The sequence below is a fragment of the Shinella sp. R2-11 genome, assembly GCF_055330205.1.
The window spans coordinates 57,672-113,128 of sequence record NZ_JBVAPC010000011.1; the positions used below are offsets into that span (position 1 = coordinate 57,672).

Sequence of the window (55,457 nt, forward strand, 5' to 3'; positions counted from 1 at the left end):
AATTCCTGAAGCGCGGCATCCACGTCATCTGCGACAAGCCGCTGACCTCGACGCTGGCCGACGCGCGCAAGCTGAAGAAGCTGGCGGAGGAGAGCGACGCGCTCTTCGTGCTGACGCATAATTACACCGGCTACCCCATGGTGCGGCAGGCCCGGGAGATGATCCAGAACGGCGAGCTCGGCACGATCCGCCTCGTCCAGATGGAATATCCGCAGGACTGGTTGACGGAGGATATCGAATCGAGCGGCCAGAAGCAGGCCGCCTGGCGCACGGACCCCACCAAATCCGGCGCGGGCGGCTCCACAGGTGATATCGGCACGCATGCCTACAATCTCGGCTGCTTCGTCTCCGGCCTCGAACTGGAAGAGCTTGCCGCCGACCTCGACAGCTTCGTGCCGGGCCGCAGGCTGGACGACAACGCCCATGTCATGATGCGCTTCAAGGAGAAGGACGGCGTGCGGGCCAAGGGCACGCTCTGGTGCAGCCAGGTCGCGCCCGGCCACGAGAACGGCCTGAAGGTCCGCGTCTATGGCACGAAGGGCGGCCTTGAATGGGTGCAGGCCGATCCGAACTATCTCTGGTACACGCCCTTCGGCGAGCCGAAGCGTCTCATCACGCGCAACGGTGCGGGCTCCGGCCCCGCCGCCGCCCGCGTCAGCCGCGTACCCTCCGGCCACCCGGAAGGCTATCTCGAAGGCTTCGCCAACATCTATTCCGAAGCCGCGCGCGCCATCCATGCCAAGCGCAGCGGCGCGAAGGTCGATCCCGCCGTCATCTATCCGACGGTCGACGACGGCCTCAAGGGCATGCTCTTCGTCGATGCCTGCGTGCAGTCCTCGAAGCGGAACGGGGCCTGGGTGAAGGTCTGACATCGAAAGCCGGATCGCCGTGTAGTCGCGGCGATCCGCTCCCTCAGGAAAAGATGCTGCCGAGGCGGATGACCAGCTTCTTGTCGAACAGGTGGCCGCGCTCGAACATCCAGTTCAGCGCATCCCTCGTTTCCCAGGGCCGCTTGTAGGGGCGGGCGCTCGTCAGGGCCTCGAAGACGTCGCAGACGGTGGCGAGGCGGACCTCGGGGCTGATCCGGTCAGCCTTCAGGCCGAGAGGATAGCCGCTGCCGTCGAGCGCTTCATGATGGTGGCGGCAGATTTCGAGGACGGTGTCCGAAATGCCGTCCTGCTCCTTCAGCAACCGGTATCCGAGCTCCGGGTGGGTGCGGATCAGGCGCTTCTCATCCGTATCGAGCCCCCCGGCCTTGTTGAGCACCGTGTTCGGGACCATGAGCTTGCCGACATCGTGCAGCAGGCCCGCCACACCCAGCTCGCGCACCGCGTCCTCGCCGTAGTGGAGCAGGCGGGCAAGCCGCATCATGAGGGCGCTCACCGCCAGCGAGTGGACATAGGTTCCCTCGTCCTTGGTCTTCAGGCGCGTGACCTTCAGGAAGACGTCGGGATCCGCATCGATACGGTCGGAGATATCGTCCGCGACCGGCCCCAGCGCCTCGGCCTCCAGTCGGCCGGATCGGACGGCCGCGAAGCCGTCGCGCAGGGCCTGCGCCGATTGCGAGACGATCTCGAGCGTGCGCTTTTGTTCTTCGGCCTTGGTGGCGGCTGCGGCTTCCGCCGCGGCGCCGATATGCACCATGCTCTTCTGCGTGTTGACCAGGACATAGGCGGCCGATGTCGCGAGGATCGCGCGCAGCATCTCGTCGGATTGCACGTAGAAGCGGCGGCCGGAAAACTCGTCGTTCGGGCATTCCATCGCTTCGATGAACATGCCCTTTCGCACGAGATGTTTCGGGATTCTCTGCACCACGCATCCAACTCCGTCCCCAACTTGGCCATAGTGTGGGCGAAATCCCTAACCCTTGTTTAAGGCGTTTCTGTTTTAGGCGGCAAAGCGGCCGGGGTGCCGGGAATCTTGCTTTTTACAGGCATGCACATTACTGCAACGTTGCAGATTCGATTTAACGCCGAGTACAGAATGACCCCGGATACCAAGATTCTAGCCGACCGCTTCCCCGGCGATTTCCTCTTCGGCGTGGCGACCGCCGCGTTCCAGATCGAGGGTGCGGCGAAGATGGACGGGCGCAAGCCGTCGATCTGGGATGCCTTCTCCAACATGCCGGGCCGCGTTTATGGCCGGCACAATGGCGATGTCGCCTGCGATCATTACAACCGGCTGGAGCAGGACCTCGACCTCATCCAGTCGCTCGGCGTCGAGGCCTACCGCTTCTCCATCGCCTGGCCGCGCATCGTTCCGGAGGGCACCGGACCGGTGAACGAGAAAGGGCTCGATTTCTACGACCGCCTCGTCGATGGCCTCAAGGCTCGCGGCATCAAGGCTTTCGCGACGCTCTACCATTGGGACCTGCCGCTGATGCTGGCGGGCGACGGCGGCTGGACGGCGCGGCAGACGGCCTATGCCTTCCAGCGCTACGCCAGGACCGTCATCGCCCGGCTCGGCGACCGGCTGGATGCGGTGGCGACCTTCAACGAGCCCTGGTGCTCCGTCTGGCTGAGCCACCTCTACGGCATCCATGCGCCCGGCGAGCGCAACATGGATGCGGCGCTGCATGCGCTGCATTTCACCAATCTCGCCCATGGCCTCGGCGTCTCGGCCATCCGCGCCGAGCGGCCGGAGCTTCCCGTCGGCCTCGTGCTGAACGCTCATTCGATCTATCCCGGCAGCGACAGCCCGGCCGACGAGGCGGCCGCAAGCCGCGCCTTCGATTTTCACAACGGCGTCTTCTTCGGCCCGGTCTTCAAGGGCGAATATCCGGAAAGCTTCCTCTCCGCCCTCGGCCACCGCATGCCCGAGATCGAGCCCGGCGACATGGAGACGATTGCCCAGCCACTCGACTGGTGGGGCCTCAACTACTACACGCCGATGCGCGTCGCCGCCGATCCGGCGGAAGGCGCGGAGTTCCCGGCGACCGTACCGGCCCCGCCGGTTGCCGATGCCAAGACGGATATCGGCTGGGAGGTCTACGCCCCCGCGCTCGGCGATCTCGTGCGCAGGCTCAATGCCGATTATGCGCTGCCCGACTGCTACATCACGGAAAACGGTGCCTGCTACAATATGGGCGTCGAGAATGGCACGGTGGACGACCAGCCCCGCCTCGACTACATCGCCGAACATCTCGGCGTGACGGCGGACCTTGTAAGCGAGGGCTATCCGATGCGCGGCTATTTTGCCTGGAGCCTCATGGACAATTTCGAGTGGGCGGAAGGGTATCGCATGCGCTTCGGCATCGTGCATGTCGATTACGAGACGCAGGTGCGCACGGTGAAGAAGAGCGGCCACTGGTATGCGGCGCTTGCCGGGGCGTTTCCCAAGGGGAACCATCGGAAGGGCTAGCTTGGCGCCGGCCCTCATCCGTCTGCCGGCACCTTCTCCCCGCAAGCGGGGAGAAGGGATTTGGGGCGCTGCCGCATCCTATCTCTATCGGTCCAGTTTTTGGAAAAACGGCGAGGCATTCCCCTTCTCCCCGCTTGCGGGGAGAAGGTCGCGGCAGCGGGATGAGGAGCTTTCGCCTCTATTTCCCGAGATGCCGCTCGCCGCGCTTCTTCGCAAGGTCCATCTGCTTCTGCCGCTGGCGGAAGCGCATGCGGTCCTCCTCGCTGCGCGTCTCATGGCAATGCGGGCAGGAGACGCCGGCCTCGTAGAGCGGGGAGGCGATCTCCTCGGCGGTCAGCGGGTGGCGGCAGGCGCGGCAGAGTTTGTGCTCGCCTTCCTCCAGGCCATGGGTGACGGAGACGCGCTCGTCGAAGACGAAGCAGGCGCCTTCCCACAGGCTTTCCTCCGGCGGCACGTCCTCGAGATATTTCAGGATGCCGCCCTTGAGGTGGTAGACCTCGTCGAAGCCCTCGGCCTTCATGAAGGCGGTCGCCTTCTCGCAGCGGATGCCGCCGGTGCAGTACATGGCGATCTTCGGCTTGTTGTGCAGGCCGGTGTTCCGGCGCACCCAGTCCGGGAATTCGCGGAAGGTCTTGGTGTTGGGGTCGACCGCGCCCTTGAAGATGCCGATCGCCGTCTCGTAGTCGTTGCGCGTGTCGATGACGATCGTGTCCGGATCGGAGATCAGCGCGTTCCAGTCCTTCGGCGCGACATAGGTGCCGACGGAGCGGTTGGGGTCGATGTCCTCGACGCCCATGGTGACGATCTCCTTCTTGAGCCGCACCTTCATGCGCAGGAAGGGCATGTCGCCGGCGCGGCTTTCCTTGTGCTCCAGCCCGGAAAATTCCGGCTGGCCGCGCAGGAAGGACAGCACGGCGCGGACGCCGGCATCCGGCCCGGCGATGGTGCCGTTGATGCCCTCATGGGCGAGCAGCAGCGTGCCGCGCACGCCGTTTTCCTCGCAGAGCGCCTGCAGGGGCGCGCGCAGTTCGGCAAAGCGCGGAACCGAGACGAAATGATAGAGCGCGGCGACGAGGAAGCCGTCGTTTCCAGCGGGCGAAGGGATCGTGTTTGTCATGGCCGCCACATACAGCTTTGGCGCATTTCAGGCAATGCGGCGTGGTGTAACGGATCAGGCGAGCTGGCGAAGGCTCGCGCCATTGCTGATGCCGAGCGCCATCGACTGGTTGGAATAGCGGCTCTCGCCGGTCACTTCGCGGCCCACCCAGTTGGGCAGTTCCGGCTCGTCGTGGATCGAGGAGAGCTCGACCTCGGCGATCACCAAGCCGCGATGGGCGCCGTCATAGACGTCGACCTCCCAGACATGGCCTTCATAGGGCACCTTGTAGCGCACTTTCTCGATGACCTTGCCGACCGCATGGCGCAGCATATCCTCGGCCTCGTCGCGATCGATGTCGAATTCGTATTCGTCGCGCACCAGCGCGGCATGGCCGACCTTCAGCGTGATGCGCGCCCGTCCGTCGCCATAGAGGCGAACCCGCAGCGACCGGTCGTCCTGCGCGACGATATAGGCCTGCCTTATGGCGATGCCCTCGTTCGCGGAGCTACGCCATCGTTGCCCGGATACCAGGAACTTCCGCTCGATCTCTTTTGCCATAGGCATGCTTTCGCTGTTGGAGATGGGCTTGGGCGAGGCAAACACTACACGATAAGTGTGTCATGACAAGGCCATGAATCATGCTTTAGGCTCGACACGACGTCGCGGACGCGGTATGCCGCTCTCAATTCAATCGTTTTAAAAGGTGGTGCCATGCGCGAGAAAAACGCCAAGCTCCTTTCCGTCCTGAAGCTGCAGCCGGTGGTGCCGGTGCTGGTCGTCGACGACGTCAAGACGGCGGTTCCGCTCGCGCGGGCGCTGGTTGCCGGCGGGCTGAAGGCCATCGAGATCACCCTGCGCACGACGGCCGCATTGGAGGCGATCCGTGCGGTCGCCAACGAGGTCGAGGGGGCCGTCGCCGGTGCCGGCACGATCCTCAATGCCGCGCAGTACGAGGCGGCGGTCGAGGCGGGTTCGCAGTTCATCGTCAGCCCCGGCACGACGCAGGAGCTGATCGATGCGGCGGCGGATTCCGAAATCCCGCTGCTGCCGGGCGCGGCCACCGCCAGCGAGGTCATGGGCCTTCGCGAGGAGGGCTACCAGGTCATGAAGTTCTTCCCGGCCGAACAGGCCGGCGGCGCGGCCTATCTCAAGTCGCTGTCCTCGCCGCTCGCCGGCACGCTGTTCTGCCCGACGGGCGGCATCTCGCTTTCCAATGCGCGCGATTATCTCTCGCTGCCGAATGTCGTGTGCGTCGGCGGCTCGTGGGTCGCGCCGAAGGATCTCGTCGCCAGGGGCGACTGGGCGGGCATCGAGAAGCTTGCCGCGGAAGCCGCCGCCCTCAAGGGCTGAAGGCAGGATCGACGGAATTGCGGACGGGCGGCCATCGGCCGCCCGTCATGCATTTGTAATTTGAAGGGGGCACTCCTATCTTGCCTTGCAGCCGGCTTCTTGCCGCGACAGGAGAAACGGAGACGCCCATGTTCGACCCCAAGACGTTGCTCGACCAGTTCCTCGGCTCGCAGGTGCCGGGTGCGGGCGGAACCGTGCGCGACCGCGCCGGCCAGGTCACCCAGCTCGCCAAGGACAATCCGCTCGCCACCATCGCCATTGCCGGCGTGCTGCTCGGCACGGATGGCGGGCGCAAGGTCGCGGGCTCGACGCTGAAGCTCGGCAGCCTCGCCGCCATCGCCGGCCTCGGCTACCAGGCCTACAAGAATTATCGCGACGGGCAGAATCCGGCGGATACCGCCGAGGCCGGCACGCCGGAGCTCCTGCCGCCGCCGGTCGATTCCGGTTTCCATCCCGAGGCGGTCGGCACGGATTTCGCCCTCGTCCTCGTGCGTGCCATGATCGCCGCCTCGCGCGCTGACGGCCATATCGACGATGCCGAGCGCGCCCGCATCATGGACAAGCTGAAGGTCTCCGGGCTCGGCGCCGATGCCGCCCGGTTCCTCGAGGACGAGCTTGCCAATCCGGTCGATCTCGACGCGATCGTCGCGGCCGCGACGACGGAGGAGCAGCGCGTCGAGCTCTATACCGCCTCGCGCCTTGCCATAGAGTCGAAGACGCGCGCCGAGCGCGGCTATCTCGATCTTCTCGCCGGGCGCCTCGGCCTTGCCGATGCGCTGGTCGACCATATCGAGGCGACGGTTTCGGCCGCGACCGTGTGACATTTACGGGGAGCGGCCGAACGCCGCTCCCTGCTTTGCCGATTGCTTCGGCCCGCCGGCTGTTCTATCCCTTCGGCAAGACCGAAGGAGGATTTTCATGCGCGATCTCAAGGACTGGAAAGGTTGCCCGCCGCCGGCGCCGGTGACGCTCGAAGGGCGCTATGTGCGCATCGAGCCCTATGATCGCGCCAGGCACCTCCAGCCGCTCTGGGATGCCTTCGGCGGCATGGCGATCAACCCGCTGCTGCGCTACTTCGCGCAGGCCGACTTCTCGGGCATCGAGGGTTTCGACACGTGGTCGGAAGGCGCGATCAGGTCGGGCTGGGTGCGCGAGGTCATCGTCGACAAGGCCAGCGGCAAGCCGGTCGGCATGGCGCACTACATGCGGCCCGACCCGGCCAACGGCGTCGTCGAGATCGGCGGCATCGCCCATGGCGGCGGCATGTCGCGCTCGCCGCTTTCCACCGAGGCGCAGTATCTCCTCGCCAAGCATGTATTCGAGGATCTCGGCTACCGCCGCTACGAGTGGAAGTGCCATAACGACAACGCGGCCAGCAAGCGCACCGCCGCCCGTCTCGGCTTCACCTTCGAAGGCGTCTTCCGCCAGCATATGCTCTCCAAGGGCGAGAACCGCGATACCGCCTGGTTCTCGATCATCGACGGCGAATGGCCGGTCGTTGCAAAAGCCTTCGACACTTGGCTCCTGCCGGAGAACTTCGATGCCGCGGGACGGCAGAAGCGCAGGCTGGAGGATATCCGCGCCGAGATCGCCAAGGCGGACGCAGCGTGAGCGGCGAGGCCAAGGGAAAGTCGGCGGCGCTTGCGGCGCTGTTCATCCTGCTCGGAACGGGCGTGGTGTTCTACTTCCTGCCGCGCATGATGGTCGCGCTCGGCAATGTCTCGCCGTGGCTGGCGGGCGCCTTCGGCGCGCTGCTCGTGCTCGGCTTCTTCCTCGTCTTCTGGCTCAGGGCGCGCTACCAGCGCAAGCGCGGCAACTAGAACGTCTGTTTCAACGCAATTCCGGACGCAAAACCGCTTCGCACTTTTGCTGGAGTTGCTCTAGCCCTGCAGCGAGGCTCCGAGCAGGAGCAGGCCCATTATCATCACCAGCGCCGCCCCGGCGATCTCGATGGCGGTGCCGACGCGCAGCGCCGCCGAGCCGTTGCCGGCGAAGCGCACGGCCGCGCCCTTGGCGGTGACGGCGAGGGTGGCGAGGATCGAGACGGTGATGGCCGTGCCGATCGACATGGCGAGCACGGCGAGCACGCCGCCGAGATAGAGGCCGTTCAAAAGCGCGAAGCTCAGCACGATGAGCGCGCCCGAGCAGGGGCGCAGTCCCACGGCGACGATGGCCGACCACGCCTCGCGCAGTGCGAAGCGATCGCCTTTCAGCAGCGACGGGTCCGGCGCATGGGCGTGGCCGCAGGTCGAGCAGACTTCGCCCGCATGATGGCGATGATCTGCATGGCCGCGCACCTCGACCGCCTGCACGCCGAGCCTGGAGACGCGGGGGGCGGGGCGGAGCTTGCGGAAGAGAAGCCAGGCGCCGAAGAGGGCGATGAGGGCATAGCTGCCGGTTTCCAGCGCCCGCGTCGCGTCCGTCATCGAGACCGTGGTGCCGCGCAGGAAGAGATAGGCGGCGCCCACCAGCAGGATGGCGACGACGCCCTGCAGGATGGAGGAGAGGAAGGAAAGCGCGACGCCGCGCTTCAGCTCCACCTCGTTCGCCAGCATGTAGGAGGAGATGACCGCCTTGCCGTGGCCGGGGCCGGCGGCATGGAAGACGCCGTAGGCGAAAGAAAGGGTCACGAGCGTCGAAGCCGCCCACGGGTTCTGGCGCATGTCCTTCAGTGCGCCGGTCATCAGCCGGTAGAAGCCCTGCTGCTGCGCGTTGATCCAGGCAAAGAGGCCGCCGAAGGCGCCGGTCGTGTTGAAGCCGGGCTCCGCCGAGCCGATGCCGAGCGGTGACTGGGCGTGGGCGAGGGTTGCGCTGAAGACGAAGGCGAGTGCGAGAAGCAGGGCGAGATGGAGGGGATACGAAAACCCCCTCTGCCTGCCGGCATCTCCCCCACAAGGGGGGAGAAAGCGGGAGGCTTGCTCACCGGTCAAAATGGAATGCCAAGGGCGCGGCAGGTTAAGCCACTCCCCCTTGTGGGGAGGGGTTGGGGAGGGGCCTTTGACCGCAGGCAATCGTCCCCCTCTTCCACTGAAACAACGCCCGATGCCGCTCAGCATGTGACCTCCAGCCGGGTGGCGAAGAGTTTCGACATGTCGGTGCCGGTCGGGTCGTTGAAGAAGGCGTCGGTCAGGCTGCTCTGATTCTGCGAGAGCACTTCGTCGGGATCCGGCCGCACCACCTGGTGCTTGCAGGCGTCGAGCTTGTCGCCGACGGTCACGAGGTCGCTGTCGGAGGCGAAGTCCATCGAGGCATACATGGTGGGATCGTAGACGCCGAAGGTGAGCTTGCCCTTGAGCGGCATGACCTCGCCGGGCTTGACCGTGAAGAACATCAGGAGCTGGCCGTCCTTGAAATCGACATTGATCACGTCCGGCTTGGCGACCTTCAGCGTCCTGCCGTCCTCGGTGATCGTCGTGTAGTAGTTGAACTCCTCCAGCGATTCGAGCACCGTCTTGCCGACCTCGGCCAGTTCGTCCGGATCGAGCTCGCCGTTGCTGTTCTTGTCGAAATCCATGACGACGCTGGCCGAGAACATCTCGTCGAAGCGCCAGACGTTGCGCAGTTCGCTGATCGTGCCCCCTTCATCCGCCACCACCTCCAGCCGGGCTTCCGCGAAGATGTGCGGATGCGCCAGCGCGACGACGGGTGCGAGAAGGGCCGTGCCGGCGACGAGAAGAGGAAGGAATCGCATGGGTTTTTCAAACCTCCCGGGCGGCGTGAATCGGCCGGATGAATGGACCGGAAATGGGTCGGAATTGGGACCTTGCTATGCTTCCACGCCCGGATTGCGGCGGAACCAGGCATGCAGGAAATCGACGAAGGTGCGCACCTTGGCCGGCAGGTAGCGCCGGTGCGGATAGATCGCATAGATGCCGCGGTCCGTCGGAAGGTAATCCTCCAGGATCGAGACGATGCGGCCCGAATCGAGGCACGGGCGGGCGATGAAGGCCGGCACCTGCGCGACGCCGAGGCCGCTTGCCGCCGCGCGCACGGCAGCCGTCGGGCTGTTCACCTCGATATGGCCGGAGACCGGCACGGAAAAGCCCGCGCCCTTGTCGTCGACGAAGCGCCAGTTGCTGTGCGACTTGCCGTTGGTGTCGATGATGCAGGGCAGGCGGGTGAGGTCGCTCGGATGGTTGATCGGGCCGGCATGTTCGAGGAATTCCTCGGTCACGCAGATCTTCAGGTAGAAATCGCCGAGCTTGCGGGCGATGAGGGCGGAATCCTCCAGCCGCGTGATGCGGATCGCCACGTCGAAGCCTTCCTCGACGAGATCGACGAAGCGGTCGTCCGAGACGATCTCCAGCGAGAGCTCGGGATGTTCGCGGCCGAAATCGATCAGCGACTGGCCGATATCGGCATCGACGAAGGTGCGGGGGGCGGAGACCTTCAGCTTGCCGCGCAGGTCCGTGTTCTTCTCGCGCACGAGATCGGCGAGGTTGTCGATCTCCTTCAGGATGTCGGAGGCGGTGCGGTAATAGGTATGGCCGGCCTCGGTCATCGAGAACTGGCGGGTCGTGCGGTTGAGCAGGAGCGTTCCCAGCTCGTCCTCCAGTTCGCGCACATATTTCGATAGCAGCGCCTTGGACCGGCCGGTCTTGCGCGAGGCGGCGGAAAAGCCTTCGGCGTCGACGACGTCGATAAAGGCCCGGATTCGGGTCAGTGTATCCATGTATCCCCACTTGGCTGCCCGCGCCCATCCCGGCGGGATGCGAGGTCGGCGAGCCTCCGGCCGAAATGCGGTGGCCGGCATGTTATAAACGATCTTCGAAAACCAGTCCGGCGAATGTCGTGGCTGTCACAATATTTTCAATAGCAGCCTGCAAAAAACCTCTTGATTACGACAGCGATTCTTCTTATCTCCGCGCTTGCCCAAAGTCGCACGTGCCTGTGGGTGTCCGCCGACCCTCGATTTGGTGAGGATCATCGGTAAGGTACCTGGACCTAACCGCTCCAGTCGCTATTCCGGCCAACCGGGAAATGCGAGGACATCTTGAAGCAACGACGGTGCGGGCCTTTCTGGTGTCTGCCGGCTTTCCATCAGCCGGGGTTACTGAAGAGGCACACCTTCATTGCCGGAAGTGCGGTCGGGTTTCCCACCAATCCATGGCAGACAAAGCCGAATTGAAGCCTAGGCGGGCTTTGGTTCACCGTTCGCGCATTTGCGCATGCTTGGTTCCGGGGTCTCCACCGGCTGGTTCCAGAGCGTTGCCGCATCTGCCCTTTGTCCTCTGGGGTTTCCCCGGAGCAACCTGGATATGGGGAATACCGAGATGGCTTCTGCACGTATTATCGACTTCCTGAACACCCGACGTCCCGACGGCCCGTGCCTCGTGGTCGACCTCGATGTCGTGCGCGACAACTTCAAGGCCTTCCGCCATGCGCTGCCCGACAGCGCCATCTACTATGCCGTGAAGGCCAACCCGGCGCCGGAAATCCTGCGCCTCCTCGCCTCCATGGGCTCCAACTTCGATTGCGCGTCCGTCGCCGAGATCGAAATGGCGCTCGACGCCGGTGCGACCGCTTCGCGCATCTCCTTCGGCAACACGATCAAGAAGGAACGCGACGTCGCCAAGGCGCATGCGCTCGGCGTCTCGCTCTTCGCCGTCGACAGCCATGAGGAAGTCGAGAAGATCTCGCGTGCCGCCCCCGGCGCGCGCGTCTTCTGCCGTGTCCTGACGGATGGCGAAGGCGCCGAATGGCCGCTGTCGCGCAAGTTCGGCTGCGTGCCGCAGATGGCCGTCGACGTGCTCGTCTACGCGCACCAGCTCGGCCTCACGTCCTACGGCGTCTCGTTCCATGTCGGCTCGCAGATGACGAAGCTCGACGCCTGGGATTCGGCCCTTGCCGATGCCAAGCGCGTCTTCGTGCAGCTTGCCAAGCAGGGCATCGAATTGAAGATGGTCAATATGGGCGGCGGCTTCCCGACGAAGTACCTGCGCGACGTGCCCTCGGCCGAAGCCTATGGCCAGGCGATCTTCGGTGCGCTGAAGAAGCACTTCGGCAACCAGATCCCGGAAACCATCATCGAGCCGGGCCGCGGCATGGTCGGCAATGCGGGTGTGATCAAGGCGGAAGTCGTCCTCGTCTCGAAGAAGTCGGACAACGACAACCACCGCTGGGTCTTCCTCGACATCGGCAAGTTCGGCGGCCTCGCCGAAACCATGGACGAGGCGATCCGCTACCCGATCCGCACCGAGCGCGACGCGGACGAGATGGAGCCCTGCGTGCTCGCCGGCCCGACCTGCGATTCGGCCGACGTGATGTACGAGAAGAACATGTATCCGCTGCCGATCACCCTTTCGATCGGTGACGAGGTTCTGATCGAAGGCACCGGCGCCTATACGACGACCTATTCGGCCGTCGCCTTCAACGGCTTCGAGCCGCTCAAGGCCTACGTCATCTGACGACCGGGCGCTCCCGTCCCTGCGGGAGCGCCAGCTTCACAATTCATTCCGGATACCGTTTGAATCGGTTTTGAGTTCGGGAGGCCAAGATGGCCACTGTTCTTGATTCTGTCCGCGCGTTCTTCGCGCATGCCGCCTTCACCATCGACCGGGAAAATGCCGGCGACGTCGTCGCGCGCGAGCGTCTGCTCGACCGCGTCATGGGCGAAGCCCGCTTCCGCAAGTCCTCGGAAAAGCTGCGCCGGGGCCGCCTGCCGGCCGAGGGCCTCGCCCTCGTCGCGCGCGATGCGGATGGCCATGTCATCGGGACGGTGCGCCTGTGGGATGTCGAGGCGGGTGTCGATGCCGATGGCAATGCCGTGCCGGCTTTGCTGCTTGGCCCGCTCGCCGTCGATTGCACGCATGAGGGCAAGGGCATCGGCGGTGCGCTGATGCGCGCGGCGATCACCGAGGCGCGCGACCGCGGGCACGGCGCGGTGCTGCTGGTCGGCGATCCGGAATATTACGGGCGCTTCGGCTTCTTCGCCGACAGGGCACGGCATCTCGTCATGCCCGGCCCCTTCGAGCGCCGCCGCTTCCTGGCGCTGGAGCTGAAGGACGGCTGGCTGGCCGGCGCGGCCGGCATGCTCGTCGCGAGCGGCCGGCGCCTTTCTGCGCAGCTGCGCAAGGCGGCGTGATGCAGTGTCGAGGGGGCCGCATTGCGCGGCCCCTCCCGCCTGTGCGAGGATGGCGTGTCCCCGCATGGAGCTTTCCGCGCCCGCCATGTTTCAAGCCGCTCTCGACGGCTCTCCGCCGTCCGCAACCTTTCTTTCCTTCGCGCTGACCTCCTTCATCATCGAGCTGACGCCCGGGCCGAACATGGCCTATCTGGCGATGGTCGCGGCGGGGGAGGGGCGGAGGCCCGGCTTTGCGACCGTCGTCGGCGTGGCGCTCGGGCTTGCCCTCTTGGGCCTTGCGGCGGCCGTCGGGCTCTCCGAGCTGATCGGCCGGTCGCCCGTGCTCTACCAGGCGCTGCGCTGGGCGGGCGTGCTGTTCCTGCTTTACCTTGCCTATGACGCCTGGCGCGACGGCGCGCCGGAGGCGGGGCCGCGCGACCGCTCCAGCCTCTTCTATTTCCGCCGGGGCCTCGTCACCAACCTGCTCAACCCGAAGGCCGGCCTCTTCTATGTGACGGTCCTGCCGACCTTCGTCGATCCGGGCCGGCCGCTGATGGCGCAGAACATCGCTCTGGTGATCCTCTACGTGGCCGTCGCGACGGTTATCCATGCCGCCATCGTGGCGCTGGCCGGGACGCTGGAGCCGGTGCTCACCGATGCCGGGCGCGAGCGGCGGGCACGGCGCGTCATGGCGCTGCTGCTGGCGGGCGTCGCGCTCTGGTTCGGCTGGACGACGCGTGCCTGATTTGACATCGGCGGCGCGAATGACTATGTGCGGTTCAGGGTGAGAGCCCCTGCCGTCCGCGAGCGCAAGCTTTGGTGAAGTCTCTCTCAGAAACGATCGGTCTTCCAGCATCAGGCATGCGAACCGGCGGCAATGCGGACCCCTCCGAAACGACGCATGCACCGACTGGAGAGACGACATGCGTCCATCATCGACGCCACTACCATCCCTCGACGCCCTGAAGGATCAGGCGAAGCGGCTGCGCGCGCGCTTTTCCGCCGAGGGGCAGGACATTTCCCATTCCCGCGCACTGGAGCTGATCGCCGCGCAATACGGCTTTCGCGACTGGAACACGCTACATGCCGCCGTCGGCAACCGGCCGCCCTTCGATCCGTGGATGCTGGGCTCGCGGGTGCGCGGCCACTATCTCGGCCAGCCGTTCGATGCGGAGGTTCTCGGCGTGCAGGCGATCACCAGCCAGCCGGGCCGCTACCGCATGACGCTGCATTTCGACGAGCCCGTGGATGTCGTGACCTTCGAAAGCTTCTCGGCCTTCCGCCAGCGCGTCAGCTGCACCATCGACGAGACGGGGCGGACCATCGAGAAGACCTCGAATGGCCGCCCGCATCTCGAACTCGAATGGTGAGCCTCAGAACGAGCCCGAGAGCCGCATCGCGAGGCCGTCGACCTTGAAGTCGGCGGCCTTGTCCGTTTCGCGGTGGACGAGGTGGCTGTATTCCAGCGCCACGGCCGCGCCCTTCGCCAGCGTGTAGGTGAGGGTCGCGGTCGTCGCGGTCGTGTGGGTGCGGTAGTCGTAGTAGAGCCAGTCGCTATAGGCATGCTCGAAGGCAAGGCCGAGCTTGAGCTTTTCCGTCAGCGCCGTTTCCAGCGAGAGGCCGACCGTGCGCACGTCCTCGCCGAGCGGGTCGTCGATGTCGGCGAGCTGGATGTCGCGCGCGAGCTTTGCCTTGAAGACGGTGTCCCGCGGGAGCTGGACGGCAAGTTCCGCCTTCAGGAAGGGGCGGCTTCGCTCGACCGTCCTGCCGAGTTCCGGGCTGCCGATGCGCAGGACGCCGGCCTCCGCCATCAGCGTGACGGCCTCGCCGAAGGTGCTGCCATAGGCCAGCGAGCCGCGCAGCGCATGGGCGGGAAAGCGGCCGAGCCGGTCCTGCTGGCCGGCGGGGATGCGGTTCGTGCGATATTGCAGCGTCGCGCCGATCTCGCCGCCGAGGAGCGGCCGGATATGGCCGGCGGTGAGGTCGAAGAGCCGGTTGTCGGCCTCCATCTGTGTGCGGGGCAGGCCGGCGAGCGTGAAATCCGCCTTGCCCCGGTCGAGGCTGGAAAGGGCGGCGGTGAGATGGCTCTTGCCGCCGCCGTGCTCGGCGGTGATGCCGGCGCTTGCGGCGCCGGCGATATCGGCCTTGCTGTAGCCGATCAGGAGGCCGGGCAGGGCGAGGAAGAGATCGCCGTCCCGGCGGTGCTCGATGCCGCCCTTGAGGGTGAGCTTCACGCCTTCGCCGAGCTCGCGCATATAGCCGACTTCGACGCCTGCCCGCCGCTCGTCGGCGAAATGATAGCGCGCGATGCGCCGGACGCTCGCCGTCAGACCATAGGCGAGCTGCGAGTCCTCCAGCGAAAGGCTGCCGCGAAAGGCAAGCCTCGCCTCGCCGAAAGAAGAGGAAATCAGCGTCGGATCCTTGAAGACATTCGAGGTCCGGCCGCCGCCGATGCTGTAATCGGCGGTTGAATCTGCGTTCGCCGGGTTGCAGAAGGCGGCGATCGATGCCGCATAGAGCAAGCCATGAAGAGAGCGCATCGGTTTCTGCCCCTGTCCGTTTCTGGAACGGAATCCTAGGGTTGCATGGTTAAAAATTCCTCCAATGGTTGAAATTCAACCGTATAATGCAATTTTATATACTATAAATTGTATGAAGTCAGGAATTGTTAAACTTGTCGACGTTATGGTTAACTCTTTGCCATGATTGGCAAATCGGGTTGAGTAAAGTGGCGCTTATATTACCTTCGATTGTGCATCGACGAGGTGCACAACCAAAGGAGAGAGACCATGAACAAGACCCGCATCATCGCCATCGCAACCGTCATCGCCCTTGCCGGCGCCGGCCAGGCTTCCGCCGGCGGCCTGCTCGGCCTCGGCATTCTCAGCGGCAACAACACCAAGGCGGGCGGCATCGTCATCGCCCCCAGCGTCGGTGTCGGCAATATCCTCAGCGACAACAACGGCAACAAGGTGCTGAACGGCGTGCTCAACAACAGCCTCAACGGCACGCTGTCTGGCATCCTGAACGGCAATGCCCTCGGCATCCTCGGCGGCAGCGACTGCGGCTGCAAGTCCCGTAAACACTGACCGCACCTCCCCCCGCCCTGTCCCTGCGGCCAGTGGGCCCGGGAGAGCCTCGCTCTCCCGGGTTTTCGATTGTCGGGAGGGGATCAGTCGATCCGCTGGTCCATCGTCACGGCCGGCATCTCGCCCGCGCCGTGGGTGCGCACGACCTTTGCCGGAACGCCGGCGACGGTGCTGTAGGGGGGAACGGCCTCGAGCACCACGCTGCCCGCCGCCACCTTGCTATAGGCGCCGACCTCGATATTGCCGAGGACCTTCGCGCCCGCGCCGATGAGGACGCCGCGGCGGATCTTCGGATGGCGGTCGCCCTTGGCGCGGCCGGAGCCGCCGAGCGTGACCTGCTGCAGCATGGAGACGTCGTCCTCGACGACCGCCGTTTCGCCGATCACGATGCCCAGGCCATGGTCGAGCATGATGCCGCGGCCGATCCGCGCGCCGGGATGGATATCCAGCCCGAAGACGAGGGAGGCCTGCGAGGAGAGCCAGCGCGCCGCCTCGATCCTGCCGTCCCGCCACAGGCGATGGGAGAAGCGGTGGACCTGAAGGGCCTGGAAACCCTTGAAATTGAGAAGGGCGACGAGCGGATCGGGGCTTGCCGGGTCGCGCGAGACGACCGCCGAAATGTCGGCCTCGGTCTCGCCGAGAAGCGTTTCGTCCCCGACCGAGGCGAGGATCTGCGCGGCGAGCGCCCGGTCGCCGGGGGAATGGGAAAGGCGCGCGGCCAGCGCGCCGATCAGCATCTGCCGGCCGGTCGAGGCCTTGAGGACCGGCATCATGAATTCGGCGAGATGGGGCTGCTCCAGCGCGCGTCGTTCGGCGGCCGCGTGGACCTCGGCCCAGACGGGGCTTTCCGGCCAGCTCTTGGCCGGAAATGCATGGAGGCTCGCCTGGGGCATGGCTCTTCCTATCCGGCGAGATCGATGACGCCGCAATCGCCCGCTTCGCTGGCGAAGGCGAGGAGCTTGCCGTTGCGGCTCCAGGCCATGGAGGTGACGGCGCCCTTGCCGGGCCGGCGCAGCAGCACCTCGCGGCTGTCGGCGAAGCGGGCGGCCAGCACCATGCCGTCGGAATAGCCGATGGCGACGACATCCTCGCCCGGATGGCAGGCGACGGCGGTCACCATGACATCGGCGCGGGTGCCGAGTTCCAGCGGCGGCTTGCCCATCGGGCCGTCCTTGGCCGAGAAGGGCCAGACGATGGCGGCGGGTGCGCCGGAGGAGGCGAGCCACTTGCCCTTGGCGGACCAGGAGAGCGACTTCACCTTGGCCGGATAGCCGGTCATGCGCATGTGACGGGTCTCGGCGCCGGGCTTGGCATCGAGCTTCCAGCCGTGCAGGGCGTTTTCCTGCATGCTGGTGACGACAAAGCGGCCGTCCGGCGAGAAGGTGATGCCGGTATGCGCGCCCTTCCATTCGAGATCGACCGGCGGGGCGGCCATGGCGACCCAGTGCAGCGACGCGCCGTTGTAGCGGGCGACGCCGATGCGCAGGCCCTTCGGCGCAAAGGCGATGCCCTCGACGGAGCGGGCCTCGGTGAATTCCCTGATCGTGCCGTCGGCAAGGCGAACGCGGGCGGTGCGGCCTTCCGCGAAGCCGACGGCGCCCTGCGGGCCGGCGGCGACGACGGAGATCCACTTGCGCGGCACTTCAGCCAGAAGCGTCACGCTGCCGTCGGCGGCGATGCGCAGCACCTTGCCGTCCTCGCCGCCGGTGATCAGCGTGTCGTTCGCCTCGTCGCGCACGCAGGCGAGCAGGCCGTCATGCGCCTCGGTGACCTTCTCGCCCTGGTCGAGGCGGTGGATGGCGCCGGAGGCGGTGGCGAAGAACGGCACGTCGCCGAGGAAGGCGGCCGCAATGACGTGGCCGTCGAGATCGAGAGGCGCGACTGTCGGCATTATCGGGTCTTTTCCTTCACGCTTTCCGGCATCATGCTTTCTGCGCCTCGCAGGCCTTGAACGTGCGCTCGATCTTCTCGCGGTCGAGATCGCGGCCGATGAAGACGAGGCGGCTTTCGCGCGTCTCGCCATCCTTCCAGGCGCGCTGGTGGTCGCCCTCGACGATCATGTGCACGCCCTGCACGACATAACGCTCGTCGTCGCCGGCAAAGGCGATGATGCCCTTGAGGCGCAGGATGTTCGGGCCGTCCGTCTGGGTGATCTTCTGGATCCAGGGGAAGAAACGCTCGGGGTTCATCTCGCCGCCGCGCAACGAGATCGACTGCACCGTCACGTCATGGATCGGCGAGACGCCGTGGTCGTGGTGATGGTGGTCATGATCGTGGTGGTGATGACCGTGATCATGATCATGATGGTGGTGGTCGTGATCGTGATCGTGATGATGATGGTCATGGCCGCAATCGGGGCCGCAGACATGGTCCGGGTGATCGTGGTCGAGGAAGTGCGGATCGTTTTCCAGCGCCCGTTCCAGGTTGAAGGCGCCCTGGTCGAGAACCTTGGTGAGGTCGATCTCCGAGCGGGTCGTGCGGTGGATGCGGGCCGACGGATTGATGGCACGCACCGTGGCCTCGACCCGGGCGAGCTCTTCCGGGCTCACGAGGTCGGTCTTGTTGACGAGCACGACATCGGCGAAGGCGATCTGGTCCTCGGCCTCGCGGCTGTCCTTGAGGCGCAGCGGCAGGTGCTTGGCGTCGACGAGCGCGACAACGGCGTCGAGCTCGGTCTTCTGGCGCACGTCGTCGTCCATGAAGAAGGTCTGGGCGACCGGCACGGGATCGGCAAGGCCGGTGGTCTCGACGATGATGGCGTCGAAGCGGCCGGGGCGGCGCATCAGGCCTTCCACCACGCGGATCAGGTCGCCGCGCACGGTGCAGCAGATGCAGCCGTTGTTCATCTCGTAGATTTCCTCGTCCGACTCGACGATCAGGTCGTTGTCGATGCCGATCTCGCCGAACTCGTTGACGATGACGGCGTATTTCTTGCCGTGGTTGTCGGTGAGGATGCGGTTCAGCAGCGTCGTCTTGCCGGCGCCGAGATAGCCGGTGAGCACGGTGACGGGAATGGGCTTGGGAAGGGCTGTTTCGGTCATGGGAACCTCGAAGGATGATCGGACGCCAGGGTCCGTCGCTGGCATTGATATAGGAGATCGGACGGGCCAGCGCAAATCCCCGGGCGCCATGATCCGACTTTAACGGAGCGACCCGGCGTCGAAGGCCGCGACGTCCTCCAGAAGCGCGACGAGGCCGCGCACGGCATGGGCGAGCAAAGCCTCGCCCTTCTCCGCCGTCGCGGCGCCGGCATTGCCCGCAACGCCCTTCGGATTGAGGTCGGACATCTTCCAGCCGAAGGCATGCGGGCCATAAGCGCGCAGATGCGAAAAGCGCGCGGCGAACTCCGCCTGCCGCGAGCCGAAGCGCTCGGCCTTTTCCATGCGGACAAGCTCGGGGTGGAGGGCGAGCATGACGGAGGTCTCGATATCGCCGCCGTGGATGTCGATGGCCTTGTCCTCCGGCGATATCCAGCCCTCCGGCTGGCCGAAGCGGGTCCAGGCGGTGGCGACGACCAGCATGTTGAGCCGGACGCGCGCCTCGGTCGCGACGATGGTCATCAGGGGCGAATTGCCGCCATGAGCGTTGAGCAGCACGAGCTTGCGGATGCCGAAGCGGTGAAGGTCTTGCGCGATATTCAGCCAGCGCTCGATCGCCTCGCCATAGCCGAGCGAGCGGGTGCCCGGCACGTCGAGATGCTCCGGCGAATAGCCGACCGGCTCGGCGGGCAGGAAAGTCACGGGCAGGTGCGGCGGCAGCACGGCCATCAGCCGGGCGGCGATGCCCTCGGCGATCAGCGTGTCGGTCTCCAGCGGCAGGTGCGGGCCATGGCCCTCATGCGCGCCGAGCGGCAGGACGGCGATCCAGTCCGCGCGGTCCTCCGGCGCCAGCATGGGGTCGTTTTCGGTCCATCGCATCTTTGGATGCGCCATGGCGTCTCTCCGATCCTTACTTGCCGCCAGCCTCGGTCCTCTGTCATACAAGGCCGCGCCTGCGATGCAAGGGCGGTGCAGGAGGCGATGCATGGGCAAGAAGCACAAGGACGGCAAGGACGGCAAGAAGGTCAAGAAGAAGAAATCGCACGAGGCGGTCTCGGGTGCCGGGCTTGCCGCCGCCGTCGTCAATGCGGCGCGCTCCATGCGCACGGTGCTTTCGCGCAATCTTCTGGCGACGGGCCTTTATGCCGGGCAGGATGGCGTGATCCTCGCGCTTGCCGAAGAGGGCGGGCTGACGGCCGGGGCGCTCGCCACGCGGCTCGGCGTCAAGGCGCCGACCATGACGCGCACCATCGGCCGGCTGGAGGCGCAGGGTTTCGTCGAGCGCAAGCCCGACGAGATGGACGGGCGCCTCACCGTCGTGCATCTCACCGAGGCCGGGCGCGCTTCCGTCGACCACATCACCGAGGCCGGCCGGCTCAGCGAGCGGCAGGCCGCCGACGGGCTCAGCGAGAAGGACGTGCGCAATCTCCTCAAGCTCCTGCGCGCCATGGACGAGAACCTGCATGCGGGCCTGCCGGATGTGACCCGAAACGGCGAAAAGCCTGTTGCCGACGAAATTTAAACTGTTTAAATAAACGGTTTTAAAGCCGCGTTGCTGCGCGTTCTTGGGGAGGGGTCGTGGCTCAGAAAATCAAGCTTTCCACCATCGCGGAGACGCTCGGCGTTTCCACGGCGACGGTATCGCTTGCGCTCAGGGACAGCCCGCTCGTCGCGGCCGCCACGCGCGACCGGATCAAGGAACAGGCGCGCGCGCTCGGCTATATCTACAACCGCCGCGCGGCGAGCCTTCGCACCTCCCGCTCCGGCATCATCGGCGTCGTCGTGCACGACATCATGAACCCGTTCTATGCGGAAATCCTCAAGGCCATCGAGAGCGAGCTCGACCGCGACCGGCAGACCTTCATCCTCTCCAACCACTACGATTCGGTGGAGAAGCAGCGCAATTTCGTCGAGACCCTGCTGCAACTCGGCGGCGACGGGGTGATCATGTCGCCGGCCATCGGCACGCCGCCGGAGGATATCCAGCTCGCCGAGGACAACGGCATGCCGGCGATCCTGATCGCGCGCTCCATCGAGGGGCTGGACGTGCCGATCTTCCGCGGCGACGACAGCTACGGCATCTCGCTCGCCACCAATCACCTGATCGGTCTCGGCCACCGCACCATCGCCATGGTGGGCGGCACGGACCAGACGTCCACCGGCCGCGACCGCTACCAGGGTTACGTCAACGCGCTGCGCAAGGCCAATATCGAGGTCGATCCCGGCCTTCGCATTCCGGGCCCGCGCACCAAGCAGGGCGGCTTCGAGGCGGCGGTGCATTTCCTCTCGCTGCCGCAGAAGCCGACGGCGGCCGTCTGTTGGAACGACCTCGTCGCCATCGGCCTGATGAACGGCATCGCCCGCGCCGGCCTGGTGCCCGGCCGCGACGTCTCCGTCACCGGCTATGACGACCTGGAGGAGGCGGCGATCGCCACGCCCGCCCTCACCACCGTCTGGAACGGCCAATCGGAGGTCGGGCGCAACGCCGCCCGCGCGCTTCTCGACAAGCTCTCCGGCAGCCACGAGCCGGACGGCATCCACCTCATCAAGCCGGAAATGCGCATCCGGCAATCGACCGGACCGCTGAAGCCGCATCCGGAAGGCTGAGGCATTTCAGACTGAAGGAGCTTTCGCCATGGCGGCCAAGACACGCATTCTCGTGCCCGGAACGATCCGCGAGCGGGTGCTCGACCGTTTGAGGGACACGTTCGACATCGTGCGCATCGAGAAGGCCGATCCCGCGCTTCTCGCCCGCTCCGAGGCGGCGAGCATCTCGGGCGTCGCCGTTTCCGGCAGCTTCGATGCCGCGATGATCGAGCACCTGCCTTCGCTGGAGATCATCGCGAGCTTCGGCGTCGGCTATGACGGGGTCGACGTGTCGGCGGCCGCCGGGCGCGGCATTGTCGTCACCAATACGCCGGACGTGCTGAACGACGAGGTGGCGGATACCACCGTCGGGCTCCTCATAAACACGGTGCGCCGCCTGCCGCAGGCCGAAACCTGGCTGCGCGAGGGACGTTGGACGCGGGAGGGCCCGTTCCCGCTGACGCCGCTCAGCCTGCGCGGGCGCCGGGCCGGCATCTACGGTCTCGGCCGTATCGGCCTTGCCATCGCCGAGCGGCTGAAGGGCTTCGGCATCGAGATCGCCTATCACACGCGGAAGCCGCGCGAGGCCGTGCCCTATGCCTACCATCCCTCGCTGATGGAACTGGCGGAGGCCGTCGATATCCTGATCGCCATCGTGCCGAAGACGGCGGAGACGCACCGGACGATCGATGCGGCGGTGCTGCGCGCGCTCGGGCCGAATGGCGTGCTGATCAATGTCGGGCGCGGCTGGACGGTCGACGAGGCGGCGCTTGCCGCCGCTCTCCACGATGGCGTCATCGCCGCGGCGGGGCTCGATGTCTTCTATGACGAGCCGAACGTGCCGGAGGCGCTGCTTTCCGCGCCCAACACCACGCTGCTGCCGCATGTCGCCTCGGCTTCCGTCGTGACGCGCGACGCGATGGCCGATCTCGTCGCCGACAATCTCCTCGCCTGGTTCGAGCGGGGCGCGGCCCTGACGCCGGTGCCGGAAACGCCCCTGTCGCGAAAAACCGGGTAGAGGCGGGAAAGCCTTCGTTAACCATTCGGCAAGCTTGCAGGCGCATGCTTTTTCCGTCGAGTCGCGATGAAGGAGAGACCCATGAAGACGCTGACGATCGCCATCCTGGCCGCTGCCGTGTCGTTCGGTCTCTGGACCTACTGGGGGCAGGAGCGCCCCGGTGTCGATCCTATCGTCTCGGGCTCCATTCCTGCAAAGCCGGCTGGCCACAGCTACACGATTTCCAACGCCGCGGCGAACACGGCCTGCCTCGCCGAGCGCGGCGGCCCGATCTCCAGCCGCAGCGCGCGCTTCGAGCCGGCCGCCGACTGCGACGCCGTCTGGCCGGGACTTGCAAGGGCGCGGACCTGGACCAACAACGGCGACGGCACGGTCGTCGTCGCGGATGCGCAAGGCGAGGCGATCCTGACCGTCGTCGACGGCGACGGGCTTGCCTACGAGGCCGTCGAACCCGCCGACGCCCTGATCACGATGATCTCCGCCGACTGAGTAGTGTTCGCGCGTTCTGCTATGGGGCCGTTACCGGACTATCAGGTCTTGGCGGCAGTCATGCAGATATCTGCCGTTCTGCAGCCGACTTCATTCCGGTTGCTCGAAATTAAATCGCGGACACCGCTAAGCGGACATTAGACAGGTTTGTGATCGCGTTAAGTGCCGCTGCACCGACAGCCACAGCGAGCTCGCAAAGCGTGTTCGCGTCGGTCTTCCCCTCGCGACGAAATATGATACCGATGGAGCAGACGAAAGGGAGTTCAGAATGGTTGACGGCTCGAATGCCGATTCGGAGAAGGACGATGTCGAGGGTCTCGACATGGAGCCGGAGACCTCTCGTGCGGATTATCCTCTGGAAGACGTAATGGTCAGAACCGAGACGCGTTCTGCTCGCGAGGTGGTAGAGCGCATCGGCAAGGGCCGCTACATCATGGACCCCGAATTCCAGAGGGCATTCGTCTGGGACGTCGAAAAGCAGTCAAAGCTCATTGAGAGCTGCGTCATGCGCATCCCACTCCCGGTCTTCTACGTGGCGGAAGCGCCGGATGGCCGCATCATCGTCGTCGACGGTCTGCAGCGCCTGACGACCTTCTCACGGTTCCTCAAGAACGAGTTCAGGCTTAGTGGACTGAGCCCTAAGCAAGGCGCTCCGCACTATTTGGAGGGCAAGTTCTTCAACGATCTCGAGCCGAGGCTCCAGGAGCGGATCGAGGACACTCAGCTGGTCCTTTATATTCTCGACAGGAAGGCGCCTGAGGCTGCTCGGCTCGACATATTCGACCGGGTGAACAGCGGAGCGCCGCTCACCCGACAGCAGATGCGCAATGCGCTTTATTCGGGGAAGGCAACGCAATGGTTGCGGGACCAAGCTGCTTCGGCGGAGTTCCAGAAGGTCAACGCTGGTTCCTTGAAGTCGAAGACCATGCGAGACAGAGAAGCCATCAATCGTTTCGCAGCGTTCTATCTGCTGGGGCACAAGGCCTATGTGAGCGGTGAGATGGATGAATTCTTGGCGCGATCGCTCGCGTACATGAATTCAGCTCCTCCCTCGGAGCTTGCCGACATGCAGGACCGCTTCCGCCACTCCATGAAATGGAATTATCGTCTCTTCGGTCTGCAGGCATTCCGGAAGTCGCTGAAAGAAGACAATGCCAACGCATGGCGTACACCGCTCAACATCTCCATGTTCGATGTTTTTTCCGTTTGTTTCGCCAAGATCAGCGAAGCTCATTTATTGGCGGACGAAGAGGGTTTCAAACGCAAGGTGATCTCTCTCATGAGGGACGACACATTCGTGTTCCACGTGAGCTACTCGACCAACAGTGGCAGTCAAGTGACTGGCCGGTTTGAAGAGGCACTCGAAAAATTTGCGGAATACTTGATATGAGCTTTCGTGTATCCGTGAAGGGGTTCAAGTGCTTCGATCATTTGGAGCTCGAACTTTCGGGTCTGACACTTTTCACCGGATTCAACGGTGCTGGAAAGTCCACTGCTATTCAGACGCTGCTCTTGGTGAGCCAATCGCTTCGCATGGCGCCCAATGGCAACAGGATCGATCTGGACGGGCCCTTGGTGCATCTCGGGACGGCGCTGGACGTCGCGAGATCGGAGGGCGAGGGACGCATAGCTTTCGCTTTCGAGGAGGACGGCGTCCAAGCCATTTGGAGCCTGACTGCAGAGCGCAGGGTCCGCCACCTCAAGGTCGAGCAAGCCACGTTCTCCGCCGACGGTGAAGCCGTCCACACCACCGATGTTGCGCCGCCCGTTGGCCATGCTGCATCGATTTTGTGCGAGAAGGTCAGTGGATTGACGTTCCTCGGTGCCTCGCGGCTTTTCTCCAACACGGCGTGGCCGTCCCCTCCGATCACCACACCGTTCGGCGATGTCGGGAAATCGGGGGAGTTCGCCCCTTATTGGCACTTCCAGATCGCGGATGACGAAGTCCCCGAGGAACGCCGGCATCCTGACGAAGAACGTACCACAGTGCGTGGCCAGGTGGATGCCTATCTGTCTCAGCTCTTCCCCGGGGCAGTGGCCAATACCGACCAATTGGTTGGGTCCGATTTGTTCAGACTCGATCTCGGACTCGGATCCTCTGGTTGGGTGAGGCCGGGAAACATTGGCTTTGGATTAACTTACGTCTTTCCGTTGATCGTCGCGATGCTGGCCGCCCGCCCCGGGCAACTGGTAATCGTGGATAGTCCGGAGGCGCATCTTCACCCACGCGCGCAATCGGAATTGGGGAAGATCGTCTCACGGTTCGCAGCGGCAGGCGTTCGCATACTGGTCGAGACCCACAGCGATCATTTCCTCAATGGAGTGCGTCTTGCCATCAAGCAGAGAACATTATCTCCAAGCGAAGCTGCGATATACTTCTTCGGCGGCTCTTCCCGGCAGGACCATGGTGTCCAGAAGCTGAATATCGACGATAGCGGCGAGATCGATCGCTGGCCGCAGGGCTTCTTCGATCAGGCCGAGAGCGACCTCGGCCACCTTCTGGGGCTGATGGAATAGATGGACGTCCACCTGAACGATCTATCGCTCGGCGGCCAATTCGACACCGGCGGGCAGGCGGTGAGCGTACTTCTCCGGATCTTCGCACAGGCTCAGAAGGGAAGGTTCAGGCTGGTGGTCTCAAGGGGACTACTCTCCAGACCGGCCGCGGGGGCGATGTCCTTGCACAGCATAATCGCTGCCGCGCGCCAAACAGAACGATCGCTGCTTCTCAACTGGCTCGGAAAAAGCGGTCCGTTCTCCGACGACGAGCCGATGGAAACGGCGAACGATCTTTGGTGGTTCGATGAGGACGAAGTCACCGATCAGGGCTTGGGCGCTGCCGCACGGAAGCTTCTCGTCGGTGAGGACGCTGCTTCCTTCAGCTTGGCCCACGCATCGTCTTCCAGATTCGAGCGATCGCCTTTGACGGTGATGCAAGGCCTCCCTGGTGAGCCCCTTTGGATGGCTGAGGTCGTCAACCTGTGGGACGTCGCTGAGCTCGAAGCTCTCGATGGCTCGCTCGAGATCGAACCCGAGAACTGGGACGACTTCATTTCCGCCTGCACCAGCCGCTTTGGCAACCTGATGATTGATGAGCAGAATTTTGCCGCTGGCCTGAAGAAGCATCCCTTCAATGGAAATGTCGTTCGTCGAGGGTTCGCGCTACTCAGGGTGCTCGATGAGATCGCGGGAGGCATGGGGAGCGATGGCGCCTTGTCCCTAACTGCGTTGAGATTGCTGGAAGAACATTTCCAAGGCGGCAAGGCTTGGTTCTCCGACGAAAAACCGCAGAACGACGATGTCTTCATCTTCCGCGATAACAGCAACAACGGGGTCGGTCTCTATTGCTCCTGGCACGGCAAGGTCAAAACCCCCCAATTCCGGCTCCACTTTCAATGGCCGGTTCCCGTGGGGCAAAGCTGCATCAAGGTGCTCTACTTCGGGGAGAAACTGACGAAGCGATAGGCGAAGGGGGCTACCGACGTGACGAATGCGATCGGAGGGCAGCTTTAGAAAAGCCGCCCTTCTGCTGTCGGGCCAATCCGGCAGTCGCCTGACGTCTGCTTATCTTGTCCACTGCCCAAAAACAGACTGTCGGCAACCCACCCCATTTCGGTCGTATCGCCGACCAAAGCAGAAGGTCTGCTTTAGCTATTCGCCAAGGCCGCGTAAAATGACGGGAATGACGGCGCGAAGCTGTCGTGAGGTTTTATGGCCGCGTTGGCCCTACTCAGCCGCCGTGCGGTGTACGAGGCCCTGCCGCGCGGCGGCGTAGTCGCGGACGGCTTGGCCGAAGGCGGCGAAGAGCTTGTTGGAGGGCTGGTCGGAGCCGACCCAGTATTCCGGGTGCCACTGGACGCCGACCGCGAAGGCCTTGGCGCCGATGACGGAGACGGCCTCGACGGTGCCGTCCTCCGCGACCGCTTCCACGGCAAGGCGCGGGGCCATTTCGGAGATCGCCTGGCGGTGCAGCGAATTCACCTGCACCTCGCCCGCGCCGATCACCGAGGCGAGGCAGCTGCCTTCCTTGACGAGCACCTTCTGGCGGATGCCGTAGGCGACGTCGAGCACCGGCGTATCGGGCTTGCGGTGGTCCCACATGCCGGGCTGTTCCTGGATCTCGTTGGCGAGCGTGCCGCCGAGAACGACGTTGAGTTCCTGGATGCCGCGGCAGATGGCGAGAAGCGGGATGCCGCGCTCGAGAGCGCGCTTAATGAGCGGCAGGCTCGTCGCGTCGCGGGCGGTGTCATAGGGACCTTCCGCGTCGGTGGCCGGCCTGCCGTAGAGCGAGGGATGGACATTGGTGCGCGAGCCGCTGACCAGAAGCCCGTCGACCCGGTCGAGGATGCCGTCGAAATCGTTGTCGGCCTCGAGCGCCGGAACGAGGAAGACTTGGACGCCCGCGCCCTTGACGGCGGCGCGGACATACTGGTTCGGGGTGGCCTGCCAGACGTTGCCCTCGATTTCCCGGATATCGGCGGGAATGGCGACGACAGGTTTCGACATGATGGGCTCCGGGAAAAGAAATACCAAAAGAGGATTTGCTATCAAATCCCGCGCCAGTCAATTCCCCTTTTCTGGCGAAATGACGACGCGGCAGCGGCTCGCGGACAATGCGCGGCGCTCCGATCGGGCCGCGCGTCGTCACTTTTCAGGGGGAAACCGGACGCAAGTTGTTAACCACCAGATTGCAATCCACGTTTGTGGCGACAAATTCCCGGCGGCGCTTCCACGCAATACTTTGTCGTTGCCGGGTCCGAAAGTTGCGCCGGACAGGTATGGCAGGTTGAGTTGCTTTCCTCGAAAGAGGTTATTTTGCAATATTGGGTTGAAGACGGCTTTCCTTGGTTGAAGAAGGGTGCAATAATGTCCAAACGTCCCCATCTTATTGGGTAATTTCCCGAAATCATTCATTAAATTTTGGCCGGTAACCCTCGCTCGTCATAGGGAGTGCCGAGTCCATGAAGGATAAGGGTCAAGACACACTGCCGGCCGATGTCTACCTGTCGTTCGTCAGTTCGCTGTACGGGAACCGCCAGACCCTTTTCGTGGGCATGATTTCCCATGTCATCACGCTCGCCTTCGTTTTCGCCAAGACCGCCGATCCCTTCTTTCTCGCCTGGAGCGCGCTCATCGTCCTGATCTGGGGGACGCGCGCGGTCGGCATGCGGTACTTCGACCGGGTGGACAAGTCCGCGCTCGACATGGACGGCATCCGCTACTGGGAAAACTGGTACAATCTCGGCGCCGTCGGTACGACGCTGGCGCTCGGCACGGCCTGCGGCTACAGCCTGCTGGTCAGCCGTGACGCCTTCGCGGAAATCGCTACCATCGCGGTGACCTTCGGCACCATGGTTTCGGTGGTCGGGCGCAACTACGGCTCGCCGCGGACCGTCAACTACATGGTCTTCTCCGCCTGCTTTCCCATCGCGGTCGGCTTCCTCGGCCTGCAGGACTTCTATCATGCGGTCCTCGCCTCGCTCGTCATCCCCTTTGCCATGACGACGCGCAGCATGGCGAATGGCGTGCGCACCTTCCTCTACGAGAACGTGCTGGCCGCCCGCGAGCTTGCGACCATCGCCGACCGCTTCGACACCGCGCTCAACAACATGCCGCACGGTCTCTTCATGCTGGATGCGGACCACCGCATCCTTGTCGCCAACCGGCGGGCCTGCGAACTGCTGCATCTCGGCAGCCAGGACCGGCTGAAGGATTGCCATCTCGACGTCGTGCTGCGCTTCGGCGTGCGCAACACCTTCTTCAACGCCGAGCAGAGCAAGACCATTCTGCGCCAGCTCGACGAACTCCTGAAGGGCGAGCGCTCGCGGGCGCTCGTGCAGGTGACGGAAGGGCTCTATCTGGAATTCACCGCGGCCCCGCGCGAGACGGGCGGCGCCGTGCTGATCTTCGAGGACGTGACGGCGCGGGTGCGGGCGGAAAAGAAGATCCTGCACATGGTTCGCTACGACAGCCTCACCGGCCTGCCGAACCGCAGCTATTTCGCCGACCTCGTGCAGGAGGCGCTGGGCGAGCGCAAGAAGCCGGGCACGGTCGGCGTCATGGTCCTCGATGTCGACGACTTCAAGCATGTCAACGACATGAAGGGCCATGTCACCGGCGACCGGCTGCTGTGCGCCATCGCCGACCGGCTGCGGCGGCTGACCGGCGACCGCGTCATCGCCGGCCACCTGATGGGCGACGAGTTCGTGCTCTTCTTCCCGAACGAGGTGAACCGGCGCGATCTCGAGGTGCGGATGCGGCGCTTCCACGAGCAGCTTCGCGGCAGCTACGAAGTGGAGGGCATGACCCTCTTCGTTTCGTTCAGCGCGGGCTGCGTGACCGTGGCGAGCGACGAGTTCCGGCTGGAGGAGATGCAGATCCGCGCCGACCTTGCGTTGTTCGAGACCAAGTCGCGCGCCAAGGGCAGCCTGACGGTCTTCGAGCAGGAGATGGACGCGCGCTATGTCGACCGCCAGAAGCTGAAGGAGGACCTGCGCGAGGCGCTTGCCGGCGACGCGCTCTCCGTCGCCTACCAGCCGATGTTCGTGCCGGACGGCTCGCGCATCGAGTGCTGCGAGGCGCTGTCGCGCTGGACGCATCCCGAGCGCGGCCCGGTGCCGCCGACCGTCTTCATCCAGGTCGCCGAGGAGATGGGCATCGTCTCGGAGATCACGCGCTTCATGGTCGGCCGCGCCTGCACGGACTGCGTGACATGGCCGGCGCATATGGGGGTCTCGGTCAACCTTTCCGTCCAGGACCTGCGCGGCACCGGCATCATCGACGTGGTTTCGGAGGCGCTGGAGAAGGCGGGGCTGGAGCCGCACCGCCTGCATCTGGAGGTCACGGAAAGCTGCCTGATGGAAGAGCCGGTGAAGGTGCAGGCGATCCTGCAGGAACTGCGCGCCCGCGGCATCACCATCGCCATCGACGATTTCGGCACCGGCTATTCCAGCCTCAGCTATCTCGACCAGCTTCCGCTCGACGTCATCAAGATCGACCGGTCCTTCGTGCGCAACATCGGCGAGGACCCGCGCCGCTTCAAGCTGCTGCGCGGCACCGTGAACCTCTCGCGGGAACTCGGCCTGCGCATCGTCATCGAGGGCGTCGAGACCGAGGAACAGCTCGCGCTCATCAACAAGTATCACTGCGCCGATCTGGTGCAGGGCTATGTCTTCGCCGCGCCCATGTCGCTGGAGGCGCTGCGCGACCGCTACGAGAGCCTCGGCGGCAATCCGGACGAGCCGCGCCGCCGCGGCCGCCGCGTCGCCTGATTTTTCCCCATCCCCGATATTTCGCTAAGCTCTAATTCCAGCATATTTATCAGTTTGTTCAAATTTAGTATTAACCATATGGTAAGGTTAATGAATAGTATTTTACACAAATTGTCCTATATCCATGATTATGGAGTCGGCGGCAAAGTGCGGTCGGCTTTTTCGATCGGGGATACGGGAAATGGCCAACGGGGAAATGGCGACCAATCGCTTTTCCGAAAAGCTTCTTGGGCTGCTCGACAGGGTGGAATACCGCCGGGTCGAGACGAGTGAGGACATGGAGGACGTCGCGCGGGTCCGCTACAAGGCCTACAAGGCCGGCAGCGTCATGCACCTTGCGGAAGATTCCCACCTGCTGATCGACGAGGTCGATTTCGACAGCCAGGCCTATGTCTTCGGCGTCTATCACGACGAGCGGCTGATCTCGACGGTGCGCCTGCACCACGTGACGCCGGACCACCGCGTCACCTCGTCGGGCAAGGTGTTTCCCGACGAGGTCAAGGCCTTCCTCGATGCGGGCATGTCGCTGATCGATCCGGTCCGCCTTGCCGCGGACCCGGAAATCTGGAGCGAGATGCCGGCGATCCCCTATCTGACGCTGCGCCTTGCCACCATGGCGGCGGACTATTTCGATGCCGACCGCGTGCTGCAGATGGTCAAGCCGGCGCATGCGGCCTTCTACCGGCGCGTCTTCGACGGCGATTTCGTCGCCTCGCCGAAGAGCCGGCAGGGCAAGTTCATCATCGACCTGATGCTGATGGCGACGCGCTGCAAGGACGTGCGCTCCTCGCTCTATGCGCGCTTCCCGTTCTTCCAGTCGGAGCCCTTCGAGCGACGCATGCTCTTTGCCCGCGGCGAGGAAATGCCCTTCAGCCCGCTCACCGTGCGCCCGACGGCGCGCCTCGCCGAATCCCACCGGCGGATCCAGCTTTCCGGCAGCGCCTACGCGGGCTGAATCCAGTACCGGAATGTCGCAGCGCGGCCGGTTTTGCAGGAAACCGGCCCGTTTTGTTTCGCAAATGATACAGGGCCGAAAGCGGGGTCGTGCTTGCCGTTGCGCTTTGCCGATCCATTGTGTATGGCCAGAAAGACGCGCGCTTTCGCGCTTGAGGGAATCGCCGGCCCGTCCTGGGCGCGGCCTGTTTTAGGCGCTCATCGGATGGAGCTTTCCGGCTGGCGGGTGCGACTGCTTAGGAGAAGGTGACAATGGCTGAACATCATAACGGACCGGTCGAGCTCGGCGCTCCGATGGACTATCCCGAGCACGAGAAGACCTACAATCTCTTCGTCAATGCCGCCAAGTACGGCACGATGTTCTGCGTCGCACTGCTGGTCGCCATGGCTGCCGGCTTCTTCACCAGCGCCGGCTTCTTCAGCGCGCTCGTGCTTCTCATCGTTCTCAACGTCGTCGGCTACTTCCTGCTGCGTTGATCTGAAAACCGGATCTTCGGTTTGCCGCGGCGCCATCCGGCGCCGTGATCCAACACGGCCAGTCTCGGGGGGAGGACCACGGTTTGAGTCAGTGTGTTTTTGTCGCGCGGGAGAGCGACCCGGCCGAAGGCCGCGTCGCAGGTTCCGTTGATACCGTCAAGAAAATGAAGGCTTTGGGGCTCGACGTCATGGTCGAGGCCGATGCGGGGCTCGCCTCCCGTATCCTCGATGCCGATTATGAAGCCGCCGGTGCCCGCATCGTCGGAAAGGAAGAGGCGAAGACGGCCGATGTCGTGCTCAAGGTGCGCCGGCCGACCGCTTCGGAGATCGCCGGCTACAAGCCCGGCGCCATCGTCATCGCCACCATGGATCCCTACGGCAACGAGGCCGCCATCGCCGAAATGGCGCGGGCCGGGCTCACCGCCTTCGCCATGGAATTGATGCCGCGCATCACGCGCGCCCAGTCGATGGACATCCTCTCCTCGCAGGCGAACCTTGCCGGCTACCAGGCCGTCATCGACGCCGCCCATGAATTCGACCGCGCCATGCCGATGATGATGACCGCCGCCGGCACCGTTCCGGCCGCCAAGGTCTTCGTCATGGGCGCGGGCGTCGCGGGCCTGCAGGCCATCGCCACGGCCCGCCGCCTCGGCGCCGCCGTTTCCGCGACGGACGTGCGCCCCGCCGCCAAGGAGCAGGTCGCCTCGCTCGGCGCCAAGTTCATCGCCGTCGAGGACGACGAGTTCAAGGCCGCCGAGACCGCCGGCGGCTATGCCAAGGAAATGTCGAAGGAATACCAGGCCAAGCAGGCGGCGCTCGTCGCCGACCATATCGCCAAGCAGGACATCGTCATCACGACGGCGCTGATCCCCGGCCGGCCGGCGCCGCGTCTCGTGACGCGCCAGATGCTGGCCGCCATGAAGACGGGCTCCGTCGCCGTCGACCTCGCGGTCGAGCGCGGCGGCAATATCGAGGGCTCGGAACCGGGCAACGTCGTCGAAGTCGAGGGCGTCAGGGTCATCGGCTATCTCAACGTGCCGGGCCGCATTCCGGCCTCCGCCTCGGCGCTCTATGCCAGGAACCTCCTCACCTTCCTCGAGACCATGGTCGACAAGGAAACGAAGACGGTCTCGGTCAATGCCGAGGACGAGCTCGTCAAGGCGACGATGCTGACCCATGGCGGGGCCGTGGTGCATCCGAATTTCGGCGGCGCCGTTCATGAAGGGGAGGGCAAGTGATGGCGAATGAACTTCTCGACAAGGCGCTGACCGATCTCGAACGCGCCGTGGAGGCCGTCCGCACCGCCTCCGAATATGTGCCGGACGCGGCCGCCGCGGCAGCGCACGGCATTTCCGGTGGGGCGATCGATCCCTTCGTCTTCCGCCTCGCGATCTTCGTGCTGTCGATCTTCGTCGGCTACTATGTCGTCTGGTCGGTGACGCCGGCGCTGCACACGCCGCTGATGGCCGTCACCAATGCGATCTCCTCGGTCATCGTCGTCGGCGCGCTGCTCGCCGTCGGCATCTCGCTCTCGGGCGTTGCGACTGGCTTCGGCTTTGTCGCGCTGATCCTCGCCTCCGTCAACATCTTCGGCGGCTTCCTCGTCACCCAGCGCATGCTGGCGATGTACAAGAAAAAAGAGAAGTGAGGCCGGCCCGATGAACGCGAACTTCGCAGCCTTCCTCTATCTCGTCTCCGGCGTGCTCTTCATCATGGCGCTGCGCGGCCTGTCGCATCCGACGACCAGCCGCCGCGGCAACATGCTGGGCATGGTCGGCATGGGCATCGCCATCGGCACGACGCTGCTGCTCGCGACGCCCTCCTTCGGCGGCCTCGTGCTCATCGTGCTCGGCCTTGCCATCGGCGGGGGCGCCGGCGCCTATATCGCCCGCTCCATCCCGATGACGTCGATGCCGCAGCTCGTCGCCGGCTTCCATTCGCTCGTCGGCCTTGCCGCCGTGCTCGTCGCCGCCGCCGCGCTCTATTCGCCGGTCTCCTTCGGCATCGGTCAGGTCGGCGAAATCCACGGCCAGGCGCTCGTCGAAATGGCGCTCGGCGCGGCCATCGGCGCGATCACCTTCACCGGCTCGATCATCGCCTTCCTGAAGCTCGACGGGCGCATGTCCGGCAAGCCGATCATGCTGCCCTACCGGCATGTCATCAACATCGTGCTGCTCGCGGCGATCGTCTTCTTCATCGTCGGCCTGACGCTGTCGGAAAGCCATTTCGACTTCTGGCTGATCGTGATCCTGTCGCTGGCTCTCGGCGTGCTGCTCATCGTGCCGATCGGCGGGGCGGACATGCCCGTCGTCGTGTCCATGCTCAACTCCTATTCGGGCTGGGCGGCGGCCGGCATCGGCTTCACGCTCGGCAACCTCGCGCTGATCATCACCGGCGCGCTGGTCGGCTCCTCGGGCGCGATCCTCTCCTACATCATGTGCAAGGGCATGAACCGCTCGTTCATCTCCGTCATCCTCGGCGGCTTCGGCGGCGAGACGGCGGCAGCGGCGGACGACGGCGTCCAGCGCACGGTCAAGCAGGGTTCTGCCGACGACGCGGCCTTCCTGATGGCGAACGCCTCCAAGGTCATCATCGTGCCGGGCTACGGCATGGCGGTGGCGCAGGCGCAGCACGCGCTGCGCGAGCTTGCCGACAAGCTCAAGGAGCAGGGCGTCGAGGTGAAATACGCGATCCACCCGGTCGCCGGCCGCATGCCCGGTCACATGAATGTTCTCCTCGCCGAGGCGAACGTACCCTATGACGAGGTGTTCGAGCTGGAGGACATCAACTCGGAATTCGCCCAGGCGGACGTTGCCTATGTCATCGGCGCCAACGACGTGACGAACCCGGCGGCGCGCGACGACAAGTCCTCGCCGATCTACGGCATGCCGATCCTCGACGTCGACAAGGCCAAGACCTGCCTCTTCGTCAAGCGCTCCCTCGGCTCCGGCTATGCCGGCATAGATAACACGCTGTTCTACAAGGACGGCACGATGATGCTGCTGGGGGATGCCAAGAAGATGACCGAGGACATCGTCAAGGCGATGAACCACTGATCGCTCGCCGCCGCGTCCTTCGCGGCGGCCTTGCCCCTCATCCCCCTGCCGGGACCTTCTCCCCGCAGGCGGGGAGAAGGGGGTGGGGCACCGTTCTCCCCAAGCAATGAAACCCGCTTTCCGGAAGCCACGCTGTTCGTGCGGCTGGAAACCCTGGCCGCTTGCCGCCTTCTCCCCGCTTGCGGGGAGAAGGTCCCGGCAGGGGGATGAGGGGCGACACCACGTTCACGGCTTGGCGCTTCCCGCCAGCGTCCCCCGCCGCAATGCGCGGGTCATCGTCCACGGGGCGACGCCGAAGGTGCGGGCGAGGGCGGTGATGGTTTCGCCGTGGCTGAGGCGCTCTCGGGCGAGGCGGAGCTGCCGGTCGTCGAGCTTGGGCGGGCGGCCGAGGCGGGAGCCGCGCTTGCGGGCGGCGAGAAGGCCCTCGCGGGTGCGCTGCGACAGGGTCAGCCGCTCGAATTCCGCCAGCCCGCCCATGACCGTGTAGAGGAAACGGCCGGTCGGCGTCGTCGTGTCGATGCTGAGCTTGGCGATATGGAAGTGGATGCCCCGCTGCTGGAGGGCGTCCAGCTCGGCCAGCGCGTCCCTTGCCGAGCGGTAGGCGCGATCGAGGTCCCAGATGACGAGGAGGTCGCCGGCCTCGAGGCCGGCGGTGACCGCCTCGTAGACCGGCCGGCGGCGGCTCACCGCCGAGAGCGTCTCGACGTGAAGCTCGTCGCAAAGGTCCCTCAGCCCTTCGATCTGCCGGTCGGGATTCTGGTCGACCGTGCTCACCCTCAGATAACCGATCTTCTTCGCCATGCGCTGCCTTCCGTTTCATGTTGCTTTTTTCAACATAAACGAACGTTTTCGAGCGGGGATATTCGAGGGGATATATTTGTGAAACTGGGCGTCTGATTGCATGGGCAACAAGTAGAATTCGAGTTTGCGTCAGCGAAAAGGAACAATCAACAAAAACGTTCCTTATCGTTGCCCCAATGAAAATAGCCGAACTGAAAGTGGAGCTTCTGCTCCTCGTCCTCGCCGTCCTGCCGATCGTTTCGCTCGTCCTGCGCTATACGGGCGAGTCGACGAATGCCGTGCAGGTCGTCGAAGCCGCCTTCTTGGACGGCTACCATGTGGACACGATGCTGAAGGCCGAGGGCCGCAGCGGGATCGTCAGCGTGTGGATAGAGCAGGATGGCGTGAAGGTGTGCGGCACGATCGCCCATCTTCCGCGCGGCGAGACGCGGAAGGTGACGGTGCTCTGCCCCGATCTCACATCGGAGCCCTTCAAGGTGGGGGTGCTGGCGCAGTAGCGCCCGCGTGCGGTCACGCGGAAACGCGCGTGCCGGTCAGGCGGGCTTTGCGGTATTGGCCGCGCCGCGGGTGCGGGCGAGGCCGTCCTTGGCCGGCTTGTAGTTCGGGTCGAGGCGAAGCGCCTGCGAATAGGAGCGGGCGGCCTTGGCCATGTCGCCGCGGCGCTCGTAGATGAGCGCCTGGTTGGCCCAGGATTCGGCCAGCTTGCCGTCGAGGTTGATCGCCGTGTTGAAGTCCGAGAACGCGTTGTCGTCGTCGCCGAGCGCCGCGTAGGAAATGCCGCGGCCGTTATAGGGCTCGGCCGAGTTCGGCGAGAGCGAGATGGCCTTGGAGAAGTCCTCGATGGCTTTGTCGTGCTGGCGGCGGGCCTGATAGATCAGGCCGCGATTGTGGTAGGCGCGCGGATCGGTCGTATCGAGCTGGATGGCGCGGTTGAAGTCGCGGAACGCGTCGTCGAGCCGGCCGGCCTGGCGATAGAGATTGCCGCGGCCGATATAGGCGACGTCGTAGTTCGCGTTGAGCTGGAGCGCCGTGTTGTAGTCGGCGGCCGCTTCCGCCTGCCGGCCCATGCTGCGCTGGACGAGCGCGCGGTTGGCGAAGGCCTGGTAGTAGCGCGGGTTCAGCTCGATGGCGCGGTTGAAGTCGTCGAGCGCGCGGCTGTACTGGCCGGCGCGGCCATAGGCTGAGCCGCGCACGTTGTAGCCTTCCGGATCCTGCGGGTTGGCGGCGATCACGGCCGAGAGCGACGAGATGTTCTCCTGCGAGCCCTGTGCGCGCTCGACCTTCAGCACGTCCGTCGAGGTGGCGGTCGACTGGCAGCCCGCAAGCACGAGGGCGAGCGAGACGGCGCCGATGGCGGCCATCAGCGGGCGGCGAATGCGAACGGACGAGGAGGAAGAGAGACGATCGGTCGAGAGCCCGGTAGATGCAGCCATGTCCAAGTGCGAATCCTCAAAGTCGGCTTCATCGCGCCTCATGCGCGAAGAATACGCTACGGCCTGAAACGCAATTCCGGCAAATGTGCGCAGCGGGCATGCCGGGAATTGCACGGGAAGGGTTTCACAATGGTGAAAATCTTCCGATCACGTCAAAAAAGGCGGCGGCGAAACCCTTCGCCCCCGCCCGGTCTTGCATCCGAAAACGTCGAAAAGACGACCGATCAGCGGGCGCCAGGACGGCCGCCGATGAGGCCTTCGCGCTGGGCGCGCTTGCGAGCCAGCTTGCGAACGCGACGAACAGCTTCTGCCTTTTCACGCGCACGCTTCTGCGACGGCTTTTCGTAGTAGTCGCGCATCTTCATTTCACGGAAAATGCCTTCGCGCTGCATCTTCTTCTTGAGAGCGCGGAGAGCCTGATCGACGTTGTTGTCGCGGACAAGTACCTGCACGAGAATCCCGTTCCTTTGGTTCGTTGTTAACCCGGCGATTCCCTGTTCAGGGAGGGGTCGTCAGGCAAATGAGTGACGTTCGCGCAGCCCGGAAGGCTGACGATTGGGGCGTCGGATACCAGAACGCTCGGCAGAAGTCCAGTCTTGCGCATCGCGTTATCAGGGATTTTGCGCGAAAGGCCGGGAAAACCCTCTCATGGTCCCCGCCGGGTCATGTCGCATGTGGTACAAGCTACGCCCGAACGCGTCGCAAAGGATACGGCGTCCGCCGCCAGGATTTGCTTTCTATCGGGACAGGAAACAGCCGGCGAGGCCGGCGAGACATCGAGGACCTGGGTAATGCGCAAATATTCGGTTTTCGCCGTCGCCCGCGAGGCGATGCGCGGCCACAAGGGATGGGAGGCACAGTGGACCTCGCCCGAGCCGCGCAAGGAATACGACGTGATCATCGTCGGCGGCGGCGGCCATGGCCTCGGCGCCGCCTACTATCTCGCCAAGGAGCACGGCATCACCAATGTCGCGGTCATCGAGAAGGGCTGGCTCGGCGGCGGCAATACCGGCCGCAACACGACCATCATCCGCTCGAACTATCTCTATGACGAGAGCATGGACATCTACGAGCACTCGCTGAAGCTCTGGGAAGGCCTCAGCCAGGACCTCAACTACAACGTCATGTATTCGCCGCGCGGCGTCATGATGCTGTCGCACAATGTCCACGACAAGCAGTCCTTCCAGCGGCACGTCCACGCCAACCGTCTCTACGGCATCGACAACGAATGGCTGACGCCGCAGCAGGCGAAGGACTTCGTGCCGGTTCTCGACATCTCCGCCACGGCCCGCTACCCGATCAACGGCGCGGCCCTCCAGCGCCGCGGCGGCACGGCCCGCCACGACGCCGTCGCCTGGGGCTATGCCCGCGCGGCGTCGGACCGCGGCGTGCACATCATCCAGAACTGCGAGGTCAAGGGCATCCGCCGCGGGCCGGACGGCGCGGTGACGGGCGTGGAGACCTCCAAGGGCTTCATCGGCGCCAGGAAGATCGCGGTCTCGGCCTCCGGCCACAACTCGGTCATCCTGTCGATGGCCGACGTGAAGCTGCCGCTGCATTCCGTGCCGCTGCAGGCGCTGGTTTCCGAGCCGATGAAGCCGATCTTCCCGTGCGTCGTCATGTCCAATTCGGTGCATGCCTATATCTCGCAGTCGGACAAGGGCGAGCTCGTCATCGGCGCGGGCACGGACCAGTACAATTCCTACTCCCAGACCGGCGGCCTCCAGATCATCACGCATACGCTGGATGCCATCTGCGAGCTCTTCCCGATGTTCCGCCGCGTCAAGATGATGCGCCAGTGGGGCGGCATCACCGACAACACGCCGGACCGCTCGGCGATCCAGGGCGTGACGCCGGTTCCGAACCTCTTCGTCAATTGCGGCTGGGGCACCGGCGGCTTCAAGGCGACGCCGGGTTCGGCCCATCTCTTCGCCCATCTCATCGCCAAGGGCGAGCCGCACAAGCTGGCGGCCGGCCTGACGCTCGACCGCTTCCGCACCGGCCGCCTCATCGACGAGGCGGCGGCCGCGGCCGTGGCGCACTGATGAATGGCGCGCTGCTCGCTGGATTGCTCATGACGGCCGGGGCCGTTCCTGCCGGAGACATGGTCCCCAAGCCGGGGGACTTTCGTTTCCAGAAGATTCAGAGGGCGGCGGGCGAAGCGGAATGGCCCTTCGTCGCCAGGGGCGGAATGCTGGGGTGCACGAAAGTGTTCGGCAACCGGACGGTCTATTTCATCCCCGATGAAACGGACATGAGCCGCGCCTTCAACCTCGACATGAACGTCTTCGCGATGAGCATCGTCAATTTGGGAATGAACGACATTCTGGCCCCTTACGACAATGTCGAGCAGCTCGTGCACCGGATTGCTCCCTTCGTCACCATGGGCCAGCGACTTTGCGACCAGGCTCCCGGCACGTTCGTGACCGGGCCCGAGCTTTGAACAGGTAGGATAAAATGCTGCTGATCTACTGCCCCTATTGCGAGGAAGAGCGCTCCGAGCTCGAATTCCGCCACGGCGGCGATGCGCATATCGCCCGGCCGACCGATATCGCTGACATCTCCGACGAGGCGTTCGAGGATTACTTCTTCCTGCGCGACAACCCGAAGGGCCTGATCTTCGAGCGCTGGCGCCATATCCATGGCTGCGGCCGCTTCTTCAATGCGGCGCGCGATACCGTCAGCGACAAGTTCTACATGAGCTACAAGGCCGGCGAGCCGAAGCCCGTCATTCCGGGCGTTTCGCCCGCCACCGAGAAAACCGTCGAAACCTATGAAGCCACGGAAGGAACCGCGAAATGAGCGGTGCTAATCGCATTGCCGGCCAGGGCCGCCTGACGCCCGCCAAGACGGCGCGTTTCACCTTCGACGGAAAGACGTTCGACGCGCTGGAAGGCGACACCGTCGCCTCCGCGCTGCTCGCCAACGGCGTTCACCTCGTCGGCCGTTCGTTCAAGTATCATCGCCCGCGCGGCATCCTTTCGGCCGGTCCCGAAGAGCCGAACGCGCTGATCGACGTGTCGCGCGACGCCGCCCGACGCCAGCCGAACGTGCGCGCGCCGGTGCAGGAAGTCTTCGACGGCATGAAGGTGGCCTCGCAGAACCGCTGGCCCTCGCTCGCCTTCGATATCGGCGGCGTCAACAACCTCATGTCGCCGTTCTTCGCGGCCGGCTTCTACTACAAGACCTTCATGTGGCCGAAGGCGGCCTGGGAAAAGCTCTACGAGCCCTTCATCCGTAGAGCCGCCGGCCTCGGCGTCGCGCCGACGGAAGAGGACCCGGACCACTACGCCAACCGCTATGCCCATTGCGACGTCCTGGTCGCGGGCGCCGGCATCGCCGGCCTTTCGGCCGCGCTTGCCGCCGCCGAGGCCGGTGCGCGCGTCATCCTGGTCGACGAGCAGCCGGAAGTCGGCGGTGCGCTGCACTACGATATCTCGGTGAAGATCGACGGCCAGAACGGCTACGACTGGGCGCAGGCGGCGGCCGCGAAGCTCAAGGCGATGGAGAACGTCACCGTCCTCACCCGCACGACGGCCTTCGGCTACTACAACCACAATTTCGTCGGCCTCGTGGAGCGCGTGACGGACCATCTCGCCCGCCCCGACAAGACGCTGCCGCGCGAGCGGCTGTGGCAGGTCCGCGCCAAGCGCGTCATCCTCGCCACCGGCTCCATCGAGCGGCACATGGTGTTCGCCAACAACGACCGGCCGGGCATCATGCTCGCTTCGGCGGCGCGCACCTATCTCAACCATTTCGGCGTCGCTGTCGGCCGCAAGGTCGGCGTCTATACGGCAAGCGATTCGGCCTATGAGGCCGCCTTCGACCTGAAGCGGGCCGGCGTCACCATTGCCGCCATCGTCGACAACCGCGAGAAGCCCGGCGAAGCCGTTCTTGCCGAGGCCCGCAAGCTCGGCATCGAGGTGCTCACCGGCCATTCGGTCGTCGACACCAAGGGGAAGCTGCGCGTCTCCTCCATGTCGGTCGCCCGCAACGGCGGCGGCTCGGCGCGGTCGATCCCGGTCGATGCGCTGCTGATGTCGGCGGGCTGGACGCCGTCCGTCCACCTCTTCTCGCAGTCGCGCGGCAAGGTCGCCTATGACGCGGCCACCGGCCGCTTCCTGCCGGGCACCTATGCGCAGGATTGCCTTTCGGTCGGCGCGTGCAACGGCACGGACGGCCTGCAGGCGACCATCGAGGAGGGGCTGGCGGCCGGCGAGCTGATGGCCCGCGCCACCGGCAACGAGGGCGGCGGCAAGGTCGAGCTTTCCGGCGAAAACGCCTTCGAATGGACCGGCGGCATGGCAGGCGCCGGCGAGGGAGCCGGCGTCGACACGACGGTCAAGGCTTTCGTCGACTTCCAGAACGACGTCTGCGCCAAGGACATCCGCCTCGCCGTGCGCGAGGGCATGCACTCGATCGAGCACATCAAGCGCTTCACCACCAACGGCATGGCGACGGACCAGGGCAAGCTGTCCAACATCCATGGCTTGGCAATCGCTTCGGAGGTGCTGAACCGCGAGATTCCGAAGATCGGCCTCACGACCTTCCGCGCGCCCTATACGCCCGTCACCTTCGGCGCGCTGATCAGCCATTCGCGAGGCGAACTGTTCGACCCGGCGCGCAAGACGCCGATGCATGACTGGGAGGAAGCGCATGGCGCGGTCTTCGAGGATGTCGGCAACTGGAAGCGCGCCTGGTACTATCCGCGCTCCGGCGAGACGATGCACGATGCGGTCAACCGCGAGTGCCGCACGGTGCGCAGCGCCGCCGGCCTGTTCGACGCCTCGACGCTCGGCAAGATCGAGGTCGTCGGTCCGGATGCCGGCACCTTCATGAACCTCATGTATACCAACGCCTGGGACACGCTGAAGCCCGGCCGCTGCCGCTACGGCATCATGCTGCGCGAGGACGGCTTCGTCTATGACGACGGCGTCGTCGGGCGTCTTTCGGAGGATCGCTTCCATGTCACCACCACGACGGGCGGCGCGCCACGCGTCATGCACCACATGGAAGACTATCTCCAGACGGAATTCCCCCATCTCAAGGTCTGGCTGACCTCGACCACCGAACAGTGGGCGGTGATCGCCGTGCAGGGCCCGAAGGCGCGCGAAATCCTCGAGCCGCTGGTCGAGGGCATCGACATCTCCAACGAGGCCTTCCCGCATATGAGCGTGCGCGAAGGCAAGATCTGCGGCGTGCCGACCCGGCTCTTCCGCATGTCCTTCACGGGCGAGGCGGGCTACGAAGTCAACGTGCCGGCCGATTACGGCCAGGCCGTCTGGGAAGCCATCTGGGCGCGGGCCGAACCGCTCGGCGCCTGCGCCTACGGCACGGAGACCATGCACGTGCTGCGCGCCGAGAAGGGCTACATCATCGTCGGCCAGGATACGGACGGCACGGTCACGCCGCACGATGCGAGCCTCAGCTGGGCCGTCTCGAAGAAGAAGACGGACTTCGTCGGCATCCGCGGCCTGAAGCGACCGGACCTCGTCAAGGAGGGCCGCAAGCAGCTCGTCGGCCTGCTGACGAAGGATCCCGGCGTGGTGCTGGAGGAGGGGGCGCAGATCGTCGCCGATCCGAACCAGCCGAAGCCGATGACCATGCTCGGCCATGTCACGTCGTCCTACTGGTCGGAGAATTGCGGCCGGTCGATCGCCATGGCGCTCGTTGCCGGCGGCCAGGCCCGCATGGGCCAGACGCTCTACGTGCCGATGCCCGACCGCACCATCGCGGTCGAGGTCAGCGACATGGTGTTTATCGACAAGGAAGGAGGACGCCTCAATGGCTGATCAAGCTCTTCGCAAGGCGCCGCTTGCCGGCCGCCACGGCGGCTCCGCCGGCGCGCGCGTCACGCCCGCCGCTCCCGCAACCCGCCTGTCGCTGCGCGCCGGCGCCGATGCCCTCGACGCCCTCTCGGCGGCCTTCGGCCTGCAACTGCCGACGCGCCCGAAGGGCTCGGCTTCGGCGAACGGCCGCCACGCGCTCTGGCTCGGCCCGGACGAGTGGCTGCTGATCGACGAGAACGGCGCGGACCTGATGGGCATCGCGTCCAGCGTTTCCGCGCTGCATTCGGCGACGGACGTGTCCCACCGCAACACGGCGATCATCGTCTCCGGCCCGGATGCGGCCGGCGCGATCGCCAGCGGCTGCCCGCTCGATCTCGGCAACGCGGTCTTCCCGGTCGGCGCGGCGGCGCGCACGGTGCTCGGCAAGATCGAGATCGTGCTGTTCCGTCCGGGCGAGGAGGATTACCGGGTCGAGTGCTGGCGCTCGTTCTCGCCCTATGCCTTCGGGCTTCTGGCGGAAGGTGCGGAGGATGCCGGGCTGTGATCTGGGCCCGGTGAGGGGCGTTGATTAAGACCCCTCTGCCTGCCGGCATCTCCCCCACAAGGGGGGAGAAGGAGGCGGCTTGCTCACCATTCAAAATGGAATGCAGAAAGAGCGGCAGGTTAAGTCCCTCCCCCTTGTGGGGAGGGATTTAGGGAGGGCCTTCCTTCACCCCCTACACATCCTCCGGCCGGTCCTTCGGATCGAACTGGATGATGGTGATCCATTCGGCCGTCAGCGCCGGCTTGCGCTCGTCCTCGATCTCGACCGAGACATTGTAGCGGATCGTCACCATGCCGGCGCCGCGGAAGCGGGCCTCGTCGAGCACGAAGCGGCCGCGCACGCGCGCGCCGCTCTTCACCGGCGTCATGAAGCGGACCTTCTCGAAGCCGTAGTTGATGCCCATCGTCTGCTCGATGATGCGCGGCACGCAGTCGAAATTCATCGCCGAAAGCAGCGAGAGGGTGAGGAAGCCGTGGGCGATGGTGCCGCCGAAGGGGGTTTCGGCCGCCGCGCGCTCGGGATCGGTATGGATGAACTGGTGGTCTTCCGTCGCATCGGCGAAGCGGTCGATCATGGTCTGGTCGACAGTGAACCAGCGGGACACGCCCAGCTCCGTTCCGACGAGGGCGGCGACATCTTTCAAATGAATATTGGCAGGCATCGGGTCTTCCATCGATCGATTCGGGTCTCTTACAGAGCATTTCCGCATTTCCGAACGCAACCGCTTCGCGCTTTTGCTGAGAATGCTCTTAGAGACGCGGTTTGTCGGGGCAATGAATTTCAATAGTTTTCGACAAAAATCTCCACCGTGCGCGCAGGGAGCGAGCCGGTCGGCAGGTGGTTGGCGGCAAGCAGGCTCACCCAACCGCGTCCTTGCGGCGGCGGCAGGGCGAGCGCCTGTTCGCCGTGTGTGCGATTGAGGGCGATTGCGAGGCGGACGGTGCGCTTCTGCTGGCGGTCGGGCGTCCTGAAAAGGACGAGAAGCGTGCCGGCGAAGGGGGCTTCCCAGTCCGCCACGGTCATTGGCGTGCCGGCCAGCGTCAGCCATTCGACATCGTTCTCACCGTTGAGGAAAGCCGTTTCGCCGAGCGCCGGGAAGCGCTTGCGGATCGCCGAGAGCATGGCGGTGTGCTCGATCAGGCCCTCGTCCAGCCGGTCCCAGTGCATCCAGGTGATGGCATTGTCCTGGCAATAGGCGTTGTTGTTGCCGTCCTGGCTGCGCCCGCCCTCGTCGCCCGCCGTCAGCATGATCGTGCCGCGGGAGAGGAAGAGGCTGGAGAGCAGGGCCTTCACGTCCGCCCGCCTTGCGGAGAGCACCATGCCGTCTGTCGTCGCGCCTTCCGCGCCGTTGTTCCAGGAATGGTTCTCGTTATGGCCGTCGCGGTTGTCCTCGCCATTCGCCTCGTTGTGCTTCACCGCATGGGAGACGAGGTCGGCCAGCGTGAAGCCGTCATGGGCGGCGAGGAAGTTGACGCTGCGGGTCCCGGTGCCGCCGTGGCGGGAGAAGATGTCGGCCGAGCCGGCAAAGGCGGTGACGAAGGGGCCGAGCCTGTGGCTGTCGCCGCGCCAGAACATGCGGGCATCGTCGCGGAAGCGGTCGTTCCATTCGAGGAAGGGTGCCGGGAAATTGCCGAGCTGGTAGCCGCCGGGGCCGATGTCCCAAGGCTCGGCAATCAGCACGCGGTCCTTGAGCAGCGGATCGGCGCAGATCTCCGCAAGCAGCGCCGCATGGGCGGAAAAGCCGTCCGCCTCGCGGCCGAGGATGGTGGCGAGGTCGAAGCGGAAGCCGTCGACGCCGGCATGACGGACGAAATGGCAAAGGCTGTCGAGCACGAGCTGGCGCACGACGGGGTGTTCGCCGGCAATCGTGTTGCCGCAGCCGGTGTCGTTGATCAATTCGCCCGGCCGGTCCGGCACGTGGCGGTAATAGGTAAGGTTGTCGAGGCCGCGCATGGAGAGCGTCGCGCCATGGCGATCGCTCTCGCCGGAATGGTTGAAGACGAGGTCGAGGATGGTGCCGATGCCCTCGGCGCGCAGCGCCGCGACGGTGTCGGCCAGCTCTTTCATGCCGCCAGGCACGAGGCGTGGGTCGAGCGCCATCAGGGCGATGGGGTTGTAGCCCCAGCTATTGGAAAGGCCGAGCGCCGGCAGGTGGCGCTCGTCGATCCAGGCGGTGATCGGCATCAGCTCCACGGCATCGACGCCGAGGCGCTTAAGGTGGGCGAGCACGGCGGGATGGGCGAGCGCGCCGACCGTGCCGCGCATCGTCTCCGGCACGTCGGGATGCAGCATGGTGAAGGCGCGCACGGCCACTTCGTAGACGAAGCCGCCGGGGCGGAAGAGCGGGGGCTTTACCGCGACCGGGCGGTCGCGGGTGACGATGGCCTTCGGCACGATATCCGCCGTGTCCGCGCCGAAGACGGCAAGCCGCCCGTCATGCACGAAGCGGCGGTCGAGTTCCCTGGCATAGGGATCGACCAGCAGCTTCGCCGGATCGAACCAGAGGCCGTGGTCGGGGGAATAGACGCCGTCGGCGCGAAAGCCGTAGCGGGTGCCGGCCACCGCGCCCTCGACGAAGACGCGGTGGAAGCCGTTCTCGTCCCGCCCCATGGTGAGGCGGGCGAGTTCCCTGTCGCCCTCGTTGTCGAACAGGCAGAGGTCGACGCGGGCGGCGTCGCGCGAATAGACGGCAAACTCCACCCCGTCCCCGGAGAGCGTGGCGCCCGGTGCGAAGGAGGGGGCGGTGAAGGCCATCTTACGTGATCACGCTCGGTTCGGTGCGGCCGGTGCGGCTCTTGATGCCGGCGATCTCGTCGGCGACGGCGATGAGGTCGGCAAGGGCTTCCTGCGTGTCGATATCGTGGCGGGCGGCGTCGGGCTCGAAGCGCTCGATATAGACGCGCAGCGTCGCGCCCGACGTGCCGGTGCCGGAAAGGCGGAAGACGACGCGCGAGCCGCCCTCGAAGAGGATGCGGATGCCCTGGTTCTTGCTGACGGACTGGTCGACCGGGTCGTGATAGGCGAAATCGTCCGCCGTCTCGACCCTGAGCGCGCCGAAGCTCCTGCCGGGAAGCGTGGCGAGCTGGTCGCGCAGGTTGGCCACCAGGCCGTTCGCGGCATCGCTGTCGACCTCCTCGTAGTCGTGGCGGGAATAGTAGTTGCGGCCGTAGGTCGCCCAGTGCTGGCGGACGATGTCGATGACGCTTTCCTTGCGCACGGCGAGGATGTTGAGCCAGAGCAGCACCGCCCAGAGGCCGTCCTTCTCGCGCACATGGTTGGAGCCGGTGCCGGCGCTCTCCTCGCCGCAGATCGTGGCAAGGCCCGCGTCGAGCAGGTTGCCGAAGAACTTCCAGCCGGTCGGCGTCTCGTAGATGCCGATACCGAGCTTTTCCGCCACGCGATCGGCCGCGCCGGAGGTCGGCATGGAGCGGGCGATGCCGGCGAGGCCCTTGGCATAGCCGGGGGCGAGATGGGCATTGGCGGCGAGCATGGCGAGGCTGTCGGAGGGCGTGACGAAGATGCCCTTGCCGATGATGAGGTTGCGGTCGCCGTCGCCGTCCGAGGCCGCGCCGAAGTCCGGCGCATCGTCGGCCATCATCGTGTCGTAGAGCGCGCGGGCATGCACGAGGTTCGGGTCCGGATGATGGCCGCCGAAGTCCGGCAGCGGCATGAAGTTGAGGACCGAGCCCTTGGTGGCGCCGAGGCGGTTTTCGAGGATTTCCTTGGCATAGGGGCCGGTGACGGCGCTCATGGCGTCGAAGACGATGCGGAAGCCGCCGGCAAGCAGGCTACGGATGGCGTCGAAATCGAAGAGCTGTTCCATCAGCTCGGCATAATCGGTGACGGGGTCGATGACCGTGACCGTCATGCCCTCGATCTCGTGGGTGCCTTCGAGGTCGAGATTGACGTCGGGGACGTCGGCGATCCTGTAGCTATCGATGGATTTGGTGCGGGCGAAGATGGCGTCGGTGATCTTCTCCGGCGCCGGGCCGCCATTGCCGATATTGTACTTGATGCCGAAGTCCTCGGTCGGGCCGCCCGGATTGTGGCTGGCCGACAGAACGATGCCGCCGAAGGCCTTGTTCTTGCGGATGACGTTGGAGGCGGCGGGCGTCGAGAGGATGCCGCCGCGTCCGACCAGCACGCGGCCGAAGCCGTTGGCGGCGGCCATCTTGATGGCGAGCTGGATCACTTCGCGGTTGTAGAAGCGGCCGTCGCCGCCGATCACCAGCGTTTCGCCGGCAAAGCCTTCCAGGCTGTCGAAGATCGACTGGATGAAGTTCTCCGCATAGTTCTTCTGCTGGAAGACGGGGACCTTCTTGCGCAGGCCCGAGGTGCCGGGCTTCTGGTCGCTGTAGGGCGTGGTCGGGACGGTCTTGATGGTCATCTTCTATACTCGCGAAAGGAGGCTGGAATAGAGGTCGGCGTAGCGCGCGGCGCTGTTCTCCCACGAAACGTCCGACTTCATGCCCTGGTTCTGTATGCGGGCCCAGACTTTCGGTTCGTGCCATGCCTTGAAGACCCGGCGCAATGCCTGGCGCAGGCCCTCCGCATTGATCGGCGTGAACTGGAAGCCCGTGGCGACGCGGGCGGAAAGGGCGGCCTCGTTGGCGTCGATCACCGTATCGGCAAGGCCGCCGGTGCGCGCGACGATGGGAATGCAGCCGTAGCGCAGGCCGTAGAGCTGGGTGAGGCCGCAGGGCTCGAAGCGTGACGGGATGAGGATGGCGTCGCTGCCGGCCTGCATGAGATGAGACAGCGGCTCGTTGTAGCCGATGACGATGCCGACATGGCCGCGATGGCGCGAGGCGGCGGCGAGCAGCGCGCCTTCCAGCCCCTGGTCGCCCGAGCCGAGCACGGCGAGCTTGCCGCCCCGCTCGACGATCCAGTCGGCGACCTCGGCGATGATGTCGATGCCCTTCTGCCAGGTGAGGCGGCTGACGACGCAGAAGATCGGCCCGTCGTCCTCGACGAGGTTGAAGCGCTCGACAAGGGCCTTGCGGTTCATCGCGCGCTTCTTCAGCGAGCCGGCGGCGAAGGAGCGGGCGATATGCGGGTCGGTCTCCGGGTTCCAGACGGCGGTGTCGATGCCGTTGACGATGCCGACGAGATCGCCGGCGCGCGCATTGATGAGGCCTTCGAGCCCCATGCCGTATTCCGGCGTCATGATCTCGTGCGCATAGGTGGGGCTGACGGTGGTGATCGACCAGGCGGTGCGCAGCCCGCCCTTGAGGAAGCCGACATCGCCGTAATATTCGAGCCCTTCGACCGAGAAGGCTTCCGGCGGCAGGCCGAGACCGGCGAAGATCTCCGGGCCGAACTGGCCCTGGAAGGCGAGGTTGTGCACCGTGACGACGGTGGGGATGTGCTGGAGGCCGGTATAGCGCATGTAGACGGCCGTCATCGCCGCCTGCCAGTCATGGGCATGCACGATATCCGGCTGCCAGCCGGGAATGAGGCCGCGGGCGATCTCGGCGCCCGCAAGCGAAAGGGCGGCGAAGCGCCGCCAGTTGTCGACGAAATCCTTACCGGTGGCATCCGTATAGGGCCCGCCCTGCCGGTCGAAGAAGCCCGGCGCGTCGAGCACGAGGATGTCGATGCCCTCGTGCGTCGCGGCGAGGATGCGGGCGGGTTCGCCGAGGAGGTCCTCGAAGGTCGCCACAACCTCGGTCTTCGCCAGCCGCTGCATGACGGCGGGATAGCAAGGCATCAGCGTGCGCATGTGCATGCCATGCCCGGCGAGTGCGATCGGCAGCGCGCCGGCGACGTCGGCAAGGCCTCCCGTCTTGATCAGCGGGAATACTTCGGATGCCACCGAAAGGATGTTCATGTCCGGGCTAGAGCTCCAGCTTGTCGATCATCGGTTGGGTGATGAGGCATATGCCGTTCTCCGAGCGGCGGAAGCGGCGTGCGTCGAGTTCCGGGTCCTCGCCGACAACGAGGCCTTCCGGGATGACGACCCGGCTGTCGATGACGACGTTTCTCAGCTGCGCGTGCCGGCCGATCATGACGTTCGGCAGGATGACGGCGCCTTCGAGGCGGGAATAGGAGTTGGCGCGCACGCCGGTGAAGAGCAGGCTGCGGTTCAGCGAGGCGCCGGAGATGATGCAGTCGCCCGAAATGAGCGAGGAGGTCGCCGAGCCGCGGCGGTTCTCGTCGTCATGCACGAACTTGGCCGGCGGCTTGATCTCGGCGAAGGTCCAGATCGGCCACGAGCCGTCGTAGATGTCGAGTTCCGGGGTGATATGCGTCAGGTCGATATTGGCCTGCCAGTAGGCGTCGATGGTGCCGACGTCGCGCCAGTAGGCCTCGCGCTCGAAATCGGAGCGCACGCAGGAGGCGGCGAAGCGGTGGGCGACGGCTTTGCCGTGCTCGACGATATAGGGGATGATGTCCTTGCCGAAGTCGCGGCTCGACGTCGGGTCGGCGGCATCGCGGCGCAGGAGGTCCATCAGGAACTTCGTGTGGAAGACGTAGATGCCCATCGAGGCGAGCGCCATGTCCGGGTTGCCGGGAATGCCCGGCGGGTCGGCCGGCTTTTCCACGAAGGCGATGATCTGGTCCTTCTCGTCGACATGCATGACGCCGAAACCGGTCGCTTCCATGCGCGGCACTTCGAGGCAGCCGATGGTGACCTGCGCGCCGGAATCCACGTGCTGCTGGAGCATCAGCTCGTAGTCCATCTTGTAGATGTGGTCGCCGGCGAGGATGACCATGTATTCGACGCCGTAGTCCTCGATGATGTCAATGTTCTGGTAGACCGCGTCGGCGGTGCCCTCGTACCACTGGGTCTCGGAGACGCGCTGGGAGGCGGGCAGGATATCGAAGCTCTCGTTTCGCTCGGGACGGAAGAAGTTCCAGCCGCGCTGCATGTGGCGGATCAGCGAATGGGCCTTGTACTGGGTGGCGACGCCGATGCGGCGGATACCGGAATTGAGCGCATTGGAGAGCGCGAAGTCGATGATGCGCGCCTTGCCGCCGAAATGGACGGCGGGCTTGGCGCGCCGGTCGGTCAGCTCCTTCAGGCGGCTGCCGCGTCCGCCTGCGAGAACATAGGCCATCGCGTCACGGGCGAGGGGTTGATTGCGCTTCTGCTCCATTGTGTCCTCCCAGCTTCTGTTATGCGTCCAGCTCGAGCATCACCGTCGCCAGCGGCGGCAGGGTGATGGCGGCGGCTATTCTTCCATTTGCGTGCTTGCGGGCCTCGACGGCGCCGCCGTTCCCCTTGCCGCTGCCGCCGTAGATCTCGGCATCGGTGTTGAGGATCTCCCTCCACCGGCCCTCCACCGGCAGCGGCACCCCGTAGTTCTCGCGATAGACGGGGGTGAAGTTGGTAATGACGGCGATCGGCTTTTCCCCCGGCGCCTTGCGCAGCCAGGCAAAGACCGAGTTCTCGCGGTCGTCGGCGATCAGCCATTCGAAGCCGTCGCCCTCGCAGTCGCGGGCATGGAGCGCGGCCTTGCGGCGGTAGGTACCGTTGAGGTCGCGCACGAGGCGGCGCATGCCTTCGTGCAGCGGATATTCCAGAAGGTTCCAGTCGAGCGAGCGGGCCTCGCTCCATTCCTGCCACTGGGCGAATTCCTGGCCCATGAAGAGCAGCTTCTTGCCGGGATAGCCCCACATGAAGCCGTAATAGGCCCTGAGATTGGCGAATTTCTGCCAGTCGTCGCCAGTCATCTTGGCGATCAGCGAGCCCTTGCCGTGCACGACTTCATCGTGGCTGAGCGGCAGCACGAAATTCTCCGTGAAGGCATAGAGCAGGCCGAAGGTCATGTCGTTGTGGTGGAACTTGCGGTGCACTGGCTCGCGCGAGAGATATTGCAGCGTGTCGTGCATGAAGCCCATGTTCCACTTGAAGCCGAAGCCGAGCCCGCCCTCGTGAACGGGGTGCGAGACCTTGGGCCAGGAGGTGGATTCCTCCGCGATGGTCAGGATGCCGGGATGGCCGCCATAGACATGGCGGTTCATGGATTGCAGGAAGCGCACGGCTTCCAGGTTCTCGTTGCCGCCGTATTCGTTGGGCACCCATTCGCCGTGCTTGCGCGAATAGTCGAGATAGAGCATCGAGGCGACCGCATCGACGCGCAGGCCGTCGAGATGGAATTTCTCCGCCCAGTAGAGCGCGTTGTTGATGAGGTAGGAGAGGACTTCGGCGCGGCCGAAATTGTAGATCGCCGTGTTCCAGTCCGGGTGGAAGCCCTGGCGCGGATCGGCATGCTCGTAGAGCGCGGTACCGTCGAAATGGCCGAGGCCATGCGCGTCGGTCGGGAAATGCGCCGGCACCCAGTCGAGGATGACGCCGATGCCGACCTTGTGGCAGCCGTTGACGAAGCGGGCAAGCCCTTCCGGCTCGCCGAAGCGGGCGGTCGGCGAATAGAGGCCCGTCGTCTGGTAGCCCCAGGACGGGTCGAAGGGATATTCGGAGATCGGCAGGAACTCGATATGGGTGAAGCCCATGTCGACGCAGTAGGGGATGAGATGGTCGGCCAGCTCGTCCCAGGTCAGGAACGCCCCGTCGCCATGGCGCTGCCAGGAGCCGGCATGGACCTCGTAGATCGAGATCGGCTGGCGGCGGGCATCGACGGAGGCCCAATGGGCAAGATGCGCCTCGTCTTCCCATTCCTGCGCAATCGGCCCGGTCGTCATGGAGGCATTGTTGGGGCGCAGTTCCGAGCGGCGGGCGAAGGGGTCGGCCTTGAGCGGCAGGACCTCGCCGTTCATGCCGACGATCTCGAACTTGTAGGCATGGCCTTCGGTAATGCCCGGCAGGAAGATCTCCCAGATGCCGGTGTCGCGCCGAAGCCGCATCGGGTTCCGCCGCCCGTCCCATTCGTTGAAATTGCCGACGACGGAGACGCGCCTGGCATTCGGCGCCCAGACGGCGAAGTGGAAGCCCTCGACGCCTTCCAGCGTCATCGGATGGGCGCCCATCTTGTCGAAGAGGCGAAGATGCGAGCCTTCGCGGATATAGTAGTCGTCCATCGGCCCGAGCACGGGGCCGAAGCTGTAGGGATCGACGACGGTCCATTCCCCGCCGGCATTGCGGGCGCGGTAGCGGACCGGCTGGAGCTTCTTCGCCGCGACCTCGCCGGCGAAGATGCCGGCCTCGGCGACCCGCGTCAGCGTGCCGATCTCCCTGCCGGAAAGCGTCTCGACCGCCACCTCGCTCGCTCCGGGCAGGAAGCAGCGGGCGACGAACGTGTCGCCAGACGCGTGAAGGCCCAGCACTGCGAACGGGTCCCAGTGCCTTCCCTCCAAGATCGCGTCGATGTCCGCCTTCGCCAGAAGCTCTGACGGTTGTTCCGTCGTGCCTTTTTTTGGCGGTGCGGTCATCAGGCTCTCCAGATTTCCGTTGCGTATTGGCGGATGGTGCGGTCGGAGGAGAACCAGCCCATGCGGGCGGTGTTCCTTATCGTCTTCGAGTACCAGGAGGGCTTGTCGGTCCAGATGGCGTCGACCTCGCGCTGGGCTTTCGCATAGGCGTCGAAATCGGCTGCCACCATGAACCAGTCGTGATTGTAGATGCCGTCGACGAGGCCGGTGAAGCGGTTGCGGTCGTCGGGCGAGAAGACGCCGGAGGAGATGGCGGCGAGCGCCTGGGAAAGCTCCCGCGACTGCTCGATGATGGCGCGGGGATTGTGCCCCTCGGCGCGCACCTTCGCCACCTCTTCGGCGGTCATGCCGAAGATGACGATGTTCTCCGCGCCGACATGGTCGCGCATCTCGACATTGGCGCCGTCGAGTGTGCCGATGGTGAGCGCGCCGTTCAGCGCGAACTTCATGTTGCCGGTGCCCGAGGCTTCCATGCCGGCCGTCGAGATTTGCTCGGAAAGGTCGGCGGCGGGCACCATGATCTCGGCGAGCGAGACATTGTAGTTGGGCACGAAGACGACCTTGAGGAGGCCGCGCACGGCCGGGTCGTTGTTGATCACCTTGGCCACGTCGTTGGCGAGCTTGATGATCAGCTTGGCATTGTGATAGCTCGGCGCCGCCTTGCCCGCGAAGAGTTTTACACGCGGCACCCAGTCCAGCTCCGGATGCGAGCGGATCTGGTCGTAGAGCGCGACGGCCTCGATGATGTTGAGGAGCTGGCGCTTGTATTCGTGGATGCGCTTGATCTGGATGTCGAACATCGCGGCGGGATCGATGCGCACGCCCATGCGGCTGCCGACGAGGTTCGCGAGGCGATTCTTGTTCTCCCGCTTGATCGCGGCGAACTTCTCCTGGAAATCCCGGTTGTCGGCGAAGGCGTCGAGCGCCGTCAGCGCCTCGGCATCGTCCATGAAGGCGTCGCCGATGGATTCGCGGATCAGCTCGAAGAGGCCCGGATTGCACTGCATCAGCCAGCGGCGAGGCGTGATGCCGTTCGTCTTGTTGTTGATGCGGTCGGGATAGAGCTTGTGCAGGTCGGCGAAGACCGTTTCCTTCATCAGCTCGGTATGCAGCGCCGACACGCCGTTGATCGAGTGCGAGCCGACGAAGGCGAGGTTGCCCATGCGCACGCGGCGCTCGCCCGATTCCTCGATCAGCGAGATGTTGCGGATGCGCTGGTCGTCGATGCCCTTTTCCTTGCGGGCCTCGATGAGGATCTTGGCGTTGATCGCATAGACGATCTGCATGTGGCGCGGCAGAAGGCGCTCGAAGAGCGGCACCGGCCAGCTTTCCAGCGCCTCCGGCAGGAGCGTGTGGTTCGTATAGGAGAAGGTGCGGCGGGCGAGATCCCAGGCGACATCGAAATCGAGGCCGTGCACGTCGGTCAGCAGGCGCACCAGCTCGGCGACGGAAACGGCGGGATGCGTGTCGTTGAGCTGGATGGCGACGGCGTCCGGCAGGGAGCTGAAATCCGGATATTGCTGGAGATGGCGGCGCAGGATGTCCTGCAGCGAGGCCGAACAGAAGAAGAATTCCTGGCGCAGGCGCAGTTCCTGGCCGGCCGGCGTGGCATCGGCCGGATAGAGTACGCGCGTTAGGCTTTCGGCCTTGTTGCTCTCGCGAAGGGCGCCGATATGGTCGCCGGCATTGAAGGCATCGAGCAGGATCGGGTCGATGGGATTGGCCGACCACAGGCGCAGCGTGTTGACGCGCTTGGCGTGCCAGCCGACGGCCGGCGTGTCATAGGCGGTCGCGATGACGCGCTCGGCGGGCTTCCAGACGAAACGCTGCTTGTCCTCGCCGATATTGATCGTCTCGACGGCGCCGCCGAAGCCGATTTCGTAGGAGCTTTCGCGGCGCTCGAATTCCCAGGGGTTGCCGTGGGCGAGCCAGGTTTCCGGCAGCTCCACCTGCCAGCCGTCCGCCATCTGCTGGCGGAAGAGGCCGTGCACGTAGCGGATGCCGTAGCCATAGGCGGGCACGTCGACCGTCGCCATGCTCTCCATGAAGCAGGCGGCGAGGCGCCCGAGGCCGCCATTGCCGAGCGCGGCATCCGGCTCCAGCTCGGCGATGACGTCGAGATCGACGCCGAGCGAGGCGAGCGCATGGCGCATCTCGTCCAGGATGCCGATATTCGTCATGGCGTCGCGCATCAGGCGGCCGATGAGGAATTCCAGCGAGAGATAGTAGACGCGCTTCGACCCGGTGGAATAGGTGCGGCGCGTGGAGTCCATCCACTTGTCGGTGATGCGGTCGCGCACGACGAGGATCGCGGCCGTCAGCCAGTCGTGCGGCTTGGCGACTTTCGGGTCCTTGCCGATACGGTACTTGAGACGTTCGAGAAGTTCTGTGGCGAGCTGTTCACGGTCCGATGATCGAGGGGCGGGGGCAAGGTCGTTGTTGGTTACCCTGTTCATCATCGGCGAACTTTGCCCCTTTGCATTCTCAGCGTTCGATCAGTCGAAAATCGCGTTTAAATCAATTTATGCATCTATCCGAAGCGCTTGCAATATGCCTTTTCAAGAAAGGGCGCATGCATTTTCGGCAGGGCTGAAACGGCTTCGAGACGCGAAAAAGCCCGCTGCGCGGAGCGCGGCGGGCTTTCTGATGTAGCCTTGTTGCTGGAAACTACTGGGTCAGGCGCGAGGCAATGGCCGCCGCGCTTTTT

The 55,457-nt window shown here is 65.0% G+C and carries 54 protein-coding genes (2 of these 54 cut by a window edge); 31 read left to right on the plus strand and 23 right to left on the minus strand.

The annotated features are described in order from the left end of the window. On the plus strand, positions 1-869 hold the 3' portion of the coding sequence (locus ACZ1A1_RS22610) for a Gfo/Idh/MocA family protein (RefSeq protein ID WP_463621690.1). It extends 316 nt beyond the left edge of the window; 869 of the gene's 1,185 nt are visible here — the last part of the coding sequence; its start codon lies beyond the left edge, outside the window; it ends in the stop codon at positions 867-869. Positions 870-912: 43 nt separating this feature from the next. On the opposite strand, the gene ACZ1A1_RS22615 is transcribed toward ACZ1A1_RS22610, so the two are convergent. Next, positions 913-1,815 (minus strand): HD-GYP domain-containing protein, encoded by a 903-nt coding sequence (locus ACZ1A1_RS22615; protein ID WP_313193195.1) that lies wholly within the window; start codon positions 1,813-1,815, stop codon positions 913-915. A gap of 168 nt (positions 1,816-1,983) precedes the next feature. Between ACZ1A1_RS22615 and ACZ1A1_RS22620 the strand changes: the two genes are divergently transcribed. Beyond that, positions 1,984-3,360, plus strand: a complete 1,377-nt coding sequence (locus ACZ1A1_RS22620; protein ID WP_463621691.1) for a GH1 family beta-glucosidase — start codon at positions 1,984-1,986, stop codon at positions 3,358-3,360. Positions 3,361-3,538: 178 nt separating this feature from the next. Here ACZ1A1_RS22620 and trhO read toward each other — a convergent pair whose 3' ends face one another. Both trhO and ACZ1A1_RS22630 read right to left on the minus strand, forming a co-directional pair. Further along, positions 3,539-4,477, minus strand: coding sequence for an oxygen-dependent tRNA uridine(34) hydroxylase TrhO (trhO, locus tag ACZ1A1_RS22625; RefSeq protein WP_463621692.1), 939 nt, complete (start codon positions 4,475-4,477; stop codon positions 3,539-3,541). A 54-nt stretch (positions 4,478-4,531) separates the two neighbouring features. Beyond that, positions 4,532-5,017: a CYTH domain-containing protein gene (locus ACZ1A1_RS22630; protein ID WP_313193192.1), complete on the minus strand. Its 486-nt coding sequence runs from the start codon at positions 5,015-5,017 to the stop codon at positions 4,532-4,534. 153 nt (positions 5,018-5,170) lie between these two features. Here ACZ1A1_RS22630 and ACZ1A1_RS22635 point away from each other — a divergent pair, with 153 nt between their 5' ends. From ACZ1A1_RS22635 to ACZ1A1_RS22650, 4 genes are all read left to right on the plus strand, one after another. Then, complete coding sequence (locus ACZ1A1_RS22635; protein WP_313193191.1) at positions 5,171-5,809, plus strand: 2-dehydro-3-deoxy-phosphogluconate aldolase; 639 nt, start codon at positions 5,171-5,173, stop codon at positions 5,807-5,809. 128 nt (positions 5,810-5,937) lie between these two features. Then, positions 5,938-6,630, plus strand: a complete 693-nt coding sequence (locus ACZ1A1_RS22640) for a tellurite resistance TerB family protein (protein WP_463621693.1) — start codon at positions 5,938-5,940, stop codon at positions 6,628-6,630. Positions 6,631-6,727: 97 nt separating this feature from the next. Continuing rightward, on the plus strand, positions 6,728-7,420 hold the full coding sequence (locus tag ACZ1A1_RS22645) for a GNAT family N-acetyltransferase (RefSeq protein WP_463621694.1): 693 nt from the start codon (positions 6,728-6,730) through the stop codon (positions 7,418-7,420). Then, positions 7,417-7,629 (plus strand): hypothetical protein, encoded by a 213-nt coding sequence (locus ACZ1A1_RS22650; protein ID WP_463621695.1) that lies wholly within the window; start codon positions 7,417-7,419, stop codon positions 7,627-7,629. The genes ACZ1A1_RS22645 and ACZ1A1_RS22650 overlap by 4 nt, the downstream gene beginning before the upstream one ends. Before the next feature lie 60 nt (positions 7,630-7,689). Here the strand turns inward: ACZ1A1_RS22650 and ACZ1A1_RS22655 are convergent, their stop codons facing one another. The 3 genes from ACZ1A1_RS22655 to ACZ1A1_RS22665 all read right to left on the minus strand — a co-directional run bounded on the left by ACZ1A1_RS22655 (position 7,690) and on the right by ACZ1A1_RS22665 (position 10,481). Continuing rightward, positions 7,690-8,649, minus strand: a complete 960-nt coding sequence (locus ACZ1A1_RS22655; RefSeq protein ID WP_463621736.1) for a nickel/cobalt transporter — start codon at positions 8,647-8,649, stop codon at positions 7,690-7,692. Positions 8,650-8,858: 209 nt separating this feature from the next. Continuing rightward, complete coding sequence (locus tag ACZ1A1_RS22660; protein ID WP_313193187.1) at positions 8,859-9,500, minus strand: DUF1007 family protein; 642 nt, start codon at positions 9,498-9,500, stop codon at positions 8,859-8,861. A 75-nt stretch (positions 9,501-9,575) separates the two neighbouring features. Next, entirely contained in the window at positions 9,576-10,481 is a 906-nt protein-coding gene (locus ACZ1A1_RS22665) for a LysR family transcriptional regulator (protein WP_313193186.1), read from the minus strand. 601 nt (positions 10,482-11,082) lie between these two features. Here ACZ1A1_RS22665 and odc2 point away from each other — a divergent pair. The 4 genes from odc2 (at position 11,083) to ACZ1A1_RS22685 (ending at position 14,242) form a co-directional block, all read left to right on the plus strand. Beyond that, positions 11,083-12,216: an ornithine/lysine decarboxylase gene (gene odc2 / locus ACZ1A1_RS22670; RefSeq protein WP_119256619.1), complete on the plus strand. Its 1,134-nt coding sequence runs from the start codon at positions 11,083-11,085 to the stop codon at positions 12,214-12,216. Between the two features lie 89 nt (positions 12,217-12,305). Beyond that, positions 12,306-12,893 (plus strand): GNAT family N-acetyltransferase, encoded by a 588-nt coding sequence (locus ACZ1A1_RS22675; protein ID WP_463621696.1) that lies wholly within the window; start codon positions 12,306-12,308, stop codon positions 12,891-12,893. An 85-nt stretch (positions 12,894-12,978) separates the two neighbouring features. Beyond that, positions 12,979-13,617 (plus strand): LysE family translocator, encoded by a 639-nt coding sequence (locus ACZ1A1_RS22680; protein WP_463621697.1) that lies wholly within the window; start codon positions 12,979-12,981, stop codon positions 13,615-13,617. A gap of 178 nt (positions 13,618-13,795) precedes the next feature. Then, positions 13,796-14,242, plus strand: coding sequence for a glyoxalase superfamily protein (locus tag ACZ1A1_RS22685; RefSeq protein WP_313193182.1), 447 nt, complete (start codon positions 13,796-13,798; stop codon positions 14,240-14,242). Between the two features lie 3 nt (positions 14,243-14,245). Here the strand turns inward: ACZ1A1_RS22685 and ACZ1A1_RS22690 are convergent, their stop codons facing one another. Continuing rightward, a complete protein-coding gene (locus ACZ1A1_RS22690; protein WP_463621698.1) occupies positions 14,246-15,412 on the minus strand; it encodes a hypothetical protein in 1,167 nt (388 codons plus the stop codon). Positions 15,413-15,661: 249 nt separating this feature from the next. On the opposite strand from ACZ1A1_RS22690, the gene ACZ1A1_RS22695 reads away from it, so the two are divergent. Next, the gene (locus ACZ1A1_RS22695; RefSeq protein WP_415212350.1) at positions 15,662-15,961 is read left to right on the plus strand and encodes a hypothetical protein; all 300 of its coding nucleotides are present in this window, start codon (positions 15,662-15,664) and stop codon (positions 15,959-15,961) included. Positions 15,962-16,044: 83 nt separating this feature from the next. On the opposite strand, the gene cysE is transcribed toward ACZ1A1_RS22695, so the two are convergent. The 4 genes from cysE to ACZ1A1_RS22715 form a co-directional block, all read right to left on the minus strand. Continuing rightward, a complete protein-coding gene (gene cysE / locus ACZ1A1_RS22700) occupies positions 16,045-16,854 on the minus strand; it encodes a serine O-acetyltransferase (protein ID WP_463621699.1) in 810 nt (269 codons plus the stop codon). A gap of 8 nt (positions 16,855-16,862) precedes the next feature. Next, complete coding sequence (locus ACZ1A1_RS22705; protein ID WP_463621700.1) at positions 16,863-17,852, minus strand: WD40 repeat domain-containing protein; 990 nt, start codon at positions 17,850-17,852, stop codon at positions 16,863-16,865. A 31-nt stretch (positions 17,853-17,883) separates the two neighbouring features. Beyond that, positions 17,884-19,002 carry a CobW family GTP-binding protein gene (locus tag ACZ1A1_RS22710; protein WP_463621701.1) on the minus strand — a complete coding sequence of 373 codons (1,119 nt, stop codon included), beginning with the start codon at positions 19,000-19,002 and terminating at the stop codon, positions 17,884-17,886. Positions 19,003-19,101: 99 nt separating this feature from the next. Next, positions 19,102-19,893: a creatininase family protein gene (locus ACZ1A1_RS22715; protein ID WP_463621702.1), complete on the minus strand. Its 792-nt coding sequence runs from the start codon at positions 19,891-19,893 to the stop codon at positions 19,102-19,104. Positions 19,894-19,984: 91 nt separating this feature from the next. Between ACZ1A1_RS22715 and ACZ1A1_RS22720 the strand changes: the two genes are divergently transcribed. The 7 genes from ACZ1A1_RS22720 (at position 19,985) to ACZ1A1_RS22750 (ending at position 26,557) form a co-directional block, all read left to right on the plus strand. Beyond that, positions 19,985-20,521 (plus strand): MarR family winged helix-turn-helix transcriptional regulator, encoded by a 537-nt coding sequence (locus ACZ1A1_RS22720; RefSeq protein WP_463621703.1) that lies wholly within the window; start codon positions 19,985-19,987, stop codon positions 20,519-20,521. A gap of 56 nt (positions 20,522-20,577) precedes the next feature. After that, entirely contained in the window at positions 20,578-21,606 is a 1,029-nt protein-coding gene (locus ACZ1A1_RS22725) for a LacI family DNA-binding transcriptional regulator (RefSeq protein ID WP_313193174.1), read from the plus strand. A gap of 28 nt (positions 21,607-21,634) precedes the next feature. Continuing rightward, positions 21,635-22,603 (plus strand): 2-hydroxyacid dehydrogenase, encoded by a 969-nt coding sequence (locus ACZ1A1_RS22730; RefSeq protein ID WP_463621704.1) that lies wholly within the window; start codon positions 21,635-21,637, stop codon positions 22,601-22,603. A gap of 81 nt (positions 22,604-22,684) precedes the next feature. Beyond that, positions 22,685-23,092: a hypothetical protein gene (locus tag ACZ1A1_RS22735; RefSeq protein WP_463621705.1), complete on the plus strand. Its 408-nt coding sequence runs from the start codon at positions 22,685-22,687 to the stop codon at positions 23,090-23,092. A 268-nt stretch (positions 23,093-23,360) separates the two neighbouring features. Continuing rightward, the gene (locus ACZ1A1_RS22740) at positions 23,361-24,482 is read left to right on the plus strand and encodes a DUF262 domain-containing protein (RefSeq protein WP_463621706.1); all 1,122 of its coding nucleotides are present in this window, start codon (positions 23,361-23,363) and stop codon (positions 24,480-24,482) included. After that, entirely contained in the window at positions 24,479-25,609 is a 1,131-nt protein-coding gene (locus ACZ1A1_RS22745) for a DUF3696 domain-containing protein (protein ID WP_463621708.1), read from the plus strand. Before ACZ1A1_RS22740 ends, ACZ1A1_RS22745 begins: the two co-directional genes overlap by 4 nt. Beyond that, a complete protein-coding gene (locus ACZ1A1_RS22750; RefSeq protein WP_463621709.1) occupies positions 25,610-26,557 on the plus strand; it encodes a hypothetical protein in 948 nt (315 codons plus the stop codon). 261 nt (positions 26,558-26,818) lie between these two features. Here ACZ1A1_RS22750 and ACZ1A1_RS22755 read toward each other — a convergent pair whose 3' ends face one another. Beyond that, positions 26,819-27,598 carry a gamma-glutamyl-gamma-aminobutyrate hydrolase family protein gene (locus tag ACZ1A1_RS22755; RefSeq protein ID WP_463621710.1) on the minus strand — a complete coding sequence of 260 codons (780 nt, stop codon included), beginning with the start codon at positions 27,596-27,598 and terminating at the stop codon, positions 26,819-26,821. On the opposite strand from ACZ1A1_RS22755, the gene ACZ1A1_RS22760 reads away from it, so the two are divergent. The 7 genes from ACZ1A1_RS22760 (at position 27,576) to ACZ1A1_RS22790 (ending at position 34,850) form a co-directional block, all read left to right on the plus strand. Beyond that, positions 27,576-27,944, plus strand: a complete 369-nt coding sequence (locus ACZ1A1_RS22760; protein WP_463621711.1) for a hypothetical protein — start codon at positions 27,576-27,578, stop codon at positions 27,942-27,944. The two genes, ACZ1A1_RS22755 and ACZ1A1_RS22760, sit on opposite strands and share 23 nt — an antisense overlap. 109 nt (positions 27,945-28,053) lie before the next feature. Further along, complete coding sequence (locus ACZ1A1_RS22765; protein ID WP_463621712.1) at positions 28,054-30,363, plus strand: putative bifunctional diguanylate cyclase/phosphodiesterase; 2,310 nt, start codon at positions 28,054-28,056, stop codon at positions 30,361-30,363. A 181-nt stretch (positions 30,364-30,544) separates the two neighbouring features. Continuing rightward, positions 30,545-31,318 (plus strand): N-acyl amino acid synthase FeeM domain-containing protein, encoded by a 774-nt coding sequence (locus ACZ1A1_RS22770; RefSeq protein ID WP_313193169.1) that lies wholly within the window; start codon positions 30,545-30,547, stop codon positions 31,316-31,318. A 251-nt stretch (positions 31,319-31,569) separates the two neighbouring features. After that, a complete protein-coding gene (locus tag ACZ1A1_RS22775; RefSeq protein WP_313193168.1) occupies positions 31,570-31,794 on the plus strand; it encodes an aa3-type cytochrome c oxidase subunit IV in 225 nt (74 codons plus the stop codon). A gap of 83 nt (positions 31,795-31,877) precedes the next feature. Beyond that, positions 31,878-33,032, plus strand: coding sequence for a Re/Si-specific NAD(P)(+) transhydrogenase subunit alpha (locus ACZ1A1_RS22780; protein ID WP_463621713.1), 1,155 nt, complete (start codon positions 31,878-31,880; stop codon positions 33,030-33,032). Next, positions 33,032-33,442: an NAD(P) transhydrogenase subunit alpha part 2 gene (locus tag ACZ1A1_RS22785; RefSeq protein ID WP_313193166.1), complete on the plus strand. Its 411-nt coding sequence runs from the start codon at positions 33,032-33,034 to the stop codon at positions 33,440-33,442. The genes ACZ1A1_RS22780 and ACZ1A1_RS22785 overlap by 1 nt, the downstream gene beginning before the upstream one ends. Before the next feature lie 10 nt (positions 33,443-33,452). After that, positions 33,453-34,850, plus strand: coding sequence for an NAD(P)(+) transhydrogenase (Re/Si-specific) subunit beta (locus tag ACZ1A1_RS22790; protein ID WP_119256639.1), 1,398 nt, complete (start codon positions 33,453-33,455; stop codon positions 34,848-34,850). A 225-nt stretch (positions 34,851-35,075) separates the two neighbouring features. Here the strand turns inward: ACZ1A1_RS22790 and ACZ1A1_RS22795 are convergent, their stop codons facing one another. Then, complete coding sequence (locus tag ACZ1A1_RS22795; protein WP_424548495.1) at positions 35,076-35,651, minus strand: recombinase family protein; 576 nt, start codon at positions 35,649-35,651, stop codon at positions 35,076-35,078. A 176-nt stretch (positions 35,652-35,827) separates the two neighbouring features. Between ACZ1A1_RS22795 and ACZ1A1_RS22800 the strand changes: the two genes are divergently transcribed. Further along, entirely contained in the window at positions 35,828-36,148 is a 321-nt protein-coding gene (locus ACZ1A1_RS22800; RefSeq protein WP_463621714.1) for a hypothetical protein, read from the plus strand. 36 nt (positions 36,149-36,184) lie between these two features. Here ACZ1A1_RS22800 and ACZ1A1_RS22805 read toward each other — a convergent pair whose 3' ends face one another. Together ACZ1A1_RS22805 and rpsU are read right to left on the minus strand one after the other, a co-directional pair. Then, complete coding sequence (locus ACZ1A1_RS22805) at positions 36,185-37,084, minus strand: tetratricopeptide repeat protein (protein WP_463621715.1); 900 nt, start codon at positions 37,082-37,084, stop codon at positions 36,185-36,187. Between the two features lie 224 nt (positions 37,085-37,308). After that, entirely contained in the window at positions 37,309-37,536 is a 228-nt protein-coding gene (rpsU, locus tag ACZ1A1_RS22810; RefSeq protein ID WP_119256642.1) for a 30S ribosomal protein S21, read from the minus strand. Positions 37,537-37,875: 339 nt separating this feature from the next. Here rpsU and ACZ1A1_RS22815 point away from each other — a divergent pair, with 339 nt between their 5' ends. The 5 genes from ACZ1A1_RS22815 to ACZ1A1_RS22835 are packed head-to-tail and all read left to right on the plus strand — an operon-like array spanning position 37,876 to position 43,417. After that, positions 37,876-39,129 carry a sarcosine oxidase subunit beta family protein gene (locus ACZ1A1_RS22815; RefSeq protein ID WP_203316104.1) on the plus strand — a complete coding sequence of 418 codons (1,254 nt, stop codon included), beginning with the start codon at positions 37,876-37,878 and terminating at the stop codon, positions 39,127-39,129. After that, positions 39,129-39,527 (plus strand): hypothetical protein, encoded by a 399-nt coding sequence (locus ACZ1A1_RS22820; protein WP_313193163.1) that lies wholly within the window; start codon positions 39,129-39,131, stop codon positions 39,525-39,527. Before ACZ1A1_RS22815 ends, ACZ1A1_RS22820 begins: the two co-directional genes overlap by 1 nt. A 14-nt stretch (positions 39,528-39,541) precedes the next feature. Continuing rightward, positions 39,542-39,886: a sarcosine oxidase subunit delta gene (locus tag ACZ1A1_RS22825; protein ID WP_119256645.1), complete on the plus strand. Its 345-nt coding sequence runs from the start codon at positions 39,542-39,544 to the stop codon at positions 39,884-39,886. Continuing rightward, on the plus strand, positions 39,883-42,876 hold the full coding sequence (locus tag ACZ1A1_RS22830; protein WP_463621716.1) for a sarcosine oxidase subunit alpha: 2,994 nt from the start codon (positions 39,883-39,885) through the stop codon (positions 42,874-42,876). The genes ACZ1A1_RS22825 and ACZ1A1_RS22830 overlap by 4 nt, the downstream gene beginning before the upstream one ends. Beyond that, a complete protein-coding gene (locus ACZ1A1_RS22835) occupies positions 42,869-43,417 on the plus strand; it encodes a sarcosine oxidase subunit gamma (protein ID WP_463621718.1) in 549 nt (182 codons plus the stop codon). Before ACZ1A1_RS22830 ends, ACZ1A1_RS22835 begins: the two co-directional genes overlap by 8 nt. 172 nt (positions 43,418-43,589) lie before the next feature. Here the strand turns inward: ACZ1A1_RS22835 and ACZ1A1_RS22840 are convergent, their stop codons facing one another. The 8 genes from ACZ1A1_RS22840 to ACZ1A1_RS22875 form a co-directional block, all read right to left on the minus strand. Further along, a complete protein-coding gene (locus ACZ1A1_RS22840) occupies positions 43,590-44,078 on the minus strand; it encodes a MaoC family dehydratase (protein WP_313193159.1) in 489 nt (162 codons plus the stop codon). A gap of 119 nt (positions 44,079-44,197) precedes the next feature. Then, positions 44,198-46,171 carry a glycogen debranching protein GlgX gene (gene glgX / locus ACZ1A1_RS22845; RefSeq protein WP_463621719.1) on the minus strand — a complete coding sequence of 658 codons (1,974 nt, stop codon included), beginning with the start codon at positions 46,169-46,171 and terminating at the stop codon, positions 44,198-44,200. Between the two features lies 1 nt (position 46,172). After that, complete coding sequence (locus ACZ1A1_RS22850; protein WP_463621721.1) at positions 46,173-47,804, minus strand: alpha-D-glucose phosphate-specific phosphoglucomutase; 1,632 nt, start codon at positions 47,802-47,804, stop codon at positions 46,173-46,175. A 3-nt stretch (positions 47,805-47,807) separates the two neighbouring features. Further along, positions 47,808-49,247, minus strand: a complete 1,440-nt coding sequence (gene glgA, locus ACZ1A1_RS22855; RefSeq protein WP_463621722.1) for a glycogen synthase GlgA — start codon at positions 49,245-49,247, stop codon at positions 47,808-47,810. Positions 49,248-49,254: 7 nt separating this feature from the next. Next, complete coding sequence (gene glgC / locus ACZ1A1_RS22860) at positions 49,255-50,517, minus strand: glucose-1-phosphate adenylyltransferase (RefSeq protein ID WP_313193155.1); 1,263 nt, start codon at positions 50,515-50,517, stop codon at positions 49,255-49,257. A 19-nt stretch (positions 50,518-50,536) separates the two neighbouring features. After that, the gene (glgB, locus tag ACZ1A1_RS22865; RefSeq protein ID WP_463621723.1) at positions 50,537-52,750 is read right to left on the minus strand and encodes a 1,4-alpha-glucan branching protein GlgB; all 2,214 of its coding nucleotides are present in this window, start codon (positions 52,748-52,750) and stop codon (positions 50,537-50,539) included. Continuing rightward, positions 52,750-55,209 (minus strand): glycogen/starch/alpha-glucan phosphorylase, encoded by a 2,460-nt coding sequence (locus ACZ1A1_RS22870; RefSeq protein WP_409529993.1) that lies wholly within the window; start codon positions 55,207-55,209, stop codon positions 52,750-52,752. Before ACZ1A1_RS22870 ends, glgB begins: the two co-directional genes overlap by 1 nt. 208 nt (positions 55,210-55,417) lie before the next feature. Then, positions 55,418-55,457, minus strand: the end of a protein-coding gene (locus ACZ1A1_RS22875; RefSeq protein WP_463621724.1) for a vWA domain-containing protein. The gene runs 1,184 nt beyond the window's last position; 40 of the gene's 1,224 nt are visible here — the last part of the coding sequence; its start codon lies off the right edge, out of view; the stop codon is at positions 55,418-55,420.

Bases quoted from the DNA above. Each gene is read 5' to 3' on its own strand.
- ACZ1A1_RS22620 (WP_463621691.1), top strand. From the start codon at position 1,984: ATGACCCCGGATACCAAGATTCTAGCCGACCGCTTCCCCGGCGATTTC.
- trhO (WP_463621692.1), bottom strand. From the start codon at position 4,477: ATGACAAACACGATCCCTTCGCCCGCTGGAAACGACGGCTTCCTCGTC.
- ACZ1A1_RS22630 (WP_313193192.1), bottom strand. From the start codon at position 5,017: ATGGCAAAAGAGATCGAGCGGAAGTTCCTGGTATCCGGGCAACGATGG.
- ACZ1A1_RS22635 (WP_313193191.1), top strand. From the start codon at position 5,171: ATGCGCGAGAAAAACGCCAAGCTCCTTTCCGTCCTGAAGCTGCAGCCG.
- ACZ1A1_RS22640 (WP_463621693.1), top strand. From the start codon at position 5,938: ATGTTCGACCCCAAGACGTTGCTCGACCAGTTCCTCGGCTCGCAGGTG.
- ACZ1A1_RS22645 (WP_463621694.1), top strand. From the start codon at position 6,728: ATGCGCGATCTCAAGGACTGGAAAGGTTGCCCGCCGCCGGCGCCGGTG.
- ACZ1A1_RS22660 (WP_313193187.1), bottom strand. From the start codon at position 9,500: ATGCGATTCCTTCCTCTTCTCGTCGCCGGCACGGCCCTTCTCGCACCC.
- ACZ1A1_RS22665 (WP_313193186.1), bottom strand. From the start codon at position 10,481: ATGGATACACTGACCCGAATCCGGGCCTTTATCGACGTCGTCGACGCC.
- odc2 (WP_119256619.1), top strand. From the start codon at position 11,083: ATGGCTTCTGCACGTATTATCGACTTCCTGAACACCCGACGTCCCGAC.
- ACZ1A1_RS22675 (WP_463621696.1), top strand. From the start codon at position 12,306: ATGGCCACTGTTCTTGATTCTGTCCGCGCGTTCTTCGCGCATGCCGCC.
- ACZ1A1_RS22680 (WP_463621697.1), top strand. From the start codon at position 12,979: ATGTTTCAAGCCGCTCTCGACGGCTCTCCGCCGTCCGCAACCTTTCTT.
- ACZ1A1_RS22685 (WP_313193182.1), top strand. From the start codon at position 13,796: ATGCGTCCATCATCGACGCCACTACCATCCCTCGACGCCCTGAAGGAT.
- ACZ1A1_RS22690 (WP_463621698.1), bottom strand. From the start codon at position 15,412: ATGCGCTCTCTTCATGGCTTGCTCTATGCGGCATCGATCGCCGCCTTC.
- ACZ1A1_RS22695 (WP_415212350.1), top strand. From the start codon at position 15,662: ATGAACAAGACCCGCATCATCGCCATCGCAACCGTCATCGCCCTTGCC.
- cysE (WP_463621699.1), bottom strand. From the start codon at position 16,854: ATGCCCCAGGCGAGCCTCCATGCATTTCCGGCCAAGAGCTGGCCGGAA.
- ACZ1A1_RS22705 (WP_463621700.1), bottom strand. From the start codon at position 17,852: ATGCCGACAGTCGCGCCTCTCGATCTCGACGGCCACGTCATTGCGGCC.
- ACZ1A1_RS22710 (WP_463621701.1), bottom strand. From the start codon at position 19,002: ATGACCGAAACAGCCCTTCCCAAGCCCATTCCCGTCACCGTGCTCACC.
- ACZ1A1_RS22715 (WP_463621702.1), bottom strand. From the start codon at position 19,893: ATGGCGCATCCAAAGATGCGATGGACCGAAAACGACCCCATGCTGGCG.
- ACZ1A1_RS22720 (WP_463621703.1), top strand. From the start codon at position 19,985: ATGGGCAAGAAGCACAAGGACGGCAAGGACGGCAAGAAGGTCAAGAAG.
- ACZ1A1_RS22730 (WP_463621704.1), top strand. From the start codon at position 21,635: ATGGCGGCCAAGACACGCATTCTCGTGCCCGGAACGATCCGCGAGCGG.
- ACZ1A1_RS22735 (WP_463621705.1), top strand. From the start codon at position 22,685: ATGAAGACGCTGACGATCGCCATCCTGGCCGCTGCCGTGTCGTTCGGT.
- ACZ1A1_RS22740 (WP_463621706.1), top strand. From the start codon at position 23,361: ATGGTTGACGGCTCGAATGCCGATTCGGAGAAGGACGATGTCGAGGGT.
- ACZ1A1_RS22745 (WP_463621708.1), top strand. From the start codon at position 24,479: ATGAGCTTTCGTGTATCCGTGAAGGGGTTCAAGTGCTTCGATCATTTG.
- ACZ1A1_RS22750 (WP_463621709.1), top strand. From the start codon at position 25,610: ATGGACGTCCACCTGAACGATCTATCGCTCGGCGGCCAATTCGACACC.
- ACZ1A1_RS22760 (WP_463621711.1), top strand. From the start codon at position 27,576: ATGGCGACGACAGGTTTCGACATGATGGGCTCCGGGAAAAGAAATACC.
- ACZ1A1_RS22755 (WP_463621710.1), bottom strand. From the start codon at position 27,598: ATGTCGAAACCTGTCGTCGCCATTCCCGCCGATATCCGGGAAATCGAG.
- ACZ1A1_RS22765 (WP_463621712.1), top strand. From the start codon at position 28,054: ATGAAGGATAAGGGTCAAGACACACTGCCGGCCGATGTCTACCTGTCG.
- ACZ1A1_RS22770 (WP_313193169.1), top strand. From the start codon at position 30,545: ATGGCCAACGGGGAAATGGCGACCAATCGCTTTTCCGAAAAGCTTCTT.
- ACZ1A1_RS22775 (WP_313193168.1), top strand. From the start codon at position 31,570: ATGGCTGAACATCATAACGGACCGGTCGAGCTCGGCGCTCCGATGGAC.
- ACZ1A1_RS22785 (WP_313193166.1), top strand. From the start codon at position 33,032: ATGGCGAATGAACTTCTCGACAAGGCGCTGACCGATCTCGAACGCGCC.
- ACZ1A1_RS22790 (WP_119256639.1), top strand. From the start codon at position 33,453: ATGAACGCGAACTTCGCAGCCTTCCTCTATCTCGTCTCCGGCGTGCTC.
- ACZ1A1_RS22795 (WP_424548495.1), bottom strand. From the start codon at position 35,651: ATGGCGAAGAAGATCGGTTATCTGAGGGTGAGCACGGTCGACCAGAAT.
- ACZ1A1_RS22800 (WP_463621714.1), top strand. From the start codon at position 35,828: ATGAAAATAGCCGAACTGAAAGTGGAGCTTCTGCTCCTCGTCCTCGCC.
- ACZ1A1_RS22805 (WP_463621715.1), bottom strand. From the start codon at position 37,084: ATGGCTGCATCTACCGGGCTCTCGACCGATCGTCTCTCTTCCTCCTCG.
- ACZ1A1_RS22815 (WP_203316104.1), top strand. From the start codon at position 37,876: ATGCGCAAATATTCGGTTTTCGCCGTCGCCCGCGAGGCGATGCGCGGC.
- ACZ1A1_RS22820 (WP_313193163.1), top strand. From the start codon at position 39,129: ATGAATGGCGCGCTGCTCGCTGGATTGCTCATGACGGCCGGGGCCGTT.
- ACZ1A1_RS22825 (WP_119256645.1), top strand. From the start codon at position 39,542: ATGCTGCTGATCTACTGCCCCTATTGCGAGGAAGAGCGCTCCGAGCTC.
- ACZ1A1_RS22830 (WP_463621716.1), top strand. From the start codon at position 39,883: ATGAGCGGTGCTAATCGCATTGCCGGCCAGGGCCGCCTGACGCCCGCC.
- ACZ1A1_RS22835 (WP_463621718.1), top strand. From the start codon at position 42,869: ATGGCTGATCAAGCTCTTCGCAAGGCGCCGCTTGCCGGCCGCCACGGC.
- ACZ1A1_RS22840 (WP_313193159.1), bottom strand. From the start codon at position 44,078: ATGCCTGCCAATATTCATTTGAAAGATGTCGCCGCCCTCGTCGGAACG.
- glgX (WP_463621719.1), bottom strand. From the start codon at position 46,171: ATGGCCTTCACCGCCCCCTCCTTCGCACCGGGCGCCACGCTCTCCGGG.
- ACZ1A1_RS22850 (WP_463621721.1), bottom strand. From the start codon at position 47,804: ATGACCATCAAGACCGTCCCGACCACGCCCTACAGCGACCAGAAGCCC.
- glgA (WP_463621722.1), bottom strand. From the start codon at position 49,247: ATGAACATCCTTTCGGTGGCATCCGAAGTATTCCCGCTGATCAAGACG.
- glgC (WP_313193155.1), bottom strand. From the start codon at position 50,517: ATGGAGCAGAAGCGCAATCAACCCCTCGCCCGTGACGCGATGGCCTAT.
- glgB (WP_463621723.1), bottom strand. From the start codon at position 52,750: ATGACCGCACCGCCAAAAAAAGGCACGACGGAACAACCGTCAGAGCTT.
- ACZ1A1_RS22870 (WP_409529993.1), bottom strand. From the start codon at position 55,209: ATGATGAACAGGGTAACCAACAACGACCTTGCCCCCGCCCCTCGATCA.